General features: G+C 42.6%; 49 protein-coding genes, 3 tRNA genes and 2 riboswitches. Of the genes, 21 read left to right on the forward strand and 31 right to left on the reverse strand.

Translation table 11 applies throughout. The annotated features are described in order from the left end of the window. Nucleotides 1-746 precede the first annotated feature (746 nt). Together AC1U9Z_RS14740 and AC1U9Z_RS14745 are read left to right on the forward strand one after the other, a co-directional pair. Nucleotides 747-1,022, forward strand: coding sequence for a metal-sensing transcriptional repressor (locus tag AC1U9Z_RS14740; RefSeq protein ID WP_333529481.1), 276 nt, complete (start codon nt 747-749; stop codon nt 1,020-1,022). Between the two features lie 116 nt (nt 1,023-1,138). Next, a complete protein-coding gene (locus tag AC1U9Z_RS14745) occupies nt 1,139-3,010 on the forward strand; it encodes a heavy metal translocating P-type ATPase (protein ID WP_479958150.1) in 1,872 nt (623 codons plus the stop codon). A gap of 203 nt (nt 3,011-3,213) precedes the next feature. Here the strand turns inward: AC1U9Z_RS14745 and AC1U9Z_RS14750 are convergent, their stop codons facing one another. Further along, complete coding sequence (locus AC1U9Z_RS14750; protein ID WP_479958172.1) at nt 3,214-4,593, reverse strand: alanine/glycine:cation symporter family protein; 1,380 nt, start codon at nt 4,591-4,593, stop codon at nt 3,214-3,216. 99 nt (nt 4,594-4,692) lie between these two features. Next, a riboswitch (glycine riboswitch) is annotated at nt 4,693-4,788 on the reverse strand. An 8-nt stretch (nt 4,789-4,796) separates the two neighbouring features. Then, nucleotides 4,797-4,869, reverse strand: a riboswitch (glycine riboswitch). A 686-nt stretch (nt 4,870-5,555) separates the two neighbouring features. Between AC1U9Z_RS14750 and AC1U9Z_RS14755 the strand changes: the two genes are divergently transcribed. Next, nucleotides 5,556-5,652 (forward strand) — tRNA-Cys (locus AC1U9Z_RS14755). Between the two features lie 180 nt (nt 5,653-5,832). Here AC1U9Z_RS14755 and AC1U9Z_RS14760 read toward each other — a convergent pair. The 4 genes from AC1U9Z_RS14760 to AC1U9Z_RS14775 all read right to left on the reverse strand — a co-directional run bounded on the left by AC1U9Z_RS14760 (nt 5,833) and on the right by AC1U9Z_RS14775 (nt 8,101). Next, nucleotides 5,833-6,255 carry a MarR family winged helix-turn-helix transcriptional regulator gene (locus AC1U9Z_RS14760; protein WP_333529479.1) on the reverse strand — a complete coding sequence of 141 codons (423 nt, stop codon included), beginning with the start codon at nt 6,253-6,255 and terminating at the stop codon, nt 5,833-5,835. Further along, complete coding sequence (locus AC1U9Z_RS14765) at nt 6,218-6,538, reverse strand: transporter suffix domain-containing protein (protein ID WP_479958151.1); 321 nt, start codon at nt 6,536-6,538, stop codon at nt 6,218-6,220. Before AC1U9Z_RS14765 ends, AC1U9Z_RS14760 begins: the two co-directional genes overlap by 38 nt. A gap of 210 nt (nt 6,539-6,748) precedes the next feature. Then, a tRNA-Val gene (locus AC1U9Z_RS14770) sits at nt 6,749-6,825 on the reverse strand. Between the two features lie 103 nt (nt 6,826-6,928). After that, on the reverse strand, nt 6,929-8,101 hold the full coding sequence (locus AC1U9Z_RS14775; RefSeq protein WP_479958152.1) for a D-alanyl-D-alanine carboxypeptidase family protein: 1,173 nt from the start codon (nt 8,099-8,101) through the stop codon (nt 6,929-6,931). A 142-nt stretch (nt 8,102-8,243) separates the two neighbouring features. Here AC1U9Z_RS14775 and pdaB point away from each other — a divergent pair, with 142 nt between their 5' ends. The 4 genes from pdaB to AC1U9Z_RS14795 all read left to right on the forward strand — a co-directional run bounded on the left by pdaB (nt 8,244) and on the right by AC1U9Z_RS14795 (nt 10,563). Continuing rightward, nucleotides 8,244-8,990: a polysaccharide deacetylase family sporulation protein PdaB gene (pdaB, locus tag AC1U9Z_RS14780; protein WP_479958153.1), complete on the forward strand. Its 747-nt coding sequence runs from the start codon at nt 8,244-8,246 to the stop codon at nt 8,988-8,990. 120 nt (nt 8,991-9,110) lie between these two features. Continuing rightward, on the forward strand, nt 9,111-9,335 hold the full coding sequence (locus AC1U9Z_RS14785; protein ID WP_333531116.1) for a DUF1858 domain-containing protein: 225 nt from the start codon (nt 9,111-9,113) through the stop codon (nt 9,333-9,335). Nucleotides 9,336-9,350: 15 nt separating this feature from the next. Continuing rightward, nucleotides 9,351-9,695: a cupin domain-containing protein gene (locus AC1U9Z_RS14790; protein ID WP_333531115.1), complete on the forward strand. Its 345-nt coding sequence runs from the start codon at nt 9,351-9,353 to the stop codon at nt 9,693-9,695. A 142-nt stretch (nt 9,696-9,837) separates the two neighbouring features. Continuing rightward, on the forward strand, nt 9,838-10,563 hold the full coding sequence (locus AC1U9Z_RS14795) for a TVP38/TMEM64 family protein (protein WP_333531114.1): 726 nt from the start codon (nt 9,838-9,840) through the stop codon (nt 10,561-10,563). Nucleotides 10,564-10,580: 17 nt separating this feature from the next. Here AC1U9Z_RS14795 and AC1U9Z_RS14800 read toward each other — a convergent pair whose 3' ends face one another. After that, a complete protein-coding gene (locus AC1U9Z_RS14800; RefSeq protein WP_333531113.1) occupies nt 10,581-11,192 on the reverse strand; it encodes a DedA family protein in 612 nt (203 codons plus the stop codon). An 89-nt stretch (nt 11,193-11,281) separates the two neighbouring features. Continuing rightward, complete coding sequence (locus AC1U9Z_RS14805; protein WP_479958154.1) at nt 11,282-12,730, reverse strand: S41 family peptidase; 1,449 nt, start codon at nt 12,728-12,730, stop codon at nt 11,282-11,284. A 232-nt stretch (nt 12,731-12,962) separates the two neighbouring features. Here AC1U9Z_RS14805 and polA point away from each other — a divergent pair, with 232 nt between their 5' ends. From polA to AC1U9Z_RS14840, 7 genes are all read left to right on the forward strand, one after another. After that, complete coding sequence (gene polA, locus AC1U9Z_RS14810; protein WP_479958155.1) at nt 12,963-15,608, forward strand: DNA polymerase I; 2,646 nt, start codon at nt 12,963-12,965, stop codon at nt 15,606-15,608. 23 nt (nt 15,609-15,631) lie between these two features. After that, the gene (gene mutM, locus AC1U9Z_RS14815) at nt 15,632-16,465 is read left to right on the forward strand and encodes a bifunctional DNA-formamidopyrimidine glycosylase/DNA-(apurinic or apyrimidinic site) lyase (RefSeq protein ID WP_333531110.1); all 834 of its coding nucleotides are present in this window, start codon (nt 15,632-15,634) and stop codon (nt 16,463-16,465) included. A gap of 68 nt (nt 16,466-16,533) precedes the next feature. After that, complete coding sequence (ytaF, locus tag AC1U9Z_RS14820; protein WP_479958156.1) at nt 16,534-17,178, forward strand: sporulation membrane protein YtaF; 645 nt, start codon at nt 16,534-16,536, stop codon at nt 17,176-17,178. Between the two features lie 27 nt (nt 17,179-17,205). After that, a complete protein-coding gene (gene coaE, locus AC1U9Z_RS14825) occupies nt 17,206-17,811 on the forward strand; it encodes a dephospho-CoA kinase (RefSeq protein WP_479958157.1) in 606 nt (201 codons plus the stop codon). Nucleotides 17,812-17,901: 90 nt separating this feature from the next. Beyond that, on the forward strand, nt 17,902-18,474 hold the full coding sequence (locus AC1U9Z_RS14830; protein ID WP_479958158.1) for a lytic transglycosylase domain-containing protein: 573 nt from the start codon (nt 17,902-17,904) through the stop codon (nt 18,472-18,474). A gap of 280 nt (nt 18,475-18,754) precedes the next feature. Beyond that, nucleotides 18,755-19,144: a hypothetical protein gene (locus tag AC1U9Z_RS14835; RefSeq protein ID WP_479958159.1), complete on the forward strand. Its 390-nt coding sequence runs from the start codon at nt 18,755-18,757 to the stop codon at nt 19,142-19,144. 57 nt (nt 19,145-19,201) lie between these two features. After that, nucleotides 19,202-20,449, forward strand: a complete 1,248-nt coding sequence (locus AC1U9Z_RS14840; protein WP_479958160.1) for a glycosyltransferase — start codon at nt 19,202-19,204, stop codon at nt 20,447-20,449. A gap of 146 nt (nt 20,450-20,595) precedes the next feature. Here AC1U9Z_RS14840 and AC1U9Z_RS14845 read toward each other — a convergent pair whose 3' ends face one another. From AC1U9Z_RS14845 to AC1U9Z_RS14865, 5 genes are read right to left on the reverse strand one after another with little or no spacing between them, the layout of a single operon-like run. Further along, nucleotides 20,596-21,159, reverse strand: a complete 564-nt coding sequence (locus tag AC1U9Z_RS14845; RefSeq protein WP_479958161.1) for a TetR/AcrR family transcriptional regulator — start codon at nt 21,157-21,159, stop codon at nt 20,596-20,598. 17 nt (nt 21,160-21,176) lie between these two features. Beyond that, complete coding sequence (locus AC1U9Z_RS14850) at nt 21,177-22,286, reverse strand: ABC transporter permease (RefSeq protein WP_479958162.1); 1,110 nt, start codon at nt 22,284-22,286, stop codon at nt 21,177-21,179. Next, nucleotides 22,279-23,202, reverse strand: coding sequence for an ABC transporter ATP-binding protein (locus AC1U9Z_RS14855; RefSeq protein WP_479958163.1), 924 nt, complete (start codon nt 23,200-23,202; stop codon nt 22,279-22,281). Before AC1U9Z_RS14855 ends, AC1U9Z_RS14850 begins: the two co-directional genes overlap by 8 nt. Beyond that, complete coding sequence (locus tag AC1U9Z_RS14860) at nt 23,202-24,098, reverse strand: ABC transporter ATP-binding protein (protein ID WP_479958164.1); 897 nt, start codon at nt 24,096-24,098, stop codon at nt 23,202-23,204. The genes AC1U9Z_RS14855 and AC1U9Z_RS14860 overlap by 1 nt, the downstream gene beginning before the upstream one ends. Next, the gene (locus tag AC1U9Z_RS14865; protein ID WP_333531100.1) at nt 24,098-25,084 is read right to left on the reverse strand and encodes an HlyD family secretion protein; all 987 of its coding nucleotides are present in this window, start codon (nt 25,082-25,084) and stop codon (nt 24,098-24,100) included. Before AC1U9Z_RS14865 ends, AC1U9Z_RS14860 begins: the two co-directional genes overlap by 1 nt. Before the next feature lie 208 nt (nt 25,085-25,292). Between AC1U9Z_RS14865 and AC1U9Z_RS14870 the strand changes: the two genes are divergently transcribed. Both AC1U9Z_RS14870 and AC1U9Z_RS14875 read left to right on the forward strand, forming a co-directional pair. Then, complete coding sequence (locus AC1U9Z_RS14870; protein WP_333531099.1) at nt 25,293-27,014, forward strand: [Fe-Fe] hydrogenase large subunit C-terminal domain-containing protein; 1,722 nt, start codon at nt 25,293-25,295, stop codon at nt 27,012-27,014. Nucleotides 27,015-27,026: 12 nt separating this feature from the next. Beyond that, complete coding sequence (locus AC1U9Z_RS14875) at nt 27,027-28,178, forward strand: SpoIIE family protein phosphatase (protein ID WP_479958165.1); 1,152 nt, start codon at nt 27,027-27,029, stop codon at nt 28,176-28,178. A gap of 195 nt (nt 28,179-28,373) precedes the next feature. Here the strand turns inward: AC1U9Z_RS14875 and AC1U9Z_RS14880 are convergent, their stop codons facing one another. Both AC1U9Z_RS14880 and AC1U9Z_RS14885 read right to left on the reverse strand, forming a co-directional pair. After that, the gene (locus AC1U9Z_RS14880; RefSeq protein ID WP_333531097.1) at nt 28,374-29,807 is read right to left on the reverse strand and encodes an NAD(P)/FAD-dependent oxidoreductase; all 1,434 of its coding nucleotides are present in this window, start codon (nt 29,805-29,807) and stop codon (nt 28,374-28,376) included. A 142-nt stretch (nt 29,808-29,949) separates the two neighbouring features. Continuing rightward, nucleotides 29,950-30,342: a hypothetical protein gene (locus tag AC1U9Z_RS14885; protein ID WP_333531096.1), complete on the reverse strand. Its 393-nt coding sequence runs from the start codon at nt 30,340-30,342 to the stop codon at nt 29,950-29,952. Between the two features lie 201 nt (nt 30,343-30,543). Here AC1U9Z_RS14885 and AC1U9Z_RS14890 point away from each other — a divergent pair. The 3 genes from AC1U9Z_RS14890 to AC1U9Z_RS14900 all read left to right on the forward strand — a co-directional run bounded on the left by AC1U9Z_RS14890 (nt 30,544) and on the right by AC1U9Z_RS14900 (nt 33,079). Then, a tRNA-Leu gene (locus AC1U9Z_RS14890) sits at nt 30,544-30,628 on the forward strand. A 401-nt stretch (nt 30,629-31,029) separates the two neighbouring features. Then, on the forward strand, nt 31,030-31,953 hold the full coding sequence (locus AC1U9Z_RS14895) for a tyrosine-type recombinase/integrase (protein ID WP_333531095.1): 924 nt from the start codon (nt 31,030-31,032) through the stop codon (nt 31,951-31,953). 88 nt (nt 31,954-32,041) lie between these two features. Continuing rightward, the gene (locus AC1U9Z_RS14900; RefSeq protein ID WP_333531094.1) at nt 32,042-33,079 is read left to right on the forward strand and encodes a D-alanine--D-alanine ligase family protein; all 1,038 of its coding nucleotides are present in this window, start codon (nt 32,042-32,044) and stop codon (nt 33,077-33,079) included. On the opposite strand, the gene AC1U9Z_RS14905 is transcribed toward AC1U9Z_RS14900, so the two are convergent. Together AC1U9Z_RS14905 and AC1U9Z_RS14910 are read right to left on the reverse strand one after the other, a co-directional pair. Beyond that, nucleotides 33,068-35,524 (reverse strand): hypothetical protein, encoded by a 2,457-nt coding sequence (locus tag AC1U9Z_RS14905; RefSeq protein ID WP_333531093.1) that lies wholly within the window; start codon nt 35,522-35,524, stop codon nt 33,068-33,070. The genes AC1U9Z_RS14900 and AC1U9Z_RS14905 overlap by 12 nt on opposite strands. 805 nt (nt 35,525-36,329) lie before the next feature. Continuing rightward, complete coding sequence (locus AC1U9Z_RS14910; protein ID WP_333531092.1) at nt 36,330-36,896, reverse strand: hypothetical protein; 567 nt, start codon at nt 36,894-36,896, stop codon at nt 36,330-36,332. Nucleotides 36,897-37,061: 165 nt separating this feature from the next. Here AC1U9Z_RS14910 and AC1U9Z_RS14915 point away from each other — a divergent pair, with 165 nt between their 5' ends. Then, nucleotides 37,062-38,027 carry a hypothetical protein gene (locus AC1U9Z_RS14915; protein ID WP_333531091.1) on the forward strand — a complete coding sequence of 322 codons (966 nt, stop codon included), beginning with the start codon at nt 37,062-37,064 and terminating at the stop codon, nt 38,025-38,027. A 464-nt stretch (nt 38,028-38,491) separates the two neighbouring features. On the opposite strand, the gene AC1U9Z_RS14920 is transcribed toward AC1U9Z_RS14915, so the two are convergent. The 9 genes from AC1U9Z_RS14920 to AC1U9Z_RS14960 all read right to left on the reverse strand — a co-directional run bounded on the left by AC1U9Z_RS14920 (nt 38,492) and on the right by AC1U9Z_RS14960 (nt 48,601). Further along, nucleotides 38,492-39,808: an FtsW/RodA/SpoVE family cell cycle protein gene (locus tag AC1U9Z_RS14920; protein ID WP_333531090.1), complete on the reverse strand. Its 1,317-nt coding sequence runs from the start codon at nt 39,806-39,808 to the stop codon at nt 38,492-38,494. After that, nucleotides 39,799-40,140: a PadR family transcriptional regulator gene (locus AC1U9Z_RS14925; RefSeq protein ID WP_333531089.1), complete on the reverse strand. Its 342-nt coding sequence runs from the start codon at nt 40,138-40,140 to the stop codon at nt 39,799-39,801. Before AC1U9Z_RS14925 ends, AC1U9Z_RS14920 begins: the two co-directional genes overlap by 10 nt. A 795-nt stretch (nt 40,141-40,935) precedes the next feature. Beyond that, on the reverse strand, nt 40,936-41,259 hold the full coding sequence (locus AC1U9Z_RS14930; RefSeq protein WP_333531088.1) for a hypothetical protein: 324 nt from the start codon (nt 41,257-41,259) through the stop codon (nt 40,936-40,938). A 152-nt stretch (nt 41,260-41,411) separates the two neighbouring features. Then, nucleotides 41,412-41,774 (reverse strand): ASCH domain-containing protein, encoded by a 363-nt coding sequence (locus tag AC1U9Z_RS14935; protein WP_479958166.1) that lies wholly within the window; start codon nt 41,772-41,774, stop codon nt 41,412-41,414. A gap of 474 nt (nt 41,775-42,248) precedes the next feature. Next, nucleotides 42,249-43,721, reverse strand: a complete 1,473-nt coding sequence (locus AC1U9Z_RS14940) for a hypothetical protein (protein WP_479958167.1) — start codon at nt 43,719-43,721, stop codon at nt 42,249-42,251. Further along, on the reverse strand, nt 43,714-45,108 hold the full coding sequence (locus AC1U9Z_RS14945; protein ID WP_479958168.1) for a sensor histidine kinase: 1,395 nt from the start codon (nt 45,106-45,108) through the stop codon (nt 43,714-43,716). Before AC1U9Z_RS14945 ends, AC1U9Z_RS14940 begins: the two co-directional genes overlap by 8 nt. Further along, nucleotides 45,105-45,818 (reverse strand): response regulator transcription factor, encoded by a 714-nt coding sequence (locus AC1U9Z_RS14950; RefSeq protein WP_333531084.1) that lies wholly within the window; start codon nt 45,816-45,818, stop codon nt 45,105-45,107. Before AC1U9Z_RS14950 ends, AC1U9Z_RS14945 begins: the two co-directional genes overlap by 4 nt. A gap of 4 nt (nt 45,819-45,822) precedes the next feature. Beyond that, nucleotides 45,823-47,721, reverse strand: a complete 1,899-nt coding sequence (locus tag AC1U9Z_RS14955; protein WP_479958173.1) for an acyltransferase family protein — start codon at nt 47,719-47,721, stop codon at nt 45,823-45,825. Nucleotides 47,722-48,163: 442 nt separating this feature from the next. Beyond that, nucleotides 48,164-48,601 (reverse strand): universal stress protein, encoded by a 438-nt coding sequence (locus AC1U9Z_RS14960; RefSeq protein ID WP_333531083.1) that lies wholly within the window; start codon nt 48,599-48,601, stop codon nt 48,164-48,166. 362 nt (nt 48,602-48,963) lie between these two features. Here AC1U9Z_RS14960 and AC1U9Z_RS14965 point away from each other — a divergent pair, with 362 nt between their 5' ends. After that, entirely contained in the window at nt 48,964-50,097 is a 1,134-nt protein-coding gene (locus AC1U9Z_RS14965) for an NAD(P)/FAD-dependent oxidoreductase (protein WP_333531082.1), read from the forward strand. A 177-nt stretch (nt 50,098-50,274) separates the two neighbouring features. On the opposite strand, the gene AC1U9Z_RS14970 is transcribed toward AC1U9Z_RS14965, so the two are convergent. From AC1U9Z_RS14970 to AC1U9Z_RS14995, 6 genes are all read right to left on the reverse strand, one after another. Next, nucleotides 50,275-50,745 carry an HAD family hydrolase gene (locus AC1U9Z_RS14970; protein ID WP_333531081.1) on the reverse strand — a complete coding sequence of 157 codons (471 nt, stop codon included), beginning with the start codon at nt 50,743-50,745 and terminating at the stop codon, nt 50,275-50,277. 12 nt (nt 50,746-50,757) lie between these two features. After that, complete coding sequence (locus AC1U9Z_RS14975) at nt 50,758-51,504, reverse strand: phosphate ABC transporter ATP-binding protein (RefSeq protein WP_479958169.1); 747 nt, start codon at nt 51,502-51,504, stop codon at nt 50,758-50,760. Between the two features lies 1 nt (nt 51,505). Then, a complete protein-coding gene (gene pstA / locus AC1U9Z_RS14980; protein WP_479958170.1) occupies nt 51,506-52,345 on the reverse strand; it encodes a phosphate ABC transporter permease PstA in 840 nt (279 codons plus the stop codon). 1 nt (nt 52,346) lies between these two features. Further along, complete coding sequence (gene pstC / locus AC1U9Z_RS14985) at nt 52,347-53,210, reverse strand: phosphate ABC transporter permease subunit PstC (protein ID WP_333531078.1); 864 nt, start codon at nt 53,208-53,210, stop codon at nt 52,347-52,349. A 63-nt stretch (nt 53,211-53,273) separates the two neighbouring features. Further along, nucleotides 53,274-54,161 carry a phosphate ABC transporter substrate-binding protein gene (locus AC1U9Z_RS14990; protein ID WP_333531077.1) on the reverse strand — a complete coding sequence of 296 codons (888 nt, stop codon included), beginning with the start codon at nt 54,159-54,161 and terminating at the stop codon, nt 53,274-53,276. A gap of 168 nt (nt 54,162-54,329) precedes the next feature. Continuing rightward, the coding region (locus tag AC1U9Z_RS14995; protein WP_479958171.1) for a PEP-utilizing enzyme at nt 54,330-54,509 on the reverse strand (180 nt) is incomplete at its 5' end.

The following is a 54,509-nucleotide window of genomic DNA, read 5'->3' on the forward strand; positions in this document are numbered from 1 at the left end:
GCAGAAGCTAAAGTAGCCAAGATTCAAGAATTATTGGTGAAACTGGAGACACTCTCGGAACAGGTAACACCTGTTGTCATGGACATTAAAGAACTCCTGGGCATTGAACTGCATGGCGTGAAGAAGGGCAAGTAAAAATATTAAAAGGGAGTGTCGCAAACTACTTTTGATCAGTAGATTATGACAACTCCCTTTTTTCTTCCTCCGGTCACTTAGACAACCTGTGTAAAATAAATAAAGGCGGCCACCAGCAAAAATCCTATGCCGATCATGAACTTAATATCCAAACTTATCCCCTCCCACAGCCTTTGCTATTATTATAACGAGGGTGTGGGTAAAATTAAATATGGTTCAAAAGGAATTGGACACCTGGACGCGAATATCTACCAAAAAGAGAGGGGGCATGTTTCGTGGATATTAGTTCCATTGCATCCTACATTGCAATTATTATTGTGGTTATCGTGATCTTTAGAATGATCGGTAAAGGTGGCTGAGGCTGCAAATAAGCTGTACCGTGTGTACAGCTATCATTTTATCCAAATTACGAAAGAGTTCGACATAGAAATGCCACCCTATGTCATTTTACAACTCCTACGAAGAAAGCGAAACAATATGAAAAAATACCCTATGTATTATTTCAATTCCATATCTTGCATTATTACATTACAGTACAGCGTTCCAAATTGACTTACTGCACAAAACATGATACCCTTCTTATACCCATAGGGGTATAAGGGGGTGAGCTTATGCGCCAGTGCATGGATACGGATAATCTTCATAGAAGATTAAATAAAATCATGGGGCAAATAAAAGCCATTGATAAAATGATAGAAGAAGATATCCCCTGCGAAGATATACTTGTTCAAATCAATGCTGCCAAAGGTGCTTTACACAAAGTTGGGCAAGTTGTACTTGAAGGACACTTAAATCACTGTGTACGAGAGGGCATTGAACACGGGGACGCTGACAAAACGATTTCCAAGTTTGCAAAAGCTGTTGAACACTTTTCACGCATGACGTAAAAAAGTGATATTCCTAAAGCAGTCGATTTTCGGCTGCTTTTTCTATTGACAAAAGCATACCTATAGGGGTATGCTTTTGTCAAATATACATATACCCCTATAGGTATAAAGGAGCGATGTTTTTGATTGCCTTTTTTAGGGATTTTTTTAGAGATGATGAAAAGCCGACTATTCTATTTCTCTGTCTTTCTTTGATGTCCTTGATTATTAGTTTCTTTAATATTGGAGAACTTCCCATTGATGCGGCATGGCTTGCTATTTTGCTCTGCGGTATCCCGATCATTAAGGGCGCGATTGTCGGACTCGTCACCGAGTTTGATATAAAGGCTGACGTATTGGTTTCGATTGCTTTAGTCGCTTCGGTTGTGATCGGTGAGGTATTTGCCGCCGGTGAAGTTGCTTTCATCATGACGATTGGTGCATTTTTGGAAGAACGGACAGTCGCGAAAGCCCGTGCCGGAATTGAAAAGTTAGTACATTTATCACCTACCACGGCAAGAGTAGTGCGAAATGGTGAAGAAAGTATGATACCTGCTGAACAGGTTGTTGTCGGTGATACTCTCCGGGTGTTAGCCGGAGAAGCAATCGCGGTAGACGGTGTTATTATAAAAGGTCAAACCTCAATTGACCAATCGGTTATGACAGGTGAAGCACTTCCAGTTGACAAGAACGAGGGCGATGAAGTTCAGAGCGGGACGGTTAACCAATTTGGAACCTTTGATATGACCGCAACAAAAGTTGGCGAAGATAGTTCCCTGCAACGTATGATACGGCTTGTTGAGTCGGCTGACGCAGGAAGGGCAAAAATAGTTGGAATGGCTGACCGTTGGGCAACCTGGATTGTTGTTATCGCTCTCGTATCGGCAGGACTTACATGGTACTTTACGGATGAAATTATCCGTGCCGTTACCATTCTTGTTGTTTTCTGCCCCTGTGCATTGGTGCTTGCCACTCCAACCGCAATCATGGCGGGTATTGGCAATGCAACAAAATATGGTATCCTCGTTAGTCGAGGGGACGCATTGGAGCGTTTAGCGAAAGTACGGTGTATTGCATTTGATAAAACTGGAACGCTTACATACGGTAAGCCGTCCGTGGTACAAGTGGAAAGCTGTTCACCTGATATGGATAACGATCGCTTGCTTGGAATGGTGGCATCCGCAGAACTACGCTCTGAACACCCTCTGGGAAAAGCGATTGTTGCTCATTATAGGCAAGTAAGCGGCACCCCTCCAAAAGAACCGGAAGCATTTCAATTATTGCCGGGACGTGGTGTTGTGGCGACAGTACAAGGGCATGAAATTTTTGCAGGGAATGAAGCACTCATTGCAGACCATGATTTAGAAATACCAAAACAGCTTGAAGAAAGGGCAAATGGCGCAAAAGCAGACGGCAGTACGGTTATTTATGTAATGGATAAAACGCGCTTAATTGGTTTAATTGCACTTTCCGATACACTTCGTCCCGATGCGGCGCAGACGATTAAAGATATTTCTGCAACAGGCACTAAAACGGTTCTTCTTACGGGTGATACATCACAAGCCGCTAATCATATTGCGAGTATCGCGGGCATTGCAGATGTGAGGTCAAACTGCTTGCCGGAAGATAAGTTAATTGCTATCCGTCAATATCAGGAAAATGGAGAACCTATTTGCATGGTAGGCGACGGGATTAACGACGCGCCGGCCCTCAAAGCTGCCCAAGTCGGCATTGCAATGGGCGGCATTGGAAGCGATATAGCCATTGAAGCTGCGGATATTGCCCTGGTCGGTGATGATATTCGGGAAATCCATCATCTTATCTTGCTTTCACGAAAGGTAATGAAAACAATTAATATCAACCTTGCAGCTTCTATGATACTCAATTTTGCTGCGATTGCATTAGCGATTACTGGCATACTTAATCCTGTGGTCGGTGCTCTCGTACATAATGTAGGTTCTGTGGCGGTTATCATCAATTCATCCTTGCTCTTAAAGTGGAGGAAATAAGAAATGAAAGATCTTTATTAGAAGAAGCGCCCTTGCCTACAGGTTGTCTTGCCGCTGGTTGGATGACAGGGTTTTCTTTCAACCCATCGCCCGGCAAACATGCCGGACGAACAACAAAAAGCTCCAGAGGTCTTCTCTGAAGCTTTTTATTGATCCCGCTCACACGATAGGCTTGGCACAAGCCAAACTTTTCTAAATAAGAATTAAGCCGGTTCCGAATGATTTTTTGTTTGTCGGGCCTTTACATGATCCATATAACGGTTAGTTTCTGAGATAATAACACCGGTTAAACCGAGTAAAGCGATTAGGTTTGGCAGAGCCATTAAGCCATTAACGATATCTGCCAAGAGCCAAATCGCCTCCAGTTTCAAAAAGGCACCGGTTGCCACTAGGCCAATAAAAATTACGCGATAAGCCTTAATACTTTTAACACCAAAGAGATACTCACAACAGCGTTCTCCATAATAATTCCAGCCCAGAATAGTGGTAAAGGCAAAGAGAACCAAACCAACCGTTAAAATCACTGGCCCAAAGCCAGGAATGGCAGCTAGGAAAGCGTCGTTGGTCATGGCAGCACCCTTGGCTTCGCCTGTCCAAACGCCAGTAACCACCAAAGACAGTCCTGTCATGGTACAAATGATAATGGTATCAATAAAGGTACCCGTCATGGATATTAGTCCCTGTTCCGCAGGCCATTTTGTTTTTGCCGCAGCCGCTGCAATGGGGGCACTACCCAAACCTGATTCATTGGAGAAAACACCCCTGGCCACACCACTTCGAATGGCCAACATAATAGAGGCACCCAGGAAGCCACCAGCCGCAGCAGTACCAGAAAAGGCACTGGTAATAATCAAATTTACAGCATCCGGTAACTTGTCAGCAAATGTAACTAAGATATAAATACAACTTAAAACGTAGAAAACAGCCATAAAGGGTACAATTTTGGTGGCAACCCGGGAAATACTTTTTAATCCACCAATGGTAACCAAAGCAACCAGCACAGTAACAACTGCCGCGGTGATGTAAACAGGAATACCTAAGGATAGTTTACAGGTATCTACAATGGCATTGACCTGGGGGAAGGTACCAATGCCAAAAAAGGCTACCAGCACACCACTGGCCGCAAACATGATGGCCAAGGGGCGATACTTACGACCCAATCCCCTTTCGATGTAATACATGGGACCACCGGAAACTTGACCATTTTTATCAATGGTACGATATTTGACCGCCAGTAAACCTTCGGCATACTTAGTGGCCATACCAAAAAAAGCAGCCATCCACATCCAAAAGATTGCCCCTGGACCACCGGTGCCTACAGCAGTGGCCACACCTACAATATTGCCAGTACCCACAGTAGCTGCCAATGCCGTACACAAGGCCCCTATGCTGCTAATATCGCCGGTGCCATCATTTTTCGCCCTAAAAATAAGTTTTAAAGCCATTGGTAAACGAGTTAACTGAATAAGCTTAAGTCTTAAAGTTAGCCAAATTCCTGTGCCTACCAACAGCAATAATAGGGGTGGGCCCCAAACAAAACTATCCACTTGATCAAGAATTTTTACATAATCCAATTTCCCCATCTCCCTTTGTGATAAAAAATAAAGAGTCAAATCCAGGATTCGACTCCAGAGAGACAGACAACGGGAAACAAAAGCAAAACAACTAAACCATTGCTTTTTCTTTCACCCTCTGTCCTTTTGCCTGAGAGATTTACAGCCAAACCCGGCTGTTTGCACCTTCGGCGCCCAATAATGGGTCTCTCCAGAGTTCTGTCTATTTACGGTTCCACTTTATCAAAGTACCTGAGAGTTTAACTCCTTCGGCGGGCATCTCTGCCACTCTCCCGCAAATATCATCCAGTTTTTTTATTCAATTGCACAGACTTATTTTAATACTTTTTTCAAGATGTGCAATATTTTAGAAAGATGTTTATATATTCTAATTATTTAATACTTTTGTCCCTTAGGAGTGGACAATTCGAATGTAGTAATATTTACTCTGAGTTATTATTAAGCGAGTAAGCCGGCAAAAAAATACCATATTCTGTTGACAAAATAAAAATCAACGCCATTTTTGGTGGCGTTGATTTTTATTTTGCTTCATCATTTACATGGAGATATCTAAAGGCAAAATCAGCAAAATATAGAAATTCTTGGAATAATTTACGCATAATTTACCCCCCTTTTCCGGTTTAAGAACTTTATCTTAATCAGATTATAGTACCTTCTAGAAAAAATGTAAATCTTCATGTACCACTGAATGAGACCATCTTTCTAAATATAAACAGATTACACCCAGTATATCTTTTAATAACTCAGATTTTTAATAAAAAAATTAATGATTTTCTATTGACTATATTTTTTTAAAATGATATAAATATTATTTTGTGATAATTATATCTTTCTCAACCAAGCATGCTGCTCAAAAATAACGAAATGTCGCCTTCAACCTTTGAAGAACTATAACCAAAGGCTATGTTCGGATGCCCTATTATAAAAATAAGTAATTTGTAGTATTAATTATAGTTATGATAGAATGATTTGGGGAGTATGAGGAAGGTTCCTCCCACGGACTGCAAATCCGCTGGCCTATCTGCGATCCAGATGGGAGTCCGGTTCGATTCCGACTTCTCCCCTCCATCCTTACCAGGGTTTACTCAATTTGGCAGAGCAAAAATCAACAGGTACGGTACAAAAAGCCATATAAACTAATATAAAAAAGGGGTAGATACAAATTGTATCTACCCCTATGTGTGCTCGAAAAGAGAACAACTTCAACTTCATACCGATTTGCCTTGGATTATATGTGAGCCTTCATCATCATGACTCAAGTAATTCTCGTAATTTTTGAAGTGTAGATAATGTATTTACCAATTCTACAGGTGACATATTCGCGTAATATTTATCAGAAACTTGTTGATAAAATGCTTCCGTTTCTTTTTTATAAAGCAACCCTTTTTCGCCTAATTCAATTGAAAATGTACGTTTATCCTCTGTATGTCGCTTTCGAATGACATAGTTTCCCTTTTCAAGTTTTGCTATCTGTTGACTGATAGCACTTTTCGTTATATCCATTTTTTCAGCTAGTTCTGTAGGTGAAGAGTGTGGATGCCTCATAATCATTGTTAACAATACATGTTGTTGGTTATTTAATTTGAAATTGGTATAGGCTCTTTCCTTTTTTTCGAATATAATCCATATGTCTTCAATCACTCGACTGATCTGTTCTGCTATATTTTTCATGTTTTTTCCCCTCACGATTTTTCCGCCAATTTTTTGGGTTTAAATACCTTTTAAATTTTGCGACCACTTCTTTTCCAACGAGTAAAGCACCACTCCAAAACATAATTTCTGCAACTATTATACTGCCTGTAATGATGCCTGCCTTGACCATCGTTGGAAGTGACATAAATGGCACAATGAGCGGAATCAGCCAAAGAATACAAGAGAGGATTAAAAGCCCCATGCCAAGTTTATAAAAAATTGATTTATTTTGCCCCTTTACGCTGGAAACCGTTTCCTTCAACATAAAACCTCCATTGGAATATAATTTAGTTAACTTAACTAAATTATATTCCAATGCTCGGGTGATTACAAGAATAATAAAATAGGGCTTCCAACAAGTAGGCAGTAAACCTGGAGTTACGTGAAGCTCGGTCTACTAGCAAAGAGAAAATATCGTTTAACAAATATAAAAAGGGCAGATACCAATTTGTATCTACCCTAAATATCTTTATGGTGGGACGTACTGGAATCGAACCAGTGACCTCTGCGATGTCAACGCAGCACTCTAGCCATCTGAGCTAACGTCCCTTAAATTTTCAAATAACCTTACGGCAATAATTAATATATACGATGATCATTGTAAAGTCAAGCATAATTTAGGGGTCAGGCTGGCCAGCCTGACCCCCAGTCTTTAATCGAAGATACGTTTATACCAGGCCAGTCGTTCAATATGCTGGTTGGCTATCAGATCCACGGTGCCAATTTCCTTATCGTTTAACACAAATACCATTTTGCCTAGCTTATCCCCCTGTTTAATCGGTGCCCTGGGTATCGGGTTTCGTGTAATTCTACTTTCTATCTTATCACTGTCCATACTGGCTACATAGGCCTCAACCCGATTGGCTGTTACCAAAGCAACCCTTGTCTCTACTCCTTCCAGTACCTGTATTTCAGATACTACCTCATCCTTTTCAATGAGAACTCTCCGCTCTACCTCATTAAAACCATATTCCAGCAGTCTAGTAGCATCATTCCAACGATTATTACTGTTAAGGATAACAACAACCAATTGTCGCCCTTCTCTGGTGGCAGAGGCTATTAAACAATTTCCTGCCCTTGGGGTTGTTCCTGTCTTTACTCCGTCAATCCCTTCAAAATCGGAATGTAACAATCGGTTGGTCGATCTTAAAGTGCGTTGTTTGGGTGGTGTTTTTTCTTCGTCCTCAGTTGTAGTTGTATCCGTGACTTTAGGCAGCCAGGTAATCGTAGCCTCCTTGGTTCGAACAAATTCGGCAAAGGTTTTATTCTTTAATGCATAACAGGTTAATGTTGCTAAATCATTGGCTGTGGTGTAATGGTTAGGATGATGAAAACCGTTTGTATTGGCAAAGCTCGTATTTTTCATGCCCAGGGCAGCAGCCTGATCATTCATCATCTTAATAAATTGATCGTGATCGCCACCAATATGCTCTCCAATGGCTACGGTTGAGTCATTTGCGGAATATAGCAGAGCCGCCTTTAATAAATCCTCCAAATATAACTTATCCCCTGTATTTAAACCAATATCTTGACCCATGGAAACACGGGCAGCCCTCTGAGGAACCGTTACAACATCCTTGAGGTTCCCTTTTTCAATGGCCACAATGGATGTCATCACCTTGGTTAAGCTTGCCGGTTCCCTTCTTTTATCCCCTTCTTTTTCAAAGTGTATTTGCCCGGTTGCCACTTCCATCAAGCAAGCAGCCGAGGCCTTAATTTGGGGCGGCTTACTTGAATCCGTTACTTCAGAGTAAGTCCTTTCGGGAAATAATAGCTGCACACTTAACAAGCATAAAATAACACTTATATATTTTTTAAAATTCACACCTCATCCTCCTCCTGCCCTATTTTGTGTCTATTGGGAATAGGTGATAACAGGAAAAAGTTACAAGATGCGGATAATTTTTAATGCTTTTCACATATTTCCCAACAAACCAAAATACTTATTAGTACAGGAGGTGTAAGTTTTGAAAGTTTTTATTTTTGATTACAGGAAGTTTAAAAAGCATGTACTTCTTTTGGGCGCCTTTATTTTTTGTGCCTGTATTTTTTCGGCGCTTCTATATCAACAACAGATATTGCCTGCCACAGCTAAGAAATATGCTATTTATAAGGTGAAAACAGACCAAAAGGTAGCCGCTCTAACCTTTGATATTAGTTGGGGAACAGAGGTTCCTGGCCCGGTTCTTGATATTTTAAAAGAGCATAATGTAAAATCTACTTTTTTCATCTCAGGACCCTGGGCTGTAAAACATCCCGAGTTTCCTAAAAGGATTGTATCCGATGGACATGAAATAGCAAGTCATGGTGAAGAACACGTCAATCTAAGTGAATATGCCAAATCGGAAGTGAAGAAAAACATTCTTACCTCTCAGGAAAAAATCAAGCAGGTTACCGGCGTCACGCCAACATTAATACGTACACCCAATGGCGATTGGAACGATATGGTGCTAACAACCGCAGAGGAACTAAATTACAAGGTGATTCAGTGGAGTGCCGATTCTCTAGATTGGAAAAAGCCTGGCGTACAGGTTATCGTAGATCGTGTATTGAAAAGGACTCAACCCGGAGCAATTATTTTGATGCATGCCAGCGATACCTGCTCGCAAACACCCGAGGCATTACCCCAGGTGTTGGAAGGTCTTAAGCAGCAGGGTTACCAATTGGTTACTGTCTCTGAGCTTTTGAAATATGGTGATGGAACCATTGATTAAATGATGTTAGGGGGCTGAAAAAGAGCCCCCTTCGCTTTTCTAACGCTAGCAAATAGTATATAATTTTAATAATATTTTTACTTTCCGGGTAACGTATCCAAAACAGCAAAAGGTGATGACATGAAAAAAACCGTCAGTCTTGATAAAAGCATCTATGAATTGGTACGAGAGCACCCAGAAGTAGCCAACATCATGTATGATCTTGGATTTACTGATATTGTTAAACCTGCCATGTTAAACACCGCTGGCAGAGTTATGACCATTGCCAAGGGTGCTGCCCTCAAGAAGATTAATCTGACCACTATCAAACAGACTTTTCAAGAAAAGGGTTTCGAAATTACATAATAAGGAGGAAGATTATTGTCCAGTCAGCATTTTATTAAAAATATTGAATTCTCCAAAGCCATCGAGTTAGAATCGCTGGTGGATTATCAGGAAGGCAGGGTTGTCAGCAGGACTTTAGCACAGGGAAAACACCTAAGTGTTACCCTTTTTGCCTTTGACAAAGGAGAAGAAATCAGTTCCCATTCTTCGTCAGGAGATGCGATGGTCTACATTTTAGACGGGGAATCCGAGATAACCATTGGGTCCGAAAAACATCTGTTAAAAAAAGGTGAGACCATCGTAATGCCAAATAATGTACCTCATGCTTTGATGGCCTTGGAGCGTTTTAAAATGCTTCTAATTGTTGTATTTAGCCAATAAAAGTTTGCTCCCCACGGTTCTCCAGGGGAGCATTTTTTTGGCATGAAAATAATATCTTAACTTATAAACTCTTATCTTTTCAAAATTACCGGGTTTTGGTATAGTTTACTTGCTTCATATCCTTTAAACTAGGGGATAACCTATGATAAAAAAAATTACCCTTGTAATTCTTGCTACTTCCGTCATCGCAGCAATCATCTATTTTATAGGCGTTCATACACTCCCTGCCGGAAGCGCACATTATTTTTCAGATCCAGAAAATCTGGCAGAATACCTTCGGTCCTTTGGGGCTATGACAGTGGTTGTTTGCCTTGCCTTGATGATCCTGCAAACTCTCTTTACTCCCCTACCGCTTTTTCTCTTGGCCGGTGCCAACGGTTTTATCTTTGGCGTCGCATATGGTATTTTATTGACCTTGGCAGGCTCAATGCTTGGATCTACCCTTGCGTTTTACGTAGCTCGGGGTTTCGGCAGAGGGTTCGTATCCCGCTATCTTAAAGAAAGTTACATCCATAAGGTTGACGAAATGAGTCACCGCGAAGGACCCTGGGTAGTTTTTATGGCTCGCTTAATCCCGGTAATTCCTTCCAGTATGATTAGCTATGTTGCCGGGCTTAGTAAAATGACCTTCCGAGGCTTTTTTATTGCAACCGTTGTAGGTAAAATGCCAGAAATTATCATTTATACAGCTTTAGGACATAGCTTTAGTCAAGCTGAGGGTCTGGCAACTAAAGTCACCATCCTACTCATCCTGTTAACCTTACTTGCCTGGCCTTTGTTTGCTCATAAGAGAAAAAACCGTAAAGATAATCATTTGAAAAATTTCTTCTTTAGCAAAAAACCACCGAAAATACCCCCCATTCAGTGAACGGGGGGTATTGCTTTTTAACGCTTTCTTTTTTTCCTGGAATAAAGGTAATAAATTAACAAAGCTCCCAATAAACCCGCCATTAAAAAATCCGCCCGGTGAAACCAGGGTTTTAAAGCCTGCCAATTTTGTCCCAGGGCATATCCGGCATAAACTAAAAGGATACTCCAGGGCAAAGAGCCTAAAAAAGTATAAAGAACAAACCTTTTAAAGTTCATACCTGAGATACCGGCCGGTAAGGAGATAAAGGTCCGGACAATGGGCATCAAACGGGTAAAAAACACCGTAGCCTCCCCGTATTTGCTAAACCAACGGTCTGCCAAGGCCAATTTACTTGGTGTGACGCCAAAATAACGACCATATCTTTGCAAAAAGGGTCGACCACCCCGCAGGCCCAGGTAGTAGGATGCAATGGAACCGAATGTACCCCCTATGGTACCAGCCATTACCGTTTCCCAAAAACCAAGTCTCCCGGTATAAACAAGATAACCGCCAAAGGGAAGTATTACTTCACTGGGCAAGGGGATATTGGCACTTTCAATGGCCATGCCAACCCCCACCCCCCAGTAGCCAAGGGCTGCAATAATTACCGTCACTTGGTGCAGCAGAGGTTCTAAAAAATCGAGCATGATCTCCCCCCTTTGTTCCATTCCCTTTTAATTATACTTTTTGTCCCTCAAAAATATGACCGGGGTTAACAAGCCCCGGTCATCATCCTTTAATTATTGATAACGATTTCATCACCCTGAACCTGCACCTGACACTCCAATAAAGATAAATCCTTTAACGAGAGATAGGTACTGGTATCCTTTTTGAACAAGGGCTGGGTAGATTTTGGCTGGCCGTTTAACATGCTTTTACCCCCATTCGTTGGCAGATGCCAGGTCAAATTACTGCCTGTAACCACAATCCCGTTGTTTTCCCAATGCACCTGGTAACCAAGGGCTTCCATGGTCGGGCGCAGGGGAACAAAATATTCTCCGTTTATCCTTTGTGGGCCAGGGATGGTAAAGGGTTTGTCGTTGATGCTAACCCGATCATTACCATAACGAAGGGTTATTTTTTCCGGCTGCAATAACTGTATTGCCCCATGTAGTTGAAGGGCCAGTGTCACTACCGTGCGATCTGGTCTAAGACCAATACCGTTAATTCTTCGCTCTTTGGGGGTCAAATACTCAGCAGTGGTCATTTTTAGGGCACCACCGTTACCCAAGGGAATAATGTCCTGCACCGTTCCTTTGCCATAACTGTTCGTGCCAAGCAAAGTGGCCATGCCATAATCCTGCAGGGCACCGGCCAAAATTTCTGAAGCACTGGCCGTTTCTCCATTGATTAAAACCACCAGTGGCATCTTTCGAACTACCCCTTCATATTCGGTAGAGTAGGAATCTTTTCTTTTATTACGATCCTCCGTGATAAAAATAGTCTCATCCTTACCCAGTAAATAGGCTGCAATTTCTGCTGCCGAATCCACATAACCCCCACCATTGTTACGTAAATCAATGATAAGTGATTCAGCATTTTTTTCTGTCAGCTCGATCAAGGCATTACCAAATTCCATTCCGGTATCCATACCAAAACTATCAATGGCAATGTAGCCGATTTTATTATTTATCAGCTCACTAAAAACGGTAGGCATATGGACTGTGTTACGGGTAATACTCACTTGGAAGTCTTCTTGGGCAGCCCGTTTAACCGTCAAGGTTACCGTTGTTCCCTTGGTTCCCCGCAACATGCTTACAATATCAGACAGTGACTGACCGGCAATATCTTGGCCATCCACCTGCTGGATGATATCTCCGGTTTGCAGCCCCGCCTGTTGGGCAGGAGATTGTTCCAGTAAACGAACCACCTTAGGATAGGTTCCCTGCATCTCTAACTCTGCACCGATCCCCTCAAAGTTACCATTTAGTTCATCACTAAAATGATCCAATTCACCGGGTGAAAAATAAACCGTATAGGGATCCTTCAATTGATCCAACATCCCCTTGATGCTGGCATTGGCCAACTCCGTGGTATCGGGCTTAGCTAAATGAAATTGACTTATATAACCAAAAACCTCCCCCAGAGTTGCTGCACTATTGATGGCTTCATCCTCTTGGGCATAGGCAGGCATCGTCCAAAGCAGAGAGCCAAAGGATAAAATGACTAGCAAGCGTTTTAACAAACTACCACCTCATAATATTTTAATATGGGATAATTTCGAGATACTTACATAAAATCCCTTCCCTATTTAGCTTCCACTGGTAAAATTAACATGGAGGAAGGTATTTTGCACTTTCCTGAGGAAAATACTAAAAGATGCTTAGAAAAGCTTGGCGCGAGCCTTCGCTTTTCTTATACGATCATCATTAGAATTTTTATACTTTCTGATAGTGTAAATAAGGAAGGTGCTAACTTTGTCCCTCGATACCTTGATTGTAATAGATGGCAATAGTCTGATTCACCGGGCCTTTCATGCCCTCCCGCTGCTTTCAAATAGCAAAGGGGTTATTACCAATGCCGTTTATGGTTTCACCAACATGATCACAAAGATTATTCAGGAACAAGAACCAGGCCTGGTGACGGTGGCCTTTGATAAAGGCAAAGTGACCTTTCGCAACCAGGCATATGCAGCATACAAGGGAACCCGCAAGGCCACGCCCGATGAGCTGCGTCCACAATTTATTTTAGCCCGGGACGTCCTAAAGGCTATGCGTATTCCCTATTTTGAAATGGATGGCTTCGAAGCGGATGATCTCATCGGTACCATTGTCACTCAAGCCGAAGCTGCTGGACTTAACGTGCTAATTCTTACCGGAGATCGAGATGCTTTGCAGTTGGTTTCACCTAAGACTCAGGTTATGCTGACCCGCAAGGGAATCACTGAAACAGATCTTTTTAATGAAGGAAAGGTCTGGGATAAATATGGTGTTACCCCGGAACAGATTGTTGATTTGAAAGGTCTGCAGGGGGATACCTCGGACAATATTCCCGGGGTGGCTGGCATTGGCGAAAAAACCGCCAGTGCCTTGATTAAAGAATATGGCTCCATCGAAAATATCATCAAAAACATAGACAACCTCTCCCCCAGACATCAAAAGTTACTGCGGGGAAGTGAGGAGATTGCACTTTTATCCAAAAAACTAGCAACCATCATTCGTGATGTGCCCATGGATTTGGATTTATCTGCTTGCTCCTGGCGTGGACCAGATAGTGTTAAACTTTTGGAGATTTTTCAAGAACTTGAATTTAAGACTTTAATCAAACAACTTACTACCCCCAAAGTATCTAAAACAGCTAAGGGCCAGCAGGAGCCGGCTGATTTGCCGCCGTTGCAAACTTACCAGGTGGGTTATCGCAACGCCAAGGATCAGGATGACCTGGATGAACTCTTAATTGAGGTGACCAAACAGGGAAAAGTGGCTATTTTCTTAGATGGACAACCGAAAAATGGCATTGAAGCTGCTTACCTTGCCCTGGCCGACCAAGACGTCTATCGATTGGTTATCGAAACCAATTCTGTTTCAGACCCCTGCCTTACGGTACTTAAAGCAATATGTGAATGTGAAACCGTAAAGAAATACTTCCATGATGCCAAGCAAGCCCTCTGGTTGCTGCAGCACCATGGTATTGAACTAAAAGCCTTGGCCGCAGACACCATGGTGTCTGCCTATCTGCTTAACCCCACAGCGGCCACCTACGATATCAATGATATTGCATTGGAGCATCTGGGGATGGTACTTCCCGCCGAGGGGGAAACTGCAAAGGCAGCCAGGGCCGAGGCCATTCGACTGCTGGCCCAGAAATTATATGATAAACTGGCGGAACGTCAGGAAGACAGACTGCTTGCCGAAGTGGAATTGCCTTTGGTACGTATCTTGGCAGAAATGGAGATCGCCGGGGTAGCCGTTGACAAACAAGGATTAAAGGAAATGTCCACGGAGTTGAAGGAAATAACAGAAAAACTAACCGCCCAAATACATGAACTGGCTGGGGAAACCTTTAATGTTAATTCAACCAAACAGCTTGCCACCATTCTTTTTGATAAACTCAAATTGCCAGTCTTAAAAAAGACCAAGACCGGTTACTCCACCGATGCAGAGGTACTGGAAAAACTAGCCGAAGAGCACGCCATCGTGGCGCTGCTGCTGGAATACCGACAACTGGCCAAATTAAAATCCACCTATGCCGATGGCTTAGCAGCCTTGATAGACCAGGTTAGTGGACGGTTGCATTCAACCTTTCACCAAACAGTTACGGCCACCGGCCGATTATCCAGCGCGGAACCAAATTTGCAAAACATTCCCATACGGCTGGAAACTGGCAGAAAAATTCGCAAGGTGTTTATTCCCCGTCAAAAGGGTAACCTACTATTAACTGCGGATTATTCACAAATAGAATTAAGGGTCCTGGCCCATATGTCCCAGGATAAAAGCTTTCTGGATGCCTTTCGCCTGGGGCAAGATATTCATACGCGAACCGCTTCGGAGGTCTTTGGCATACCCATGGAACTCGTAACCTCCGACATGCGTGGTAAAGCCAAGGCCGTAAACTTCGGCATTGTTTATGGCATCAGTGATTTTGGCTTGGCCAGAGACTTAAAGGTTAGCCGAAACGAGGCCAAGGGCTATATCGAGCACTATTTTGCCCGTTGCCCCGGTGTCAGGCAATATATTGACCGGGTCATCAAGGAAGCTAAGGAAACCGGCTATGTCAGCACACTTTTAAATCGACGCCGTTACCTGCCGGAGCTTTTTAGCAAAAATTTTAATATCCGTCACTTTGGCGAAAGAGCGGCCATGAATACACCCATCCAAGGCACCGCTGCGGATATCATAAAGCTGGCCATGGTTAAAATACATCGGGAATTAAAGGCCCAGCAATTTTCTTCACAAATGGTATTACAAGTACACGACGAATTGATTTTTGATGCCCCGGAAAACGAAATTGAACCTCTCATTAAATTAGTTCGCCAATGTATGGAAAATGCCTTAACCCTTGATGTCCCCCTGGTTGTGGATATCAAGCTTGGCTCCAATTGGTACGAAGCAAAACCCATTTAATCCTCTGTCCTGGAGGTGGACAAATGCCTGAATTGCCAGAGGTAGAAACTGTCGTTCGATCCTTAGAAAAACATTTAGCGGGACTTACCATCACGGACGTGGATCTGCTAAAGGAAGAAGTAATCCGTTCACCCCGAACTGAAATTTTTTTGGAACAAGTTATTGGCAGGAAGTTCCAAAAGGCACTAGGCCGTCGGGGTAAATACATGCTCATCCATTTAAGCGACGGTTTAACACTGGTTGTTCATCTTAGAATGACCGGTAAATTAGTTTATTGTGATGCTGAATTACCGAAGGAAAAACATACCCACGTAATTTTTCATTTGGATGATGGTAAACATTTAAGATTTGCCGATGTGAGACGTTTTGGGCGCATCAGTCTCGTGCCTACCACCGAAATAGACATGATGCCCGGCCTCAGGGAAATGGGCCCTGAGCCTTTGGCGAATGAATTTAGCAGGGAATATTTAAAGAAAGAACTGCGTCGTAGAAGAACTCGTATTAAACCCTTGCTGCTGGATCAGTGTTTTGTTGCCGGTTTAGGCAATATCTATGTAGATGAGGCTTTGCATCGGGCAAAGATCCATCCCGAACGTTTAGCACCGGATTTAACCACCAGGGAAGCCTCTGGTCTGCACAAGGCCATTGTGGAAGTTATTTCGGACGGCATACAGCACCGGGGCACCAGCTTTCGGGATTATGTTGACGGGGAAGGTCGTTCCGGCAGCTTTCAGAAACATTTAAGAGTTTATAACCGCGAAGAGCTTCCTTGCTTCAACTGTGGTAAACCGATTCGCCGCATTAAGGTGTCTGGCAGGAGTTCTTATTACTGCCCATCCTGCCAAAAAGCCAAATAGTAGCACGCACCCCTTTTTATGCCCCCTCATAGTCTGTAAGTGAAAGATAATTGACTGGGGGGGAAGTCATGGAATTGCTCGCTTTGGTTGCCTTTGCCCTGGCCCTAAACATGGATGCCCTGGGCACTGGGGTAGCCTATGGGATACGAAAAATTCGTATTCCATTTTTGTCACTGCTAATTATTAGCGGTATGTCTGTAATAACCATTGTTTTTTCAATGTCCGCAGGACAAATGGTCTCACAATTAATTTCGCCAACCTTTGCCCACAGACTGGGTGGTATACTTTTGTTATTGGTTGGAGTTTGGATTCTCATTCAATCTGTCAAGGATACCAGACAAGAGAGTACCGATGATTTATCTGATCTTGAGCGAACGGTAATGCGGATCCGTATTAAATCATTGGGTTTGGTAATTCAAATTTTGCGAGAGCCCGCCAAAGCTGACCTGGATAAATCCGGTGTCATTTCCTCCCGCGAGGCCTTGCTCTTAGGTCTTGCTTTGTCTATGGACGCCTTTGGTGCAGGCTTTGCCGTATCCATGTTTGGTTTTAGTATCCCTTTAACAGCCACAGTGGTGGGCTTGGGACACATTTTACTAACCTATTGCGGCTTAATAATAGGAAAATATTGCGCCTGCAGTTCCCTGGGTCGTCAACTGGCCATGCTGCCTGGCTGTATCCTAATTATTTTAGGTATCTTTAAAATTAAATGATTCTTGTCAGTTAAGGAGTTGTGGTTTATGATTATTGGGTTAACCGGCAATATTGCCAGTGGCAAGAGTACAGTGGGCAGATATTTACAAAGTTTAGGTGCCAAAGTGATTGATACCGACCGGATAGCTCGAGAAATTGTTTTACCAAATACCCCGGCCCTAAAGGAGATTGTTTCCTCCTTTGGGTCGGGTGTTTTAAATGAGGATCTAACATTAGATAGGGAAAAATTAGCGGCCATTGTATTTAATGACTCTCAGGCCAGAAAGAAATTAGAACATATTACCCATCCCCGTATTGAGGAAGAAATAAGACGACAAATTAAATATTTTTCCCAAGTCGATCCCTCTTCGGTGATTATTCTGGAGGTGCCCCTACTCATCGAAGTGGGCTGGCACAAATGGGTGGATCAGGTTTGGTTAGTGACAGTTGACGAAGGGGTACAAATTGATCGTCTAATACAAAGGGACAAGCTTTCCCTGGAGCAAGCAAAAGGGCGCATTGCCAGCCAAATGCCTCAGCAAGAAAAAATGAAACATGCGGATGTCATTATTAATAACTCGAATTCGCCAGAGCAGGTAAAAGAAAAAATAAAAGCTCTATGGGACAATTTAGTAGGTTTTAATCATTATTAACCATTTACTGGTATATAATTAGTATAGCCGTCCGCTTTAAAAGCTTTGGGAGATGGCCCAAGGCCATCAATAATTGCAGGAGTGATTAAGGTGATTTTACGACGCAAAAAAAGAAAGGGAATAAAAAGACGACTCCTGCTGCTGGCCTTACTGTTGCTGTTGTGGTTTAGTCACAAAGAAATCGGACGTTCGTGGTACCCCTTTGAGCATCAGGAATTGATTTATCATTACTCGGAGGTCAATCAGCTAGACCCCTTACTGGTCGTGTCGGTTATCAAGACGGAAAGTAATTTTAATTCCCAAGCCACTTCCCCCAAGGGTGCCCGGGGACTTATGCAGATTATGCCAAGCACGGCCAATTGGATATCGCAGCAAATTAGCAAAGAACCCTTGCAACCTGAGGAACTTTTCAACCCGGAAACCAATATTCGTCTCGGCACCTGGTATCTGGCCGATTTATTTGAAGGCTTTAAAAATGACCCGGTTTTAGTTATCGCCGCCTATAATGCCGGGCGAGGCAACGTAACACGCTGGCTAAATGAACAGCATTGGACCGGCGAAAGAAAGACCATCGACCAGATCCCCTTCATGGAAACCAGACAATATATCCGGCGGGTACAATGGAACCAGAAGATGTATCATTATTTGTATGATACGAAGTAACAAACAAACTGATCGTTACAGGGGTGCTTGCGCCATTGAACTAAATACCAAAAAATTTGGCAGGTCTGTTTAGCAAAACAGGCCTGCTTTTTATTCTATTGGAAATTATGCTTTCTTGAACCGATAACTTTGTCATCCTTCACTAACGCTCCGGATGACATACCAATTTAATCACCCCTCGGACGAATTGTTCCCCTTTTTTGGCAGATCTTAACTGACGAAAAACAGCATAAATAAATGTATAATTGACATATATACTGCACTTACACGGAGAAAACAGATGAAAAAACTCTTTATCCCAGCAAAAAAAATATTTAACCGAAGAACGATCTCAACCTTCATTGCCTGGGCGTTTTTTATTAGTTTGGTGGGCTGGGTCTGGGTTGCCCTGGGTTGGTGGTTGCTTGGTAAGCTGTGGTGGCATGAGTTAGTTGTTCCCCGCAGTGTTTTATCAACTGTACAGGCCATGCTCTTAATAACAGTTTGGTCCAGTATGGTTCTTGGTTTCTTTATTTTCTGGGCCCGTTATAACTATAAAAGGTATTTTATCAAAGACAAACGACAGTACAAGCCACTCGAAACCCAGTCACCTGCCTTAAATTGGCAGGAAAGAATCTTTGATCCGAGTTATTCGTCATCAGCCGTCAGCCCTCAGTTTAAGGAAGGATAGCCCTTTAACTTGCCGGTGGCTGATGGCTAAAACTGCCCCGGAAAGGAGCATAAACCTTTGCAGAATATTCTCTACTCCATTGGCTACTTCACATTCCTCTATCCAGTGATCATGAGTGTTATCTGGATTGTCGGGGGTTTATTTTTTTGGTGGTATAAGGAGAGGAAAAAACAAAGGATAAAATTCCCTGGGGATTGGCCAGCGGTAACCCTCCTGGTTCCTTGCCACAACGAAGCAATCAGCCTGGATGCCACCTGTGATGCTTTGAGCAGGCTAAGTTACCCAGACCTTCGGGTCGTTTTTATTGACGATGCCTCCACCGACAATACGGCTGACCTAATCCGCAAATGGCTGCCCAAAGTTCCCTTTTTCCACCTTTTGCGTTTAACAAGCAACCGGGGTAAAGCGATGGCATTAAATTGTGGCTTACAAGGGGCTGTTCACACACCAATAACGGTCATTATTGATGCGGATACTTTGATTACTACAGATACCATAAAATGGCTAGTGGCTCCCTTTACTTACAGGCCCCGTTTAGGTGCTGTAACAGGAAATCCCCTGGTATATAATCGTGATAATTCACTGGAGAATCTTCAGACAGCGGAATTTGCTTCAATTCTAGGGCTAATTAAGCGTTCCCAACGTTCCCTGGGTCGGGTGCTGACGATATCCGGTTGTCTTACTGCCTTTCGTACCGATGTACTAAAGGAAATTGGCGGTTTTTCCTCCCGTTCTGCCACCGAGGACATCGATATTACCTGGGCCATTCAAAAAAGCTTTCACGAGGTTTGGTTTGAACCCCGGGCCGTGGGTTATATCCAGGCTCCTAGAACATTTAAGGAATTTTGGAAGCAACGGTGTCGCTGGGCATTAGGGGGGTGGCATCTCTTACGAAGCCACAAAAATATCTTTAGCCGTTGGTACTGGCGAAGACTCTGGCCAGTCTATTTAGATTTTGTCATTAGTTACATCTGGTCCTTTTGCCTGGTGCTGGGCACACTTCTTTGGTTTATTACTTTTTTAATAGGTATAGAACCCCTCGGCTTGTCCCCTTTTCCCGCCTGGTATGGTGCTGTGATCAGTTTTATTTGTTTAGTCCAATTTGGTGCTGCACTATTGACAAATCACCAGTATGATAGCAAGCTTTACCATAGCTTTTTCTGGGTTCCCTGGTATCCGTTATTCTACTTTTCCATCGGTGCCTTAACCGTGGTATGGACAAGCTACCGGGGACTCTTCGGAAAGCTTGAATCAGCCGGCAAATGGAAAAGCCCGGCCAGAAATTCTCTGCCGGGCTCCTGGTAAATTGAATTAGCTTCTTGGCAAACTCAAAATAGTAGGATAAAGCGGCCCTGGCCCCACTTCTATGGTAGAAATGATTCGATTGGTGGTGGTAAGCCTACCGCCATCTTCATTTTTAAACAAGTAAGGGAACGGTCGAGGCCGTTCCCTTACTTATTCGATACAATTCCGTATAAAAAGGTGTTCAGTACAGTTGTAAAGGCTTCTTCAATGGTTAGGTTATTTTCAACCACAAAGGTTGGGTTCACCACTGCCCGGACCGTTGCTAGGAGAGATGCCGTGACGATGGTAGGATTTATTTCTTTGAAATATCCTTCTTTACTTCCCTCAAGCATGATTTGAATCAGGTACTTAATTTTTTCCGCTCGAAACTGCTCCACTTGTTCCCAAATATCCGGATAATGCCGCTGTAATTCACTTAAAACCCTGGGTGATAGAACTCGTAGACGTTCAGAAATCAGTTTAACAAAAAGGGTGATTTTTTCAATGGGATTTACTGCACTTTGCAGTACGCAAAACACTTCTTGTTCTACATCAGCCATAAATTGCTGCATCACCGCCGCGATGATTTCTTCCTTGCTCTTAAAATAACGATAAATCGTACGCTTACTCATATTATTACGGGCTGCCAGTTCATCCACCGTGGCCCCGTAAAAACCCTTTTCTTCTGCCAATTCCCTGAAAAGGACAATAATCTTCTCCCTTGTATCCATCCAATCCCCCCGCACTACTAAACAATCTTCTTCTTAAATTTCAGGATACTTGCTGTCATCAGTATTACTGTAAAGATAAGCAAGGAAAACACCTGCGGAACCAAATAAGAAAAACCAATGCCCTTTAAAACAATTCCCCTGATGATGGTAAGGTAATAAGTAAGGGGAATGATGTTGCTGAGATATTGAATGAAAACAGGCATGGCCTCCCGGGGAAACATGAAGCCAGATAGCAAAATACTGGGCAGCAGAACAAAAAAGGACATTTGCATGGCCTGCATCTGAGTCTTGGCAATATTGGAGATAAAAACACCAAGCCCCAGGGAAGCTGTAATAAAGAACAGCGTTAATAGGTAAAGCTGCAATAGGCTGCCCCGAATAGGGACGCCGAAAACCACAACCCCTACTAGCAAGGCCACGGTAATTTGCAGGTAACCTAACGCAATGTAGGGAATGATTTTGCCAATCATCAATTCATAGGATTTAATGGGCGTGACCATCAGCTGCTCCAGTGTCCCTCGCTCCCTCTCACGGACAATGCCCATGGAGGTCATCATAACCATGGTCATTGTAACAATAATGCCTAGAATGGCCGGTACCATATAGTAGGCAGTAATGCCATCCGGATTATACCAGGGCCTTACCCGAATGTCATAGGCAGGCTGCATATGGCCCACTTTTTCGATGAGGATTTTTTGGGACTCCATCAGACTAATGGCATTGGCTGTGGCAATGGCCGAATTGGAAACCATACTATCCGTGGCATCCACCAACACCTGTACCTGTGCCGCTGCCCCTTTTCTGACGTTTTTTGCATAATCCGGCGGAAAGATCACCCCAACCTTAACGACACCCTGGTCAATCATCTGAGTCACTTTGTCATAGCTGCCGGCCACCTGGGTAACCTCAAAGTATCCCGAAGCCTGAAAGGACTCTAAAAGTTTCCTGCTTTCAGGCGATAAGGATTGATCAAAAACCACCGTGGGTATATGCTTGACTTCGGTTTGAATGGCGTAACCAAAGAGCAGTAACTGCACCAGGGGAAGCATAAAAATTAGACCAATGGTAAGCCGATCTCTTTTCATTTGTAAAAATTCCTTATACAAAATGGCTAATATCCTACTCAATGGCCTTCCCCTCCCTTCTTTGACCGGCCAAAGCGATAAAAACATCCTCTAAGGACGGCGTAATCTTCCTGACTATACCGGCTGTATACTCTTGCAGCTGCGGTATATGCTCCTCTGTACGGAGCAGTACATGCAAAAGAGAACCATGCACAGAACATTCCTTTACATAGGTAAGTTCCTCAATGGCCTGCAGCTTATCCATGGGATTTTCCACAGCCACTTCCACCATGACCCCCTCCAACACATGCTGACGTAAATGATCGGGTGTGTCGTTGGCGATTAACTGTCCCTCGGAAATAAAAGCAATATTGCTGCAGCGTTCCGCTTCGTCCATGAAGTGTGTTGTGACCATCACAGTGGTTCCCTCATTGGCCAACCGTTGAATGGTATTAAAGAACATCTTACGACTGGTGGGACTGATGCCGCTGGTGGGCTCGTCCAGAAATAAGATGGCTGGTTTGGCCAAAATGGCACAGCCCAAGGCCAAACGCTGCTTCCAACCAATGCTTAGATTCGCAACCAATTCTTTTTCTCTGCCTCTTAAATTAGCCATTTCTATCATCTCTTGAATTCTGACGCTCCGTTGCCGATAGGGCACACTATACAAACCAGCATAAAAATGCAGGTTTTCCTGAACCGTTAAATCATCATATAGGCTGAATTTTTGAGACATGTAGCCAATACGGTTTTTAATTTTCTCTGCCTCCTGGGTTAAATCATGGCCCAATACTCTGCCACTGCCCGAGGTTGGTTCCAAAATACCACACAACATCCTTATGGTGGTGGACTTACCGGAACCATTGGGACCCAGAAAACCATAAATTTCACCAGGACGTATCTGAATGGTTAACCTGTCAACCGCGATAAAGCTGCCAAATTTCCTTGTTAATTCAAAGGTTTCCACCGCATAGGCCATTAAACCACCCCCTCCTCCATGGACACAAAGACATTCTCCATGGTCGGTGCCACCTCACCGATGGACTCCAAAGAAATAGCACGTGCCGTCAGGAAGGAACGAATCTCACTAACGGCCAGGGCTGCATCCTCAACCACAACCTGATATTTATAACCATAAAAATTGGCATCTAAAACATACTTAAAATCCTTAAAGAGTTCCGGCTCACGGCTGGCGGCCTTTATCTCCAGTACTTTATAGGGAAAGTTTGCCTTTAGGTTGGACGGTGTATCCACTGCGGCCAGTCGTCCATTATTCATAAAACCCACCCTTTGACAAAGCTCTGCCTCATCCATATAGGGGGTGGAAACTAAAATAGTCATACCGGACTTGTTTAGCCGATAAAGGATTTTCCAAAATTCCTTTCTTGATTCTGGATCAACCCCATAGGTTGGTTCATCCAGAACCAGCAGACTTGGTTGGGAAATCAAGGCACAGGTTAAAGCTAATTTTTGTTTCATCCCGCCGGAAAGCTGATCTGCCAGTCTTGTTTTAAATGAAAGGAGGTTCGTCAGTTGCAAAATTTCTTCCGATCTCTGAGCAATGGTTTGTTGTTTGAGCCCATACATAGAACCAAAAAAATTAATGTTTTCCATTATCGAAAGGTCACCATACAGGCTAAATTTTTGGGGCATATAACCAAATGCCCCTCGCTCTGGGGTAGGTTCCGGCAAGGATAACACCACACTGCCACTGTCCGGTGTAATAAGACCGCAAATCATCCGAATTAAGGTGGATTTACCTGCACCGTCGGGACCCACCAGGCCAAATATTTCTCCGCCCTGAACCTCCAGTGATACCTTTGCCACAGCTTGGTTCGAACCAAATGTTTTACTTAATTCCCTAATGCTTATCATTATTCCACCCCACTGTTGAAAACCACATCAGCAGGCATACCAGGTTTTAGGGTTTCAGACGGTTCACTAACTCGGATTTTCACACCATAGACAATATTGGTTCGCTCCTTGGCGGTTTGAATTGTTTTGGGGGTATATTCCCCCTGGGAGGCAATTTCTTCAATGACACCCTGATACTTTTCACTGCTGCCACTGACCGTAAAATAAATCCTTTGACCCAGTTTAATTTTAGGCAGATCATCGGTGGGCAGATACACCCTCAGCCACATGTCTTTTAAATCCGCCACAGTGACCAGGGATGCCCCGGCTTGCACAAATTCCCCCGGCTCCCGGTTCCTTGATAATACCGTCCCATTAATGGGAGAAAAAACCTTCGTATCTGCCAGTAATGCTTCGGAGGCCTTTAATACTGCCTGGGAGCGTTCCAATTCCACTTGGGCAGCTTTCACTGTTTCTGGTCGGTTACCAGCTTCCAGTAGACTTAATTTCGCCTTGGCTGAGGCCAATTGATTTTCTTTGATCACCAGATCCGTTTGCAGCTTTTCCAGTTGTTCTTGAGGCAGGGCAGCTTCCTGCCATAGAACTTCCCCCCTTTGATGATCAAGCACGGCCTTGTCATAGGCAGCCTGAGCGATTTTAACGTAGGAGGCAGCTTCATTTATCTCCTGCTCCCTGGCTCCGGAGGTAAGATCCTTTAATTGGGCTTCACTCTTGAGCACTCCCAATGAGTCCCTCTCCCTTTGAGCAATCAGGTCATTTCTGATGATTTGACTAATTAACTGTCCTTTTAAAACCCTTTCCCCGGCATCAACCGATAGAGTTCCAATGGTACCGGGGAGCTTGGCACTCAGTTCCACCTTGGTTACCTCTAGGGTACCGCTGGCTGTAAGCGCAGCATCCCCGGGGGTTTTCCAATATTGATAACCCAAGAATGCTGCTAACCCCAATAAAGCTGCTAGAATAACCGCAATAGGCCTTTTCTTCATAAAATAATCGCCTCCAGGTATTTCTTGTTATAGGGTAAACTGTTGATACAAAAATCGTTTCCTTAGTGTTATGTTACTACTCTATTTATTGGAAAACAAGCTTTTATTCAGCCCGTTTAAAGGATAATTTCTTTTTGAGTTGAAATCTTTACTTAACACCCAAGACCATGTCTCATGGCCTATGACCGAAAAAAAGTGAGGTGTCAGCATGGCATTAATCTATACCGGAGCAAAATGTCGTGATTGCTATCGTTGTGTTCGTTATTGCAACCTAAAGGCCATAAAAATGAATACGGGTAAATTAGGCAGATTTCATGCCCAGGTTATCGATGAACTGTGTGTCCACTGTGGTCAGTGCATTCTAGCCTGTCCCCAGAAGGCGAAAAAACCTATCTCTGACCTAAGGCAGGTTAAACAGCTATTGGCCGAAGGAACCCCGGTAATCGCCGTGGTGGCTGCTTCCTTTGTGGGTTCCCTTCCTCTCAAAGAACCAGATATGTTACCTACCCTTTTAAAGGCACTGGGCTTTAGCGAAGTTCAAGAAACTTCCATTGGGGCAAGCCTGGTAACCCAGGAATATCTGGATATGGGTTTTGAACACCCCCGTTTAATTAGTTACTGTCCGGTAATCGTAAATTTAATCGAAAGACATTATCCCGAACTTATTTCTATGCTGGCTCCCATTGTTTCACCCATGATTGCCCAGGGTAAGGTTATTAAATCCCTTAAACCCCAGTCTAAGGTGGTATACATCGGTTCCTGTGCAGCCAAACGAGATGAAGCACAGCTTTTGGGCTTAACGGATAGTATCGATTATTTCCTTGACTTTCATGAACTTTGGCAATGGATCCAAGACTCAGAGGTGGTTATGGAAGAACTAACTCCCTCAAATTTTGATAGTTTTTCTCCCTGTCACAATCGCATTTACCCAGTAGAGGGAGGGGTCATTTGGGCAGTGGCAGAGGAACTGCGACAGGCCGGTGAGAGCTTTCTAACCATTTCCGGCATGGAAAGCTGTATCGAGTTTATTAAACATCTGGGTCAAGGCCAGATAATCAATCCACCCAAGCTAATGGAACTCTGGGCTTGTAAAGGTGGCTGTATCAATGGCCCCTTGTCCCTCTGTCGTGAAGAAAGCCTCTTCATGCGGCAGCGCAAGCTATTGCACTATTACAACTCATCCGGAGAATGTGTCTTTGAAATTGACAACACTCGCTTGCCGGAAATCTCCTTAAAACGAGATTTCATCAATCGGAAAGTAGAACAAATCTACCCTAGCGAAGCAGAAATTCAAAACATCCTGGCCAGAACCGGTAAAAACTCCCCGGCCCAGGAATTTAACTGTGGTAATTGCGGCTATGATTCCTGCCGGGATAAAGCGGTGGCCGTTTATCAGGGTAAGGCAGAAGTAGAAATGTGCATACCCTATATGAGAAAAAGGGCCGAGTCAATGTCCAACCGAATTATCTCCGCCATGCCCAATGCCGTTATTGTGGTGGGCAAGGATTTAGATATTCTGGAGATCAATTCCGCCGCAGAAACACTTTTTCAATGCACCGCTGCCGAAGTGGTGGGTCAAAGAATTTTATCCCTAATACCAGCAACCAATTTCCTTAAGGTAATGCAAAGCGGTAAAATGATGAATACTACCAGTACCTACCCCAATTTTGGCATCGTAACCCGGGAAATTTTCTTCCCGGTCAAGGGAACAGATGTGGTGGTAGGAATCTTTATCAATATCACATCAGAGAAAAAACACAAAGAACAGTATGAACTTATGAAAAGCCAAACCATTCAACAGGCCCAGGAAGTCATTGAAAAACAAATGATGGTGGCCCAGGAAATAGCCGGACTTTTGGGAGAAGCAACCGCAGAAACCAAGGTTCAATTGGGGAAACTAATAAAATTAATGCGGCAAGAAGATCTTTAGGGAGGTGCCGCTATGAAAATCAGTTTAGATATTGGCGTATCCCAATTAAAAAAATATGGTGAAGAGCTTTGTGGGGATAGTGTGGAAATTATTCGCACTGATCAAGCAAATATCGTGGTGCTTTCCGATGGACTGGGCAGTGGCGTTAAGGCTAATATCCTGTCCCGCCTTACTACCAAGACCGCAGCCAGTATGCTCCGAATGGGCGGCAACATCGATGAAGTCATTGATACGGTGGCTAAAACCCTGCCCATTGATAAGGTAATTAATGCGGCTTACAGCACCTTTTCCATTTTGCAGGTGCAAAATAACGGCAGACTAAACCTGGTAGAATACGATAACCCGGACGTCTTTATTGGCAACCAGAACACACTTTTTACGCCTCGGCGCGAAGAAAGAATGGTGGCTGGCAAAAAGATTCTGGAATATGAGTTTGACGTGGATGAGCATGACTGGCTGGTTCTAACCTCGGACGGGGTCCTCAATGCAGGAATTAGCGGACACATGAATGTCAACTGGGGTTGGGATCGTATGAGCCGGTTTATTGAGGACACCTATGCCGAGGAAAAATCCGCCTGCGATTGGGCCAATGAAATTACCAACCTTTGCAACTCCCTATATGGAGAAAAACCCGGGGATGACGTGACCGTGGTGGCTGTAAAAGTAAGGCATCCGATCCATGTAACTTTGCTAATTGGCCCCCCAAAAAACCAGGAGGACGACCGGATGGTGGTTCGTAAGCTGATGGAAGCCCCGGGGGCCAAGGTGATCTGTGGTGGAACAACCAGTGAAATTGTGGGACGTGTACTGGGCAGAAAGGTTTTTGTGGACGTTTCCTCGGTTGTCGAGGGCATCCCCCCTGTGGGCATGCTGCCAGGCATTGATCTAATTACCGAAGGTGCTGTCACTCTGGTGCAAACACTGGAGCATATTAAAGCAAACACCGGTTTAAACGAACTCAAGGCTGGTAAGGATGGTGCCAGCAGATTAACAACCCTATTAAGAAAGGCCGATATCATCCATATTATGGTGGGCAGGGCTCAAAATGAAGCCCTTTACTGCAACGATGTCCCGGCCATTTATGCCTATAAACACCATGTCATTCGTGACCTCATCAACAGTCTAAAGGAAATGGGCAAAGATATAAAAGAGGATTATTTTTAGAGCAATTTTAAAAGGGAATGCCGCTATGCTCCATTATTCCAGTAGCAAAGGGCATTCCCTTTTAATTTAGCCGTCAGCCATGAGCCTTAAGCTTTCGGAGAACTTGGTAAGGACACTGTGCCATGAGCCATGGTCTAATAACCCTTAAGTATGACATAATCAGAAAACCCATGGCCCTTCCTAACACTTCTAAAGTTATACTAACCTTTCTGCAATATCCCTAGCTATCCTCACTCCACAGGCACCTGCCTGGGCTAAGCCACGGGTAATTCCCGCACCATCGCCACCAGCATATAACCCGTTAATTTCCGTTTGAAACTTTTCGTTTAATTGAGGGCGAGAAGAGTAAAATTTAGCTTCCACACCGTATAAAAGTGTATGCTCGGAGGCAATACCAGGTGTCACATTGTCCAAGGCTTGAATCATTTCAATAATACTTTTCATTGTATTGTAGGGCAGTACCAGACTTAGGTTGCCGGGAACGGCTTCCTTGAGGGTTGGTTCCAGAAACCCCTCCTGGACTCTCTTCTCAGTGGATCTACGCCCCTTTAGAATATCCCCAAAACGCTGAATCAGCACACTTCCATTTGAAAGATCATTGGCCAGACGGGAAATGGACTTGGCGTACTCAATGGGTTTATCAAAGGGGTAGGAAAACTTATGGGATACCAACAGGGCAAAGTTTGTATTATTGCTGCCCAGTTTTTTGTCATTATAGGCATGGCCGTTTGCCAGCATCACCCCGCTATGGTTTTCAATAACCACGTGACCCGAGGGATTACTACAAAAGGTTCTTACGGTAGTGCCAGTGGAAGACCGATAAATAAACTTACCCTCATACAGATGCTCATTAATCTCTTCCATGATGGTATCCAGGGTCTCCACACGAACCCCAACATCCACCTGATTGTTGGTCATTTCTAAATTATGTTTCTTAAAAATGCCTGTTAACCATTCTGAACCATCCCGACCTGGTACAATAATTACGTTGTTGGCATAAATTTCCTCTTTCGTTTTAGTTACGATTCCCTTAATATATTTACTATCAATCTTTTTTTCAACAATAATATCTTCAACTTCAGTCTCAAATTGCATATCAATTTTATCTTTTAAAGTTTCAAAAATACTCTTGAGAATTTCCAAATTTTGTTCTGTACCCAGGTGCCGTACCTCGGCCCTTAGTAATTTTAACCCAGCACCCAGACCAAGTTTTTCTATATTCTTGACCGCGGGGGTTGTGGGATCCGATATCACCGTGGTGGCACCATGCTTTAGGTTAATTCCATCTACATATTTAATTAGCTCGAGGACCTCTGAGGGTGCCATGTAGTCAGTCATCCAACCACCAAATTCTGTGGTAATGTTAAACTTACCATCTGAATACGCACCCGCCCCACCAAAACCATTGGTCACCGCACAGGCAGGCATACACCCTGCATGATCCTTCTTTAAGGTTGGTGGAGGACATTTAACCAGTTTTTTCTCCAAAATCGGACAAAATCGTTTGTAAATATCACGGCCTTTTTCTATTAGCAACACTTTTAACTGCGGTGCCTTTAGACTCAGTTCGTAGCAAGTAAAAATACCTGCCGGACCAGCACCCACAACAATTACATCGTAATTTCTCATAAAGGGTATCACTCCCTACCTTATATAATTCACAAAATGAAAATAAGCAAACATAAATATTGTGAACCATTTTACCTAGAATTGCAATATCTAATTTATACCAAATAATTAAAATGCAGGGACATTGCCCCTGCATTCATTATTATCCATGTATTAAACTGGGTAAACACTTCGTGCATATCCAGGTGCTTTCTCCCTTATGCCGCATCGGCAACAGATAGCCAGTATCATCGGATCTGCCGCAGTTTTTACAATATACCGCACTGGCCGATTTATCGACAGGGACCTTTACTTCGGCTTCGCTTTCCTTTGGTACTGCTACTTCCGTAATATCCCCGGACAATTCCTGGGCAATCTCAGCAAAATCCATCTGAAATCCGGGACAATGTGTCGGACAGGCTTCATTGGGCTGACAAACATGCCCTTCTTCCATCGTCGGCAGTGCTAACCCCTTAGCCCTAAAGCCCACACACTGACCACACGAATCCATTAGCTCCCTGCGTCTTTTCATCCACTTATCCCTTTTCACCGTCATTATTCCCGCCCCCTCTTTCGTTATCTCTTGCATTTAGAATACTAAAAAGGAGTACTTCCGGATATGATCCCAGTCACCTTCCTAAGGTGATGTTTATCACTGTTGGTAAAGGGTTTCTACCAACATTTAAAAAATTTCTTTCAACAAACTTCTTGCCGAGTCATTTTTGTTATGCTATAATAACACTTGCGATTAAGACATGTCGAAGTGGCGGAATCGGCAGACGCGCACGTTTGAGGGGCGTGTGAGGAGACTCGTGAGGGTTCAAGTCCCTCCTTCGACACCAATGCGTTATATTTCAAGGCTTGTGGGTTTTTACCTGCAAGTCTTTTTTGTTGTGTTTTGGTCGTATTTTGATCAAGATGTGTGCGCCCGTACATCTTTATGCGTGGTGCGATAAGTGATCAGCCGCGCACATTATGTTTTTGGAGGTGTCTCATCGTGTCGAGAAGAAGAAAAAATGACTTAAAACCTTTGACCGCAAACGCTGTAACAAAATCTTTTACTTTTTAGTTGAAGAGGGATACCTGACTTTAGGGGTTTCTTAACAAAAACAAAGAAATCAAAGACCGAGTTTTTCCAGGTCTTTCGACAATTTTAAACCTTCTATTTTCTAAAGTCGGGAGACAATTCCCAAAAATGTATTCACAATTATATCCTATAACTATTTTTTCGGAGGGATCATGAATGCCGGATTTTACATTACTCTTTGAACGTTATTTCAAGCACTGCAAACACCAAAAGAACCTGAGTGCCAAAACACTAAAGGCCTACCGAATTGACATTACTCAGCTTTTAAACTTCCTGGAGGCTATTGACCGAAAGTTAATTAAGAATAATTTATTGGAATACGCCACATATCTGCACAAAAAATATATGCCAAAAACGGTAAAGAGAAAAATCGCCAGCATCAAGGCTTTTTGCAATTGGATGGAATATGAAGATATTATTCCGGAGAATCCATTCTCCAAAATTAACCTAAAATTTCATGAGCCAAAGATTCTCCCTAAAACGATTTCTCTCGATATGATCGAAATACTTCTAAAATCCGCTTATGTTGAGGCTACAAATGAAAACCTTACTCCTTATCAAAAGCAGACCTGTTTACGTGATATAGCAGTCTTAGAGTTATTATTTGCAAGCGGAATGAGGGTTTCGGAACTATGCTCACTGAAAGTAGATGATGTCAACTTAACAAACGGTCAAATTCGCATTTTTGGCAAAGGAGCAAAGGAAAGAGTTGTTACTATTGCAAATCCTGACGTGCTAAAGGCTCTCAGGAAGTATAAGGCAGCTTTTATCCAACATATTGAAAGCGCGGGAATTTTGTTTATAAACAGAGGAAATAGGCAGCTTTCTGAACAATCCGTTCGGGCAATCATAAATAAATATGCCGAAAAAGCAAATATTGCCAGACATTTGACCCCTCATATGTTTAGGCATTCATTTGCAACATTATTACTAGAGGAAGATGTAGATATACGCTACATACAGCAGATATTAGGACATAGTTCTATAACCACAACTCAAATTTATACCCATGTGTCTACAAAAAAGCAAAATGATATTTTAAGCCTGAAACATCCCAGAAACCGTATGTCAATAAAATAATTTTACGGCCGAACGCACAATAAGCGTTCGGCCGTAAACATGAATAAAGGATAATATGCAATTATCCTGCAAAATGGAGGAAGGTAAAATGATCACTCCTTTTTGGAAACAAGATAAAATTGAAAATTATAAAAAGACCCTAAACATCATTTTGCTGGCCCATGTACAACAGCCCCGAGGTCATATTAATCAAGCCCAGCTCCAGTGCAGTGGAACAGAAAGATTCTCAATCGAGGAATTCAACCAAATTTATCAAGGCATTGTAGGTGCAGGATACTATATTCAGGCTGTTTATTTTAATGAACTGGACTTTATTGAAGAGTACACGAAACATCCGGAGCGGTTTGTGGATTGTTTAATATACAACTTAGCGCGAAATGGATTTGGAAATAATAAGAAGACGATTATTCCTGCTTTCTGTGAATTGGTTGGGCTAAATTATAGTACTTCCACATCCTTAACTTCTGCGCTATGTCGCAACAAATATTATTTTTCTATACTACTTCAGACGCATGGTATTCCGACCCCCAGAAGCTGGTTATTAACGGAAGCAGGAACATGGCAAGATAATGTTCCTCCAGAGGGAACAGTTATAATTTGTAAGCCCTGTTCAGAATCGGCGAGCCAGGGAGTAAACAACACAAGTATCTTCCGTTTTTCAAGTAAACGGTTTGAGCCGTTTCACAGGCCCAATTATATGGTCCAAGAGTACATTGATGGGGCTGAATGTGAAGTTCCGGTACTTAGTATAAGAGGAACTCCCACAGCACTCCCGCCTGTTGGTATTAATCTATATGGTAATAAAATCCTTGATGAAAAGGCATCAGCTAATAACCATTATGGCTTCTATGCTTTAGAGGATACTCAAACAAAAGCAACGATTGACGCAATTAAAAAATATGCTGAGGAATCGTTTCAATTGTTACAAATGGATGTTTATGGGCGCATTGATTTTCGAATTGACGCAAATGGGAATCCGTATGTTTTTGATGTATCTACAACACCATATACCACCGAGCACAGTTCATTTGCCTTTGATTTTAATAATCTCGGATTCGATTATAACGATATCTACCAAGCTATCATTGCATCCGCACTCTTGCGGTCAAAAGGTTTAGAAAGATAAAAATTGAAGATCTGAAAGCAAAAAACCGCGTCCATAGAAACGGCATGATGGGTCTTGAATATGAGAACAGGCCGCCAAAACAACTTGATTATAGTCTATGGCATCTCCCTTGAAAGGTTCTTCGGATACCAAAAGACGTTCTTGGATATGTCGCTTTGCCTTAAAAATCGGTACATCGGAATACAAAAGAGGGACATCCAAAGTTTCCAATATTTTTAGTTCTGACATAGCCTTAGCGAGATTTTTTTGTAGCAAAGCACCTGCAAAATTGAGATCATGCAAATAATATTTATAGTATGCGTCCGTATCTGCAAGGCGTCGATTTGCCTCTGCAAGTTGGTTAGGCCAGGTATGAAGATCGCAGAGTATTGAAAATGCCAAATGGTTTAAATAAATTACATGGGATACTTCTTCGTCCTGATAGTCTAATATTTTGGAAAATGCTAAAAACGCCTTTTCTGCGGCGAGCATGAGTTTTCCCCGATTACCTAGAACCTGGGATTCTGTCTGTAAATAGTCAAGCAGTATCTTATTATTTTCAATTTTGTAACGGCTTGGATAATGCCAATTTCTGCGTTTTTCAAGTAAGTTTTGGCATTCATTTAAAGCTTGAGTGGCGAGGTCATAGTTTCCAGATATAATTGCATTGGCGGCATGGTTGCAAAGCGCCATATATAAACCGTTGCGATTGTTGTGTTCGCGGTAAAATCGAACGCTTTCACCTGTTAGACGGCAGGCAACTACTGCTGTATAGTATAAGGCCGACTTGCGATTAAAACACGCATTAAGCTCCAAAAATTCAGGACAATAGAAATGATTATTGATAATTTGTATTAAATTCTGCTTGAGTTGCTTCGCTTTATCAGGAACATTTAAACGACCTGTGTACACATTTAACAGAACAAGCGCAGCGCGACAATATTGTTCATCCTCACGAAAGTCAGGAGCTTGAATAACATCGTATAACTCTTCTGCCGTTTGCCTGATCATAATTGGGTTTTCTGCCAATTGAATATGACAAAGAACAATTAGACGTTGACACTCCGACCGGCAAGCCGAACTAAACAACATGGGGCTGATCCCTTGCAAGTGCTGGAGCGCAGTTCTATATTCATATTTTGAAAAGGCAGAGTATCCGTCTAAAAAGCTTTTCATTACGTTACGCTGAGTATCTACATGCGAGGGACTGATACGTTCTAAAAGAGCCTCAATTTCAGGTAAAATATTGTAGACGTCTTCTCTACAATTAAGTTCCGAGGATCTGCGAATATAGGCGAGGAGAAATAGCTGCCATGCTTCACATATAAGTCTGTCATCATTTTTCCAGATACTAAGTTTGAGGTGTTTTCCGCGATTAAAATAATCCTCAGGGTGCCTTTGTTTTAAATAAAGTGCAAATTTTCCATGAAGATATTTTTCGCGTCGCGATAGCCGCATCTTAAAATAATTCCTTATTTTGGGGTTTGTAAAGTGATAACTTTGCTCGCCTGCTATAAAAGCATGTTCTTTAGCCAATAATAGATACTCATCCGCCAAATACAACAATTCTGCATCATCGATAGATGGTTCATCAATAAAATAGGCCGTTTCATATTGTGAGAAGCAGGCGTCAATTATAGAAAGTGGTTCTAATATACTGCATGCCTGGCGGTCACGTTCTGGGAGATCATTATATCGCCTGTCTATAATCTCGTTGAAGTTCATAATCGGGCCACTTTCGTTATTTTCGTAATATTTTGCTACCATAAGCATGAGTGACAGGTCATTACCAGCGCAAGCCCTAATTTCGTTTAAATTAAAAGGATAAGTATATCCTTTCTGATGTAGTATAGAAAGTAAGTTGGCATCACTTATCGAAGGAATAAACAAGTCTGACCATATAAAACCGTTATCCCATGATATCTTTTCGTGAGATATGAATAAGATGATTATACGGTAATCGGCCATTAATCCTAATTCTGGTAGTGTAATTTTTTGGAGGAACTGCTTGGATGGAATATCCCAGAGGTCAAAGTCATCAGCGACGAATAGGACATTTTTGTTTGTTTCTGCCTGTTTTTTAATATTGGTAAGCAAAGCCTCTTCGCTTGGGGATAAGATAAAATTCGTCTTTTCCTTTTTAGGAATATCGCCTCCAAATTGGAAGGACAAGGGAATTGGTAACGTATTAACACCAAATGAAATTCTACTAGCAAAGTTTATTTTGCTTTTTGAATATAATTTCGTACCAATATGCCATGTTAAATAGGGCGACAGGTCAGGATCTACGCCTCTGATGTAAAAAAACATCCAGTTCTCTTGAAGTATATCCTTAATCCCAAGCGCAATTGTGGATTTCCCGCTGCCAGTACTCCCACGAAGGGTTATTCCTCTGTTCCTCTCATCGGTTAACAGCAAAGCGTAAATCTGCGACACAATATCACTCTGATAATCAGCCAGATTCATAACAAAACCCCATCTTTACCTGATAATTGCATATTATCCTTTACTTATATAAATATCTGAATTGTAGAGGCCAATAAATATCAACCTACCTAGACATATATTCTGGGCATATCCCAAATTTATGCAATTGCATAAATTTGGTTAAATCGTTTAATAGCTTTTTATTATTAAGAGAATTCACGATACACTCCCAGAAGAAGTCATTTCGAAATCCCACTTTACCTGTTTCAGACTGGGCTTGGATCTTTTAACCCACTTGAGTTAAACGACCTAAAATAACAATATTTTACCATCATTGAATCCAGAAAGTTTAAAAATTCTGTCGAAATCCAATTTGAAAATATCTAAAAGGGGCAAATACTTATTAATGGCGGTGTTGGTAAGGAGACCAAAGGAATTTCACCCTTTGCTTTTTATGTTTCTCCAGATGGCCTTTCTCTTTTGTTATTCAATGCAACGCCCCCTTTCTGTTAAATAAAAAAGACTCACATTCGACCCATGTGGGGCTTACAATGGGAGAGTCATCCGCAACCTACCGTTCTCCCCGCCAGTAAATCTCCTAAAATAAGAAATGCCCATGCTATCTACACAGGCACTGATAAGCTTTAGGACGTTTAACAAAAAAAGGTGTGATATTCTCCATATTACAATTAAATAAGGTTAATCCATACTAGGCTTTGCTTCATCTGACTGAGTATTATTCTTTCTTATAGCATTTAAACTTTACGTTAGCCTTTATATAACCGCCTCCTGTTGTACTAGTAAACTTAAATTAAATTGCTCCGTTCTTTTGTTGTGTTATGAACTAAATCTTCTCAAACTCAATAACCCATACCCAAGGGTTATCTTTCCAATTACCGTAAACTCCGTCCCAAACTATTTTAAATAGTGTCGTGCTGCTGCCTACTAATTCACCACTTTCTATGTCGTATGACGGCAAGAAGCAACCTTCCGCCCTTGCATCCATTTCAGTAATATCCTGTAATCTCTCAACACTGACGTTTGTCACTTTAAGGAATAACCTTGCAGCGTCCCGCGTCATGTGGATTGATGGCTTCCAATTTACATGTTCTTCTGGATGCACCCCGTTAGCCTTATATCTGTAATGCTCAAATTCACCATTATGCCAATATTCAACCCATGTTTCCCTAACCCAAAGAATATCACCAACCTGATATGGTGCATGCTTAGGTAATGCTGAGACACCAAATATTCGTTTACTTGGGCTAACAGTATCGTCTATGCCCCATTTTTTCATTACTAGGTTTCCATCACATATAATACAATTTTTTATAATCCGTCTCGTCTGGGTCTTTTTGCCTGCTAGTATTACTCTAACCATTTCCGTGTTGAAAAGTATTGGCTTTTCCATTACTCCACCACCTTAAATCGCCGCATGGTTGAAATATTCACTAACTGGTTTGTGTATCTTGTTGCGATTTGAATGAACTATGCAACAAGATTTTCTGGTTGTATTGTTACCTTTTGGTCTAAAAAATCGTCTAATTTACAAATATTAACTAGGGGGAACATGCAAATGAAGAAGATTATTATCCTATCAATAATAATTATAGCTTTTGCTTTAGCTTGGAAAATGCAAAACACTAGCCCTCATGAACCAATATCGATTAATGAGGTGGCTAAAATCGAACTTCGGGGAGACATTCCTTCTCACGTAAGCCGAACAGCAACTAAAGCAGAACTTGAAAAAATCGTTCTATGGTTTAATTCATTAACTAATATAACAGAGAATAAAGAATTCGCAGGGAGTACTCCCTCTGCAGGGATCAGAATAATCCTGAAAAACGGAAGAGACATTTCCATTATCAACTCAGGTAAGGATTTTGAGGTTCAACGTACTGTTAATCTTAAAACCGTATCTTACTGGGCAAAACAAACGGAGATTAAGGAGTTATTAAAGGAGTTGGCACATGAGGAAAAACTCGAAATTCAGATAAAAAAGCCAATAATTTACTTATACCCTACTTCAGAACAAAGGGTTTCTGTAAAGTTGGATTTTCACGGTTATCTTAAGGTTACATATCCTGAATATAACAATGGTTGGCATATAATTGCACAGCCAGACGGCACTTTATTAAATATTAAGGATAGTAAAGAATACTCTTATTTATTTTGGGAAGGTGTTAGCAACTTTAATGATTGGAATTTATCAAAGGGGTATGTAGTTAAAGGTGAAGATACGAAGAAGTTTTTACAAGAGACCCTCTCTAAGATGGGCTTAACTCCAAGGGAATATAATGATTTTATTGTTTATTGGTTGCCTCAGATGGTAGATAACAAGTATAATCTTATTCATTTTGCCCAAAAAGAATATGAAGAACTTGCACCCATACATGTTTACCCAAAGCCCGATTCTATTCTTAGAGTGTTTATGGTTTTCAAGCCATTGGACAATTATCTTGAAATAGATAAACAGACTATCAATGGTTTTGTGCGAAAAGGCTTTACGGTTGTTGAATGGGGTGGAGCTGAGCTACACTAACCCGGCTCTAACAAAAGGGTGGTCATAATATCCTTAATTTTTTATTGAACTAACCTGCCCATTTGTTTAAGAAATGCACACCTCTTAAAAATACGTACAAGAGTTTTTATGAAGTTGTTACGTATTTTATAGCCAATGCGTACCAGGTATTAGCCAGCCAAGAAGGTAAGCCGATAAACCTTATCAGGGGGTGCACTTCATTGTGTGTGGCTCTCAACAATCGGAATTGTGGCTCAAACCTATCATAATATTCACAATACGAGACTTTAACTCTTCCCGCCTATTTTCAAGTTCCTTTAACCTGCTAACCTGCCGAAATTTAGAGGTACCGGGTACCTTCGTGAACAGGAGACCTGCTCTGCAGGAATCCTGTTCGCCGAGTAGTAATGAAAATTTGCATAGTACTCTGGATACCATTGCCAGTCTCAGTGCCAAATTCGTATTAGCCATATGATGTGCGATTGCTAGTTAATGGTAATGGGACTAGGACTAGTAAATAAATTTTTTCGCCGATATACACTTAATACCATACCCATCATAGCCATGTTAATCACCGTTTGGGAACCGCCGTAGCTAAAGAAAGGCAAACTGATACCGCTTATGGGTGCATAACCTAAAGTCATTAATATGCTCCAGATAAAGTGCAATGCTAGAATACTAGTTAGCCCACTAACCAGCAGTCGGCCAAAACTATCCTTTATCTGTTTAACCGCACTTATCATTATTGCTATTAAGGATAGTGCTAACATAGTAACCACTGCACCGCCAGCCCAACCAAAGGTATATACTATATACGAAAAGATCATGTCGGTATGTAATTCAGGTAAATTCCCCCCAAAGGTAAACCCCTGTCCCCATAGCCCTGCCAATTTTATAGTCTCAATTGATTGGATGTAAATATATCCACTGCCCGCAGGATCATTATAAGGGTTAATAAAAGATAACATTCTTTTCAACATATATGGCTCGGTAACGATAGCAAATACAAACACACCAATTGGTATTGTTGCAATGCCCACCAGCTGTTTTTTACTTACGCCGGATAACAACATTAATACTAAAAACATCACTGTATATATAACTGCGGTGTTCCATGAAGAACTCATTAAGTAAAGGATATTCGGCACTAGCAGCAATAATACGGTATTAACAAACCAATTGGGTTTAGACCAGTCTGTGTTGAAAAAAATGCCGGCCAAGGCCGCTGCCAATAGCACTGGAGTCACATCAACATAATTAATGTTGATAAACCCCAAGTTCAAATATGGTTTACCGTTAACCATAGTCCCACCAAACACCAACAGCATTAGCCACACAAACATGGTACCAGCAAACAAGTGCCATCCATAAAACTTTAGTTTGCGGTAATCAAAATAAGCCAGACCTAAAAGTACTGCCAGGCCAATAACAACATAAACTACACTATTAGTAAAAACAGATACGGATATATGTCTCATTAGTAAACCTTGTATTTCTACCGAATACAGTGTAAATAACCCCATCCCTGCTAGCATAGCTACGATTAATAATAGCAGCCAATTAATGGGTGGTTTATGGGTTTGATGTAACTGTTTACCCAACGCCACCGAATCTCCCATTCTGCTAATAGCCATTTCAATAGCCTGTTGCTCCTTCATACCTTCAGCAGTATACTCCAATACACAATCCTCAATATGGGCAAGCAATTCTAACTTTACTTGCTCATGCACTTCACCCCATTTTATATAGGTACAAACATTATTCAAATATTCCTGCACCTTAGCGTTCTGCGCTAATGACATACAATTGCCTCCCCCAAAATTTTATCTACCGTTGACCGAAATACCACCCATTCACTACATTTTTCTTTAAGCTGATCACGACCCTTTTCAGTGATGCGGTAGTACTTCCTATGGCGGCCACCATTAGCGTCAGACCAATAAGATTCCACCATGTCATCCGCCTCTAAAGAATGCAAAATGGGGTAAAGTGTGCCTTCCTTAAAAGCAAGTACTCCGCCAGATGCAGTTTCAATCTCCTTAATCATCTCATACCCATACATAGGATTGCGATCAAGCAATTTTAAAATCAAAATGACGGTGCTGCCCTTCAGCAATTCTTTGTTGACCTTCATCTAAATTATCCACCTTTATTTTACTATTGATATGCGATGCATCGTATATCTAGGTATAATTATAAAAGTATACCCCACTCTCGTCAACTTCTTTTTTACAAATGTTCCCTGGAACTACAAGTACAGGCTGCTATTCGTGAAAGGCAGTTAGGTGGTGGAGATGGTATCTTACTAAGCGGGGTGGGTGGAATTAAAAGACCCCTCCGGGGGAGGGGTGAAGAAATGATTAACTGCAAATGCTTGGGAGTGGATAAAGTAAAGTCAGTCCTTCGACACCAAGACGTTATATTTCAAGGCTTGCAGGTTTTTACCTGCAAGTCTTTTTTGTTGTGTTTTGGTCGTATTTTTATCAGGATGCGCGCGCCCGTACATCTTTATGCGTGGTGCGAAGTGGTCAGCCGCGCACATTATGTTTTTGGAGGTGTCTCATCGTGTCGAGAAGAAGAAAAAATGACTTAAAACCTTGAATTAGAAAGATAAGAACCTCGCCACACATTTGGCGGCATACCTTCGCCCGGCTTTATATTCTAAACGGCGGAGATCCCTTCTCACTAAAAAAATATTGGTCCATAAGAGTTGGGAAATGGTTCATTTGCATTAGCCTTTATATAACCTCCTCCTGTTTGTACTAGTAAACTAAAATTAAATTGCTACGTTCTTTTGATGTTATACGCAATAACTACCTTCTTGCTTTATGTTCCTTAATCCATTGGGAAATATACTCCCTTGATACTAATAATCCACTCCCATCTGCCAGTTAAACTTCGGGTGCAGGGTGTTCAGTTTCCATATAAATTACATTCGTTTTTCGAGAGAACTAATCAGTACATAACCAAAAACCAAACCAGCGACAGTTTGGCTGAAGTAAGAGTTAACTAATAAGACCTGAATCCGGCTGGGCATCCAATGGGTTAGGTGAAAAAAGAAGTAAAATGCTTTAAATAAGGCAATATAAAGTGCTGGCAGACCAACAGCCAGTAATTTTACCCAATCATAATACCAGCGTCCCTGTTGTCGAATATGCTTAATCAAATGGGGTAGGGCTAAATAAGCACCAACTACCAACGGCCAGATCATAATAAAGATCATAGGGGTCATCAAAGCTCGGGTATAATACATCTCTAGCCACAAGAGAAATCCTAAAAAAATAGTATAAAGAAAATACCAAAGGAATCGTCGTAAATTTTCCAGAAAATTACCTCCTTTGAGGTGTTAAAAAAATAATTCTTTTTAATATACGCTATAACTACAACAACGAATGTTCTTTCAAATTATGCCGTTAGACCGAAGGCCCGTTCATTCTCGCTCAATGTGGCCACAAATTCAGGTGTAATAGGTACACAGTCAACTAGGCTGCAAATAGCAACCACTGACCCAAAAGGGACATTAACTTTCATTCGCGGCATTGTAATATCTATACTTGTTCCTTTTCCCATAATTTTGGCAGGAATGATTTCTGTTAAATTTAACTCTACTAACTTAAACATAAAATCGCTGATATATTGATTTGGCTTTTTATTAGCCGCATGTATCGCTAAAGGCCCCCGGTACTTAGTTTCCCAAGACCGGGCAATCTTTTTGACTCCGATGGACACCGGGGAGGCCCAGGGCTGCCAGATGGTTATAGCCTTCATAATTAACAACTCCTTACTGTGTTTAGTGGTTGAAGTGCATACTACGTGCTATTTGCCATCTTCCACGCTTTTTCGTAATCTTCTGGTGTAAACTCAAATTCGATTAGTCGTTTTACGCAACATTTAGCTATACTATCCACCAAGGAACTACCGGCTTAATAGTTTTTAGTCAATCGGCATGGTAAAACTAGCCTCAAAAATACATAAATCAAAGCTTCTTGCTTTAAGGGCTGAAGGGCTTTGCTTTTACTTGGGTTTTTATTTAATTGTTTACTTAGAATTATTTACACTCCCATTCAAGATCATCCTATCCACCCAACCCTCCCTTTGCATTCGCTGCATTTTGTCCACCGATGTAGATTGTTTTCGCATTACCGCAAAAATCATGGATGTCATCTATAAACCTGTAATAACTCCTTGGATTCTTCACGGGTTGTCTAGGTAATGCAGGTCATTCATTCCCTTGCAGCATGTTCAGCGCATCCGGACAGAGCTTCCCGATAAGGCCTGGGCTCCATAGGCGAGAAAGGATTTCTCCCAGCTATCAACGTAAGACCCGGTGGCCCACTCAGCCATGATTACCGCCGTTCCTTCCGGCAGCTCAAGCTCCGCCAAAGGGTTTTCTGCTAATTTCTCTGCACCGATGGGGTAAATCGTTAATTTATTTTTAGTTTTAACCAAGGCGATATCCTTATTGGGTGAAGTGAAGGCGTCCATGGCATCGGGAACCCGGTCTTTGATATTATGCCAGCTTAAGACGAGGGTATCATAGAAAATCAAATTAGCCGGCGGGATGATCTTGAGCTCAAAGTCTGTTTGCTCAAACTCCCCGCCGCTTTGATAATTGACTCTCCCGATAAGAAACCAATGGCCGTTTTTCCGTACCAGGCCAAGATTTTCCCCGGACTCATCTCGGTTAAGCAAGGTAACCCCTTTGTCCCTTAAATCCGCAACAGACTGTTCCCTGGCACTCAAATAAGCATTCAATTCATTATCTCCCAGTAAATCGGGCACCTTTATTTCGATAGGCGATGATAATTTGTCCACCGGAAGCACCTGCAATTGATTAACCCCGGCGGTTCTCTTTTCAATGGCCACATAATTATTACCAATATAATGGATGATTCTTAGTGCCGGATCAGTATCGGCTTGATCGCCTGTTCCTTTTTTCCCCTTCTTCGTGTCGGGAATCTTGGTCGCCACATTGCGGGCCGTCAGGATATTGCCTGTCTCTCCCGCGGCAGAGCTATCCTGGACATCAAGCTCCCAAAAACCGCTGGTGCGCGGAAAAAAAATCCGTTCAGCCGCCAGGACCGGGTGAAGTCGCTGATGCTCGACGGCAATCCAAAGTGTCTGATAGGTATAGTCGGTGCCCGAAGGTATCCTCAGTCCCAGCAAGACACCGGAAATCCCTTCGTTGCGGTTCAGATTCAGATGCTGAGCATTGGTATTAGCTACTCTCAGCGTACTGTCTGCCTGATCAGCAACTTTTTTCAAGAGTAGCTTTTTATTTTGCATGAAGAAAATCATGTTTGTATCATCAAGCTTCATAAATTCGCCCAGATAATTGGCGGCAGCGTAAACAGTTATGACATCGACCTTCTCGGTTTTCGGGACAGAAATACCGGTAGACGGAATGTATTTCATCATCAAGTAATCGGCTGCATTCACCCTTTTGATTTTATAAGAAAGCTTGTCCCAGACATGTCCGCCAAAGGCGACAGCACCTGCAGCAAACTGGACATCACTGCCAACCCATTGCCGGGTTGCCTCTTCCCCATTGCCGTTGGTATCCAGCTCTCGAAGCACCGTCCATTTACCAACTAACGGATGGAATGGGTTGGACGGCGGGATAATCTTACCAGCCGATTCGCCCGAAGATTCCGCGCAGCCACCAAGCATGAGCAGCAAAAAAGGAAGCAAGAGAAGCAGGTATTTTTTAACCATTGGCACGCACCTCTCTAGGCAGAGTAATGACGACGGTTGTCCCCACATTGACCTCGCTGCTGATTGCCAACCTACCTTTCATCAGGCTGACGATCTCGTCACAGATGGATAAACCAATGCCGTTTTGGGAACGCGAACTCTTGCCTTTATAAAACTTTTCTTTCACCATTGGCAGTTCCCCGGCAGCAATGCCGCACCCGCTGTCGGCAATCGTAAAGGTATATTCTATTTCCCCGACCTCAGCGTGAAAACTGACAGATCCCTCAGCAGCTGTAAAATTCAAGGCATTATCCAGAATATTGATCAATACTTGTTTCAACCGGTTAGCATCTGTCCACAGATCGGGAAGGTTTTCCGGGTAAACAACTGTGAAATGAATATTATCCCGCAGCGCCCGTGGCATCAGTTGTTTGCGGATATGTTCCATAAGCTCGGCTAAATTAACATTTTCATATTCAAGCTTGATCCTGCCGGAAACGAACTTGGAAAAGTCCAGGAGCTCTTCGACCATCCGAGTAAGCCGCTTCGTCTCCTTGGCAATGATACCGAGGCCGTCGTTCAGCATTTCTTTCTGCTGAAATTTTTCGCTTTGCAGCGTGATCGCCCAGCCCATAATCGAGGTCAACGGGGTACGCAATTCATGGGAAACGGAAGATATGAAATCATTTTTCAGCTTTTCTTTTTTGGTGATTTCATCAGCCATGTAGTTCAAGGTATCCGAAAGCTTGCCGATTTCGTCATCTCGCTTTTTCTTGCTCTTGATTTGAAAATTGCCTGCCGCCATACTCTCGGCGACAGCTGTCACTTCCCTCAGGGGGATAAGAATGGTATTGGCTAAAAAGATACTGAGCAAACCGACGACCAGTGCAACCAAAAGGCCGATGGCAATAAAAATTTTAGCTGTGTCTCGAATGTCCTGATCAATGGCATCGGTAGAAGCAATAAAACGTAAAGCTCCGACAATTTGACCCTCCGATTTTAAAGGATAAGTTACTGCCATAACTTTCTGATTGTTTAATTTCCCCACCCATTCCCCCATCTTGTCATTGAGCGCATCCTGTATATCCGCCATGGGCTCTCCTTGTTCCGTAATTATCCCCAGAGAGTTCATGACAATCTTCCCGTCCCGATCGACAATCTCCACTTCGGCATCGCTTTGATTCCAAAAGGCATCCACATTATACAGAATATTATCTTCCAAAGAGGTATCGGAATAGTATTTGGAATACATATCCGCGCTGATTTTGACCTGGTTGGTCAGGTTGCCCCTTAGGCTACCGTAATAATTTTGCTGAACCGTATAGATCAGCAGCACTTCCAAAATGGCCACCGAAACCAAAATCACGATCATGAAATTGGCCGTCAGTCTCCCTCTGATCCCTTTCATGGCAGCCTCCCGCCGGACTCCAGCTGCCACCGGTAACCGGAACCCCAAACAGTCTTAATATACCGAGGCTCAGAGGGATTATCTTCAATTTTTTCCCGGAGCCGCCGGATATGCACATCCAACGTTTTGGTATCCCCAAAATAATCTTCTCCCCAGACCGCATTCAGCATCTCATCTCGTTTCAGAGCTTTCCCCGGGTTTTCCATGAACATTTTTAATATCGAATATTCCGTGGGGGTCAGCTCCACTTCCCGATTGTTTCTGAGCAGTTTATTAGCAGCAATATCCAGTCGCAGATTGCCATAAATATAGGTCGTTCTTTCGGTTTCAAACCGGTTTCGGCGTCTTAGCATGGCTTTAATCCTGGCAATCAATTCAAAGGGATTAAAGGGCTTGACCATATAATCATCCGCTCCCAGTTCAAGACCCATAATTTTATCCGTATCCTGCCCTTTGGCCGTCAGCATGATAATGAGCGGTTCCGGCATGGTTTCGCGAACATGCCGACAGACTTCCAGACCGTTTATCCCAGGCAGCATCAGATCCAGCACCACCAAATCGGGAAGGAACGCCGTGAGCACAACCAGTGCCTCCTCCCCGCTGGCCGCTTCTCCCACTTCGTATCCGGCCATCTCCAGATTGAGGGTGATGAAACGCCGAATCGAAGCTTCATCTTCAACAACCAATACTTTTATCTTCTGATCGTGCATATTATCATTCCTTAGATTTTTTGTTATTATAACACGATTTATGTTTATCGTTTTGATTGGACATCAAGGCTTCGATCAGCATTTCCCCGTAGGCTGCCATACCCGTCTGGGTCAGATGAACACCGTCCGAATAAAAATAATCGTCATGACCGCTGCTGGCTGAATGCCAATCGATCAGCCTAGCCTTGGGGTAAGGCTCCGCCACCTTTCTCAGCGTCTCATTCACTACCGCTTCCCAAGGCTTCGGGACACGGGCATTCACCAGCACGATCTCCGTAGTTCCTTGCAAGGAGTCCAGGGTCTCTGTTAACTGCTTTTCTGTAAACGAACCGTTTGTGCCTAATTGAATAATCACGATTCTCCCCAGCTTACCTTCCTTTTCAAGCCTGGAAATGACATGCGGAGCCTGATACATCTGCCTACCGATTTGCGCGTCGATTACAATGCCCGGCAAGCGTTCTTGCAAAACAGATTCCACATTGATGATTAAGGAATCCCCAATGACCGTAATTTCATCTCCCTTGACCTCACTCTTTTTATCTGCCACAGCAGGTTCCACGGTGACAGCACCAGCTTCCCTGTCCGTCCCCTGAATTTGAGCTTGTTCTGTAGTCACGGTCGTCACCTGGCTGTCTAAAGCTTTAGCCGAAATTTCCGTGTTTTCATTGGGGGTCACGAATAACAGCAAAAAAACCAGCACGATACTGAACGTAATCTTTGCGCTGTGGGCCAACCACGGAAAGGCCGGCGTCCGCCTCCGTACTCGTTTCCGCCGTCCGTAACGGATCGGCTCCTCGATCATGTAGCGGGACAGAGCCGCCAGGATAATGCTTGCCGCAATTTGCCAGAGGATGCGTGAAAGATTCGGGCCTTCCGTATTGACAACCGGATTCGTCAGGATGATGATCGGGTAATGCCACAAGTATATCCCATAGGAACACTCTCCCAGCCAACGCAAGGGACCCCAGCTGAAGAACCGGCCCAGATAGCTGGCCGGGTGGGCCAGAACTGCCACCACACAAGCCGCCGCAAAAGAGAAGAGCAGGAGTCCGCCTTGATAGAGAGAGGTCTGGTATTGGTTGGTTTTGCCGATCATCAGAAGTACCACCAATAACCCCAGGCTTCCTACCGCATCCAACGTCCGTTTCTTTTTTCCAGACAAGTCTGCGTTCATTTTCCGGCTGGGCCATACCATGGCCAGTGCAGCCCCCACAAGCAAGGCGAAAACACGGGTATCCGTTCCATAATAAACCCGACTGGGGTCATGACCCGGTATGTACATCAGTGCCATCGCTGCAGCAGAAGCCAGAGCGACGACAACGGTTCCCAACATCAGCCATTTGCGCTGCCGGAGACAGCGCAGCCCCCATCCCAGAAGAAGGGGCCAGAAGAGATAAAATTGTTCTTCTACCGCCAAAGACCAGAGGTGGCCCAGCGGGGACGGCGGACCAAAGCTTTCAAAATAGGATACCTGATGGAAAATCAGATACCAATTGCTAGTATAGAATACTGCGGCCAACGCTTCCTGCTTCAAGGCCGCCAGGCGTTCTGGTGCGCAAAGCATCACCCAGGCCATCACGCCTGCCAGCATCACAAAAAGAGCTGGCAGTAGCCGCCGGGCTCGGCGTAGCCAGAAATCCTTCAAATCAATCGTTCCGACGTGCTCCCATTGCTTCAGGAGAATATTGGTGATCAAATATCCGGACAACACAAAGAATAGACTTACCCCTAAAAGCCCTCCCGGAGCCCAGGTCAGATTGAGATGGTAGGCAATCACTGCAAACACCGCCAAGGCCCTCAATCCGTCCAAGCCCGGCATATAGCCGGTAGAATCCGTCCGCAATCCCCTTTGCTGTCGCTTTGATTGCCAATTCAATTGATTTGTTTTCTTGCTGCAATTCATGTTATCTTCACTTTCCACTTATGCCAGGCCTCCGTTTTTGCCGTCATAGCCGCGTCTTCCTTTTTACCATACCAAGTTTTATGCTTCATTGTTTTACAAAATAATTAAAATTTCTTACGAAAAAGTTAAAATTTATCAAAAAAGTACGAATCGTGAATAAAAAGAAAAAGAGCAAGTAAACGCTCTTTATGCCAACCGTGATTTGGTGAATTTTACGAATTCTGTAAACAGTTTTTTATCTCTCCTTTATTTCCGCTCCGGCAGTCCTATATATTCTCATTTTCAGTGCAACCTCCTAAATTAAATACTTTAAAAAATAAAATCCCGGGCTATAACCCGGGAAAAATTTGAATTATATTATTCTTTTAAGGCACGCAATCAAAAAATCAGCAACCTCGAACCATTGCATGGCATCAGCTGATCTTGGTTGCCATACCAAAGTCTACTTAACAAAGGTAACCGGGCATTCAGATAAAGCTAAAACCTTATGGCTTACACTTCCAAGGACAATACTCTGAAGGTCTGTTAAACCCCTTGTCCCCAACACGATATGGTCATATTCACCCAATTTGGCGAACTCAACAACTTTTATGGCTGGATCACCGTCGATCAGCTTGGTTGTTACACATAACCCAGTATGTTTAAGAATTTCTTCATGATCATTAATAATTTTATAACCTTCGCTTATAACCCGCTGCTTAATTTCTTCAATTTCTGAAGAGGTATTTCTAAGTTTATTTATTTCTTTTCTGGAATTTATAACATGAATCAGTGTAATATTTAAATCTCCTTGTTTTTTGGCTACTTTAATGACATAATCAACTGCTCGTTTTGCATTTTCGGAACCATCAACTGCTAATAGAATTTTATTCATTAACATTTTTACTCACCTCCGAACTGCTTTAGAATTATTCTACCATAATAGGAAATGTTTATCAGTGCCATAAATTAATTATTAGATAAATCACACTACTGTTTTATTAAAAGGGGCTGTTACACAAGAACCAATTGGTTCATTGTACAACAGCCCCTTTATATATTCTTTACTCGTCACATCCGCATCACGATCCCTAAACATTTGGAGGACTGTCCTTATTTATATTTTATGGATGCCGCTCCGTAGTGTTGTCATGTCATAGGTGTAGATTAGCTACAATTTGTATTAAATTAAGAATAAGCAATTTATAATAAACACGTATAACTCATATACTACTTCTTATTAGGTTATGAGGAGCGGTTATTATGAAGATTGCAATTATAGGTGCTGGCGTATCGGGTCTTTCTGCAGCAATTTCCTTGGAAAAGTATGGAATTGTACCCGATATTTTCGAGCAAAACTCATTTATATCTGACCATTATTCGCATGTTGGCGTTTTGTTTAATATGGCCTATAGAGGTATTTCAACGAAACCTTTAAAACACATAAATAAGCTGCTTTCAATCGAAATATCTCCTCTAGAAAGGATAACCGACTTAATTATTCACAGCAGACATTCTAAGGCTACAATTTCAAAAGAAACAATCGGTTTTAGTTTTATTATGGGACAAGAGCCACTATCTATTGGCAATCAACTTCTAAATAATATCAAAAACTCTAAGATTCTTTATGAGCAAAGGCAATCGGTAGAGGAGCTAAGTAAAAAATATGATTATGTTATAGTTGCCACTGGAAGCAGAGGAGAGGATTACGTTGCAGATCGGTATTTAACAGATTGGAAACAATACCTTGCTACCCATACTAGGGTGGCTAAATTATATGGTGATTTTAATACGAATACAGCTATTGTATGGGGTAATAAAGAAATCGTTAAAGATGGTTATGGTTTTTTTGCACCCTTCAGCTCTAAAATAGGTTCATTGTATGTTACGATCCCACATTTAAAAAATTGGGAAGAGTTTAATTATTGCTGGAAAAAGTTTTTAAAAAAGGAACGTATCCTTGAAAAAACAACTCTTCTTGGAACCTATGATCGAACCCATGTAGCGGCAAATTCAAGCACTAAGCAATGGAAGAACTGTCTTTTCGTTGGGGATCAAGGTGGCTTCTTAGATCCCTTTTTAGGTCTAGGTGCTGCCACCGCAATTATTACTGGCATTATGGCGGCTAAGTCAATCGCTCTAAATAAAGATTACGATGAACTAACACAGAAATATAAAAAGATCATAAACACAATGAGCAACTTTAGATACTTCTATGACTCGATAGATGATGATACCTTTGATAAAATAGTCAAAACAGAAGCAAACCCCTACATTAATAAAATTATATATGGAACAAATATTGACTGGCTTAAATATGGTTCCAAAGCAATTGGTCCTTTTGTATCGGAAAAAACATCTCCAAACTTTCACGAAATTAGCTCCTCACCAACTTAACAGAAAGCTTTTGGTCATATTTAATGGGCTGGGCATAATGAGTATCGGGCAAGGCTATGGTTGGATTGCACAGCATATTATGCTAAAAAGGTTTGCCTTGACACATTAAAAAACGAACTCCCTGTTATTCTGAGAGTTCATTTGTTAAGGTCTAGATTAGACACGCCTAACACCTCGTTAACCTCTAAGGGTTGCTTTTAGTCTATTTGTATTAAGTAAAAGTCCTAATGCCTGACGAATATCCGTTACCACAATATCCGCAGCATTTACTGCTTTAACAGAAGCCCCTTCACCCCCAATAATTACAATACCTAAGGCTGCTTTCTTTAGCATCAAACAATCGTTGACACCATTTCCTATTGCTACTGCATGCTCTGCCCCGATGGAGTTTATAAAGTCCTCTTTTTCTTGTGCGCCCAGGTGGTTTTGTAGGATTACCACTTCTCCATTTAAGTCCTTACATTCAGCGACAACCCGGCCGAAGGTGTCTGCTGTAATCACATAGATTTTTAGATCACTCGATAAGTGATTTAGCTGCTCTAATACATCTTCTTCTAAATATCCATCCAAGGCGATCGTTCCGTTAAAGTCCAAAACCAGAGAGTAAAACTGCATTTGACCTATTCCTGGTATTTCCACTGAAATCACTTAGATTCCCCCTTACCATGTTAAACCAGATATAAAGTCCCTTGTTTCTTGTTCTTTCGGGTTGGCAAATAAAGCTTCTGTCTTCCCTTCCTCTATTACTTGCCCATTCATTAGAAATATTGTAATATCGGCAATTCTTTTAGCCTGAAAAAGATTATGTGTAACCAATATAATGGTTAGTTGTTTGGCAAGTTTCTTTAGCAACCCTTCTATAATCTTTGTGGCCGAAGGGTCTAAGTTCGAGCAAGGTTCATCCAGCAACAGGATCTCTGGGGAAACTGCCAACACACGGGCTATGGAGAGCCGTTGGATTTGACCACCTGATAATTCCCTAGCCGGATGATTCAACTTGTCTTTAACCTCCTCCCAGAGTCCCGCTTGCTCTAAGCAGTTCTCACAGATTACATTCAGTTTCGCTTTATTCCGTTCACCGAAGTAACGAACTCCAAACAGTACATTTTCCTTAATACTCAAAGGAAGCGCAATGGGAGTTTGGAAAACCAAGCCGATTCTTTTCCTAACCCATGAGGTATCTTTGCATTCATAAATGTTCTCCCCTGAGAGATTCACCTTGCCTTTAATATGATATCCTTTGTCTAATTCCAAGGTTCTGTTCAGGCTCTTTAAGAGTGTTGTTTTTCCGCAGCCGGATGGCCCGATGATCGCATGCAGTTTATTTTTACTAAAGGAAAGATTTATACTCTCTAATATTTTACTATTGCCAAAACTAACTTGTAAATCCTCCATTTGTAAGGACATATTAACCCTCCCTTCTTTTCTGATACCTCAAGCACATGGCGATAACATTTAGAATCAGTAACAGAGAAACCAGAACCAGGGCAGTTCCGTAGGCTTTGTCCAGAGAAACTTGCTGGCTAAATAAAATATAGAGATGATAGGGTAGTGCCATTACCGGTTGAAATAAATCCCCCGTCGATGGCGTAGCTATGGCAGCGGCAGTAACCATAATAGGAGCAGTGGCACCAGCCGCATAGCCCATGGCTAAAAGTATACCACCGATTATTCCCGGTGCGGCCTGGGGTAACAAAATCCGAACTAAAATATAGCTTTTGGAAACCCCTAGAGAGGTTCCGACTATACGATAATGCTTATTGACAGCAAGCAAGGCATCTCTAGCCGTAACGACGACGACTGGAAAAATCATCATACCTAAGGCGAGTCCTCCTGCTAATAGGGAGATCCCAAAACCCATACGAACCACGAACAAAGCATAACAAAATAATCCTGTGACAATGGAAGGCAGCCCGGCCATACACTGAACCGTGGTATTGATAATCTGGAAAATTACGTTTTTGTGAGCATACTCAGCCAAATAGATTGCCGTGGCCAATCCTGGTAGCGCGGCAATTGATACAGCAAGCATTATCAGGCAAAGTGTCCCCTTAATTGCAGGGAGTATCCCTCCCTCGGTGCCCAGGGGCAGTCCCTTTGGGGAGGCCAGTAAAAATTCCAAATTTATAGCTGAATGTCCCCGGTAGATTAGATAACCAAGGATACCTAAAAGAATGATGAGCAGCAACAGCCCAGCTAACCAAAAAATGACAAGGCAAAGCGTGTCGATTAATCGTCGTAAGGACATATTAATTCACCCCATTTCTTCGGTTCCATCGAAACAGAGCCAATAACAGGTTTATACTAAGAACAAAAATCAGCAATACTAGGCCCGCTGCAAACAAACCTTGATAATGTAAGCTTCCTACTTCTGATGTACCAAGCTCTAAGGCAATCAGTGCAGGGAGCGGCTCTCCCTTACTAAACCAGGAGGTAGGTAGCACCATGGTATTGCCCGCCAACATTAATACAGCCATTGTTTCCCCGGCAGCTCTGCCAAAGCCTAAAATTATTGCGCCAAGCAACCCTTTCTTAGCCAAAGGTATCAGAACGCGTAAGGTCAGGTAAGGTTTAGAAACCCCCAGTGCCAGCGATGCTTGTCGGTATTCCGGGGGCACTGCTCGCAGGGCTGATTCTGAGGCACTAATAATATAGGGCAACACCATAACGGTTAATACAAGGGAAGCACAAAATAATGATTCACCACTGGCCATGGAAAAGTTTACCTCAAAAAATTTCACCAGCACGGTAGCTCCTAGAAAACCATAGACCACGGACGGAATGCCCGTTAACAGATTAATGGCTGGTCGAAGGAAGTTCGTTATCCAGCCAGGAGCAAACTCTGCCAGAAAAATAGCACAGCAAAGACCCAGAGGTGCTGCCATTATTAACGCTCCCAAAGCGGTCCACAACGTACTTAAGATCATTGTACCAATGCCCAATTGCTGAGGTTCTGCCAGAGGATTCCAGTTTAGCCCCAGAATAAACTTAAGGGGACCCACTTCTGTCCAAACTGCCCAGCTTTCCAAAGCCATAAATAGGATGATTGACATTAAAAGTAGGGTCGAACACCAAGCGACCAGCAAGCAAAATGTACCTGTTTTTTCCTGCATCTTTTCACACACCTATAAAAACCTGTGGGTAGTTGAATAACTCAACTACCCACAATTATTTTCCTATTTAACAGCGGGAACAAATCCCATCTCTTCCAAAACCTTCAGACCATCTTCGGACATGAGGTAATCTATAAACAACTGTTGTTTTTGATCTGGCTGATCTTTCGTGACTAGCAGCAATGGTCGGGCAATTTTGTATTCACCGCTGGCGATATTCTCGTTAGTGGGAGCTACACCATCAATATTTAAGGCAATTATTTTACCTTCGTTTTGTTTAATCAAACCAGTGGAAACATACCCAATGGCATCCGCATTTTCTGCCACTTTACCGGCTAATGCACCCATAGAAGGCAGCTGAATGGCTTCTTTCGCTACAGGAGTTTTTTTCATAACCAACTCGTCAAATACCTGGGCAGCACCGCCACCAAGGTCACGAATGGCCAGTACGGTTGGGCGATCCGGCAGCTTGGCATCCAGTTCTTTCCAAGTTTTAACTTCCCCTGCAAAGATTGTCTTAACTTCATCCGTGGTTAGATCGGGTTTCTCTTGTACAATGGGGTTTTTAGGGTTGACTGCGATAGCCAGTGCATCGGAACCCATTTTAATAATCTTTCCATTTGGCATTTTTGCTTGTTCTTCGTCTTTAATCTCCCTTGAAACTAACCCGATGTCCACAGTACCATCTAAGGCAGATTTAACACCAAAACCTGAGCCACCGGTGGAAACAAAGATTACAATGGGTTCTTCGGGTAACTTAGGATCAACGTTATTCCAGGTTTTATATTTTTCTGTAAAGTCATCGGCACACTTGGCAACGGTGGGAGCCAAGGTGCTGGAGCCGCCAAGTTTAATGGATTGGTCTTGGCTGGTAGTTTCACTTGATTGACCACACCCTGCCAGCATCAGCAACACCAATAGACTAACTAGCAGCAACTTAATTCTTTTCATAAGCAACCTCCTAAGCTTAATTCCTTCCTAATATTAACACCTTCTAAAACATAGCATATTTGGAGGTGTATGTTAAATGAATAAAAGTTATATATCTTTTGTCATGTATTACTTTATTTTATGTCTACCAATGGTTTTTTAAATTGGGTTGGCCTTTGGTGTTCTCAATTACAATATTTCGATATACCCTTCTGTTCCATGCACGCGAATTGGTTGTCCATCTTTTATCAGTTTAGTAGCATTTTCCACCCCGACAACTGCCGGTAAGCCATATTCACGTGCGATAACTGCTCCATGGGTCATCATTCCGCCAACTTCGGTAACTAGGCCTTTTATGGATACAAACAA

This window comes from Desulfotomaculum sp., from assembly GCF_982386235.1.

What these genes read in the sequence shown, in the direction of transcription:
- AC1U9Z_RS14930 (WP_333531088.1), bottom strand. Translation starts at nt 41,259, where the DNA reads ATGTATTATACCCGAGCTTTGATGACCCCTATGATCTTTATTATGATC.
- AC1U9Z_RS14795 (WP_333531114.1), top strand. Translation starts at nt 9,838, where the DNA reads ATGATAAAAAAAATTACCCTTGTAATTCTTGCTACTTCCGTCATCGCA.
- AC1U9Z_RS14925 (WP_333531089.1), bottom strand. Translation starts at nt 40,140, where the DNA reads ATGAAGGTCAACAAAGAATTGCTGAAGGGCAGCACCGTCATTTTGATT.
- mutM (WP_333531110.1), top strand. Translation starts at nt 15,632, where the DNA reads ATGCCTGAATTGCCAGAGGTAGAAACTGTCGTTCGATCCTTAGAAAAA.
- AC1U9Z_RS14945 (WP_479958168.1), bottom strand. Translation starts at nt 45,108, where the DNA reads ATGAAAGGGATCAGAGGGAGACTGACGGCCAATTTCATGATCGTGATT.
- ytaF (WP_479958156.1), top strand. Translation starts at nt 16,534, where the DNA reads ATGGAATTGCTCGCTTTGGTTGCCTTTGCCCTGGCCCTAAACATGGAT.
- AC1U9Z_RS14880 (WP_333531097.1), bottom strand. Translation starts at nt 29,807, where the DNA reads ATGAGAAATTACGATGTAATTGTTGTGGGTGCTGGTCCGGCAGGTATT.
- AC1U9Z_RS14905 (WP_333531093.1), bottom strand. Translation starts at nt 35,524, where the DNA reads ATGAATCTGGCTGATTATCAGAGTGATATTGTGTCGCAGATTTACGCT.
- AC1U9Z_RS14940 (WP_479958167.1), bottom strand. Translation starts at nt 43,721, where the DNA reads ATGGTTAAAAAATACCTGCTTCTCTTGCTTCCTTTTTTGCTGCTCATG.
- pstA (WP_479958170.1), bottom strand. Translation starts at nt 52,345, where the DNA reads ATGTCCTTACGACGATTAATCGACACGCTTTGCCTTGTCATTTTTTGG.
- AC1U9Z_RS14870 (WP_333531099.1), top strand. Translation starts at nt 25,293, where the DNA reads ATGGCATTAATCTATACCGGAGCAAAATGTCGTGATTGCTATCGTTGT.
- AC1U9Z_RS14740 (WP_333529481.1), top strand. Translation starts at nt 747, where the DNA reads ATGCGCCAGTGCATGGATACGGATAATCTTCATAGAAGATTAAATAAA.
- AC1U9Z_RS14915 (WP_333531091.1), top strand. Translation starts at nt 37,062, where the DNA reads ATGAAGAAGATTATTATCCTATCAATAATAATTATAGCTTTTGCTTTA.
- AC1U9Z_RS14885 (WP_333531096.1), bottom strand. Translation starts at nt 30,342, where the DNA reads ATGACGGTGAAAAGGGATAAGTGGATGAAAAGACGCAGGGAGCTAATG.
- AC1U9Z_RS14950 (WP_333531084.1), bottom strand. Translation starts at nt 45,818, where the DNA reads ATGCACGATCAGAAGATAAAAGTATTGGTTGTTGAAGATGAAGCTTCG.
- AC1U9Z_RS14955 (WP_479958173.1), bottom strand. Translation starts at nt 47,721, where the DNA reads ATGAATTGCAGCAAGAAAACAAATCAATTGAATTGGCAATCAAAGCGA.
- AC1U9Z_RS14835 (WP_479958159.1), top strand. Translation starts at nt 18,755, where the DNA reads ATGAAAAAACTCTTTATCCCAGCAAAAAAAATATTTAACCGAAGAACG.
- AC1U9Z_RS14935 (WP_479958166.1), bottom strand. Translation starts at nt 41,774, where the DNA reads ATGAAGGCTATAACCATCTGGCAGCCCTGGGCCTCCCCGGTGTCCATC.
- AC1U9Z_RS14845 (WP_479958161.1), bottom strand. Translation starts at nt 21,159, where the DNA reads ATGGATACAAGGGAGAAGATTATTGTCCTTTTCAGGGAATTGGCAGAA.
- AC1U9Z_RS14895 (WP_333531095.1), top strand. Translation starts at nt 31,030, where the DNA reads ATGCCGGATTTTACATTACTCTTTGAACGTTATTTCAAGCACTGCAAA.
- AC1U9Z_RS14760 (WP_333529479.1), bottom strand. Translation starts at nt 6,255, where the DNA reads ATGAAAAATATAGCAGAACAGATCAGTCGAGTGATTGAAGACATATGG.
- pstC (WP_333531078.1), bottom strand. Translation starts at nt 53,210, where the DNA reads ATGCAGGAAAAAACAGGTACATTTTGCTTGCTGGTCGCTTGGTGTTCG.
- AC1U9Z_RS14975 (WP_479958169.1), bottom strand. Translation starts at nt 51,504, where the DNA reads ATGTCCTTACAAATGGAGGATTTACAAGTTAGTTTTGGCAATAGTAAA.
- AC1U9Z_RS14875 (WP_479958165.1), top strand. Translation starts at nt 27,027, where the DNA reads ATGAAAATCAGTTTAGATATTGGCGTATCCCAATTAAAAAAATATGGT.
- AC1U9Z_RS14750 (WP_479958172.1), bottom strand. Translation starts at nt 4,593, where the DNA reads ATGGGGAAATTGGATTATGTAAAAATTCTTGATCAAGTGGATAGTTTT.
- AC1U9Z_RS14910 (WP_333531092.1), bottom strand. Translation starts at nt 36,896, where the DNA reads ATGGAAAAGCCAATACTTTTCAACACGGAAATGGTTAGAGTAATACTA.
- AC1U9Z_RS14900 (WP_333531094.1), top strand. Translation starts at nt 32,042, where the DNA reads ATGATCACTCCTTTTTGGAAACAAGATAAAATTGAAAATTATAAAAAG.
- AC1U9Z_RS14960 (WP_333531083.1), bottom strand. Translation starts at nt 48,601, where the DNA reads ATGTTAATGAATAAAATTCTATTAGCAGTTGATGGTTCCGAAAATGCA.
- AC1U9Z_RS14920 (WP_333531090.1), bottom strand. Translation starts at nt 39,808, where the DNA reads ATGTCATTAGCGCAGAACGCTAAGGTGCAGGAATATTTGAATAATGTT.
- AC1U9Z_RS14865 (WP_333531100.1), bottom strand. Translation starts at nt 25,084, where the DNA reads ATGAAGAAAAGGCCTATTGCGGTTATTCTAGCAGCTTTATTGGGGTTA.
- coaE (WP_479958157.1), top strand. Translation starts at nt 17,206, where the DNA reads ATGATTATTGGGTTAACCGGCAATATTGCCAGTGGCAAGAGTACAGTG.
- AC1U9Z_RS14965 (WP_333531082.1), top strand. Translation starts at nt 48,964, where the DNA reads ATGAAGATTGCAATTATAGGTGCTGGCGTATCGGGTCTTTCTGCAGCA.
- AC1U9Z_RS14745 (WP_479958150.1), top strand. Translation starts at nt 1,139, where the DNA reads ATGTTTTTGATTGCCTTTTTTAGGGATTTTTTTAGAGATGATGAAAAG.
- AC1U9Z_RS14990 (WP_333531077.1), bottom strand. Translation starts at nt 54,161, where the DNA reads ATGAAAAGAATTAAGTTGCTGCTAGTTAGTCTATTGGTGTTGCTGATG.
- AC1U9Z_RS14800 (WP_333531113.1), bottom strand. Translation starts at nt 11,192, where the DNA reads ATGCTCGATTTTTTAGAACCTCTGCTGCACCAAGTGACGGTAATTATT.
- AC1U9Z_RS14860 (WP_479958164.1), bottom strand. Translation starts at nt 24,098, where the DNA reads ATGATAAGCATTAGGGAATTAAGTAAAACATTTGGTTCGAACCAAGCT.
- AC1U9Z_RS14785 (WP_333531116.1), top strand. Translation starts at nt 9,111, where the DNA reads ATGAAAAAAACCGTCAGTCTTGATAAAAGCATCTATGAATTGGTACGA.
- AC1U9Z_RS14855 (WP_479958163.1), bottom strand. Translation starts at nt 23,202, where the DNA reads ATGGCCTATGCGGTGGAAACCTTTGAATTAACAAGGAAATTTGGCAGC.